58 protein-coding genes and 1 tRNA gene (1 of these 59 cut by a window edge) are annotated in these 54,280 nt (G+C 66.9%); 38 read left to right on the forward strand and 21 right to left on the reverse strand.

Annotated features, from left to right (window positions below; all coding sequences use genetic code 11):
- The first annotated feature begins 183 nt into the window (after window positions 1-183).
- Window positions 184-837, forward strand: a complete 654-nt coding sequence (locus AGI3411_RS23810) for a YbhB/YbcL family Raf kinase inhibitor-like protein (protein WP_129529800.1) — start codon at window positions 184-186, stop codon at window positions 835-837.
- Between the two features lie 61 nt (window positions 838-898).
- Here AGI3411_RS23810 and AGI3411_RS23815 read toward each other — a convergent pair whose 3' ends face one another.
- Window positions 899-1,537, reverse strand: coding sequence for a LysE family translocator (locus tag AGI3411_RS23815; RefSeq protein ID WP_129529801.1), 639 nt, complete (start codon window positions 1,535-1,537; stop codon window positions 899-901).
- A gap of 205 nt (window positions 1,538-1,742) precedes the next feature.
- Here AGI3411_RS23815 and glyA point away from each other — a divergent pair, with 205 nt between their 5' ends.
- Window positions 1,743-2,993, forward strand: a complete 1,251-nt coding sequence (gene glyA, locus AGI3411_RS23820; RefSeq protein WP_129529802.1) for a serine hydroxymethyltransferase — start codon at window positions 1,743-1,745, stop codon at window positions 2,991-2,993.
- Window positions 2,994-3,176: 183 nt separating this feature from the next.
- Window positions 3,177-3,656: a transcriptional regulator NrdR gene (nrdR, locus tag AGI3411_RS23825; RefSeq protein ID WP_129529803.1), complete on the forward strand. Its 480-nt coding sequence runs from the start codon at window positions 3,177-3,179 to the stop codon at window positions 3,654-3,656.
- Between the two features lie 15 nt (window positions 3,657-3,671).
- Here nrdR and AGI3411_RS23830 read toward each other — a convergent pair whose 3' ends face one another.
- Window positions 3,672-4,634, reverse strand: a complete 963-nt coding sequence (locus AGI3411_RS23830; protein WP_129529804.1) for a GlxA family transcriptional regulator — start codon at window positions 4,632-4,634, stop codon at window positions 3,672-3,674.
- A 17-nt stretch (window positions 4,635-4,651) separates the two neighbouring features.
- Window positions 4,652-5,215 (reverse strand): cysteine hydrolase family protein, encoded by a 564-nt coding sequence (locus tag AGI3411_RS23835; RefSeq protein WP_129529805.1) that lies wholly within the window; start codon window positions 5,213-5,215, stop codon window positions 4,652-4,654.
- A gap of 157 nt (window positions 5,216-5,372) precedes the next feature.
- Here AGI3411_RS23835 and ribD point away from each other — a divergent pair, with 157 nt between their 5' ends.
- From ribD to AGI3411_RS23860, 5 genes are all read left to right on the forward strand, one after another.
- Window positions 5,373-6,524 carry a bifunctional diaminohydroxyphosphoribosylaminopyrimidine deaminase/5-amino-6-(5-phosphoribosylamino)uracil reductase RibD gene (ribD, locus tag AGI3411_RS23840; protein ID WP_165359257.1) on the forward strand — a complete coding sequence of 384 codons (1,152 nt, stop codon included), beginning with the start codon at window positions 5,373-5,375 and terminating at the stop codon, window positions 6,522-6,524.
- Window positions 6,525-7,244: 720 nt separating this feature from the next.
- Window positions 7,245-9,161 carry a PrkA family serine protein kinase gene (locus tag AGI3411_RS23845; protein ID WP_425265373.1) on the forward strand — a complete coding sequence of 639 codons (1,917 nt, stop codon included), beginning with the start codon at window positions 7,245-7,247 and terminating at the stop codon, window positions 9,159-9,161.
- 12 nt (window positions 9,162-9,173) lie between these two features.
- Complete coding sequence (locus AGI3411_RS23850) at window positions 9,174-10,433, forward strand: YeaH/YhbH family protein (RefSeq protein WP_129529807.1); 1,260 nt, start codon at window positions 9,174-9,176, stop codon at window positions 10,431-10,433.
- A complete protein-coding gene (locus AGI3411_RS23855) occupies window positions 10,430-11,980 on the forward strand; it encodes a SpoVR family protein (protein WP_129529808.1) in 1,551 nt (516 codons plus the stop codon). The genes AGI3411_RS23850 and AGI3411_RS23855 overlap by 4 nt, the downstream gene beginning before the upstream one ends.
- Before the next feature lie 138 nt (window positions 11,981-12,118).
- Window positions 12,119-12,209 (forward strand) — tRNA-Ser (locus AGI3411_RS23860).
- Between the two features lie 251 nt (window positions 12,210-12,460).
- Here AGI3411_RS23860 and AGI3411_RS23865 read toward each other — a convergent pair.
- On the reverse strand, window positions 12,461-14,365 hold the full coding sequence (locus tag AGI3411_RS23865) for a PhoX family protein (protein WP_129529809.1): 1,905 nt from the start codon (window positions 14,363-14,365) through the stop codon (window positions 12,461-12,463).
- A 455-nt stretch (window positions 14,366-14,820) separates the two neighbouring features.
- Between AGI3411_RS23865 and AGI3411_RS23870 the strand changes: the two genes are divergently transcribed.
- Window positions 14,821-16,299: a glutamate-cysteine ligase family protein gene (locus AGI3411_RS23870; protein WP_129529810.1), complete on the forward strand. Its 1,479-nt coding sequence runs from the start codon at window positions 14,821-14,823 to the stop codon at window positions 16,297-16,299.
- A gap of 121 nt (window positions 16,300-16,420) precedes the next feature.
- Entirely contained in the window at window positions 16,421-16,861 is a 441-nt protein-coding gene (locus AGI3411_RS23875; RefSeq protein ID WP_244240440.1) for a type III secretion system chaperone, read from the forward strand.
- A gap of 29 nt (window positions 16,862-16,890) precedes the next feature.
- Here the strand turns inward: AGI3411_RS23875 and AGI3411_RS23880 are convergent, their stop codons facing one another.
- The 9 genes from AGI3411_RS23880 to sctW are packed head-to-tail and all read right to left on the reverse strand — an operon-like array spanning window position 16,891 to window position 23,196.
- Window positions 16,891-17,157 carry an EscF/YscF/HrpA family type III secretion system needle major subunit gene (locus tag AGI3411_RS23880; protein WP_043544842.1) on the reverse strand — a complete coding sequence of 89 codons (267 nt, stop codon included), beginning with the start codon at window positions 17,155-17,157 and terminating at the stop codon, window positions 16,891-16,893.
- A gap of 11 nt (window positions 17,158-17,168) precedes the next feature.
- Window positions 17,169-17,474, reverse strand: coding sequence for an EscE/YscE/SsaE family type III secretion system needle protein co-chaperone (locus AGI3411_RS23885; protein WP_244240441.1), 306 nt, complete (start codon window positions 17,472-17,474; stop codon window positions 17,169-17,171).
- A gap of 7 nt (window positions 17,475-17,481) precedes the next feature.
- Complete coding sequence (locus tag AGI3411_RS30455; RefSeq protein WP_244240442.1) at window positions 17,482-17,649, reverse strand: hypothetical protein; 168 nt, start codon at window positions 17,647-17,649, stop codon at window positions 17,482-17,484.
- The gene (gene sctD / locus AGI3411_RS23890; RefSeq protein ID WP_244240443.1) at window positions 17,625-18,800 is read right to left on the reverse strand and encodes a type III secretion system inner membrane ring subunit SctD; all 1,176 of its coding nucleotides are present in this window, start codon (window positions 18,798-18,800) and stop codon (window positions 17,625-17,627) included. Before sctD ends, AGI3411_RS30455 begins: the two co-directional genes overlap by 25 nt.
- Before the next feature lie 25 nt (window positions 18,801-18,825).
- Window positions 18,826-20,919 (reverse strand): type III secretion system export apparatus subunit SctV, encoded by a 2,094-nt coding sequence (gene sctV / locus AGI3411_RS23895; protein ID WP_129529811.1) that lies wholly within the window; start codon window positions 20,917-20,919, stop codon window positions 18,826-18,828.
- An 8-nt stretch (window positions 20,920-20,927) separates the two neighbouring features.
- Window positions 20,928-21,287 (reverse strand): type III secretion apparatus assembly chaperone SctY, encoded by a 360-nt coding sequence (gene sctY, locus AGI3411_RS23900; protein ID WP_129529812.1) that lies wholly within the window; start codon window positions 21,285-21,287, stop codon window positions 20,928-20,930.
- 7 nt (window positions 21,288-21,294) lie between these two features.
- The gene (gene sctX / locus AGI3411_RS23905; RefSeq protein ID WP_129529813.1) at window positions 21,295-21,696 is read right to left on the reverse strand and encodes a type III secretion apparatus assembly protein SctX; all 402 of its coding nucleotides are present in this window, start codon (window positions 21,694-21,696) and stop codon (window positions 21,295-21,297) included.
- Window positions 21,697-21,718: 22 nt separating this feature from the next.
- Complete coding sequence (locus tag AGI3411_RS23910; protein ID WP_129529814.1) at window positions 21,719-22,099, reverse strand: type III secretion system chaperone family protein; 381 nt, start codon at window positions 22,097-22,099, stop codon at window positions 21,719-21,721.
- Entirely contained in the window at window positions 22,096-23,196 is a 1,101-nt protein-coding gene (gene sctW, locus AGI3411_RS23915) for a type III secretion system gatekeeper subunit SctW (protein ID WP_129529815.1), read from the reverse strand. The genes AGI3411_RS23910 and sctW overlap by 4 nt, the downstream gene beginning before the upstream one ends.
- 226 nt (window positions 23,197-23,422) lie before the next feature.
- Between sctW and AGI3411_RS23920 the strand changes: the two genes are divergently transcribed.
- The 22 genes from AGI3411_RS23920 to sctC all read left to right on the forward strand — a co-directional run bounded on the left by AGI3411_RS23920 (window position 23,423) and on the right by sctC (window position 40,189).
- Window positions 23,423-24,148, forward strand: coding sequence for a hypothetical protein (locus tag AGI3411_RS23920; protein WP_129529816.1), 726 nt, complete (start codon window positions 23,423-23,425; stop codon window positions 24,146-24,148).
- Between the two features lie 162 nt (window positions 24,149-24,310).
- The gene (locus AGI3411_RS30460) at window positions 24,311-24,913 is read left to right on the forward strand and encodes a hypothetical protein (RefSeq protein ID WP_165359256.1); all 603 of its coding nucleotides are present in this window, start codon (window positions 24,311-24,313) and stop codon (window positions 24,911-24,913) included.
- Window positions 24,914-24,951: 38 nt separating this feature from the next.
- A complete protein-coding gene (gene btc22, locus AGI3411_RS23930) occupies window positions 24,952-25,248 on the forward strand; it encodes a Btc22 family type III secretion system chaperone (RefSeq protein WP_129529817.1) in 297 nt (98 codons plus the stop codon).
- 32 nt (window positions 25,249-25,280) lie between these two features.
- The gene (locus tag AGI3411_RS23935) at window positions 25,281-25,793 is read left to right on the forward strand and encodes a SycD/LcrH family type III secretion system chaperone (protein ID WP_129529818.1); all 513 of its coding nucleotides are present in this window, start codon (window positions 25,281-25,283) and stop codon (window positions 25,791-25,793) included.
- A 49-nt stretch (window positions 25,794-25,842) separates the two neighbouring features.
- Window positions 25,843-26,712, forward strand: coding sequence for a type III secretion system translocon subunit SctB (gene sctB / locus AGI3411_RS23940; protein ID WP_129529819.1), 870 nt, complete (start codon window positions 25,843-25,845; stop codon window positions 26,710-26,712).
- Window positions 26,713-26,738: 26 nt separating this feature from the next.
- On the forward strand, window positions 26,739-27,962 hold the full coding sequence (gene sctE, locus AGI3411_RS23945) for a type III secretion system translocon subunit SseC family protein (RefSeq protein ID WP_129529820.1): 1,224 nt from the start codon (window positions 26,739-26,741) through the stop codon (window positions 27,960-27,962).
- 34 nt (window positions 27,963-27,996) lie between these two features.
- Window positions 27,997-28,458: a tetratricopeptide repeat protein gene (locus tag AGI3411_RS23950; RefSeq protein WP_129529821.1), complete on the forward strand. Its 462-nt coding sequence runs from the start codon at window positions 27,997-27,999 to the stop codon at window positions 28,456-28,458.
- Between the two features lie 3 nt (window positions 28,459-28,461).
- Window positions 28,462-28,920 carry a tetratricopeptide repeat protein gene (locus AGI3411_RS23955; protein ID WP_129529822.1) on the forward strand — a complete coding sequence of 153 codons (459 nt, stop codon included), beginning with the start codon at window positions 28,462-28,464 and terminating at the stop codon, window positions 28,918-28,920.
- 46 nt (window positions 28,921-28,966) lie between these two features.
- Window positions 28,967-29,383, forward strand: coding sequence for a type III secretion system inner rod subunit SctI (gene sctI / locus AGI3411_RS23960; RefSeq protein ID WP_129529823.1), 417 nt, complete (start codon window positions 28,967-28,969; stop codon window positions 29,381-29,383).
- Window positions 29,383-30,216, forward strand: a complete 834-nt coding sequence (sctJ, locus tag AGI3411_RS23965; protein ID WP_129529824.1) for a type III secretion system inner membrane ring lipoprotein SctJ — start codon at window positions 29,383-29,385, stop codon at window positions 30,214-30,216. The genes sctI and sctJ overlap by 1 nt, the downstream gene beginning before the upstream one ends.
- Window positions 30,217-30,218: 2 nt before the next feature.
- Entirely contained in the window at window positions 30,219-30,875 is a 657-nt protein-coding gene (locus AGI3411_RS23970; RefSeq protein WP_129529825.1) for a SctK family type III secretion system sorting platform protein, read from the forward strand.
- The gene (locus AGI3411_RS23975; protein WP_129529826.1) at window positions 30,845-31,513 is read left to right on the forward strand and encodes an HrpE/YscL family type III secretion apparatus protein; all 669 of its coding nucleotides are present in this window, start codon (window positions 30,845-30,847) and stop codon (window positions 31,511-31,513) included. The genes AGI3411_RS23970 and AGI3411_RS23975 overlap by 31 nt, the downstream gene beginning before the upstream one ends.
- Window positions 31,514-31,531: 18 nt before the next feature.
- Entirely contained in the window at window positions 31,532-32,863 is a 1,332-nt protein-coding gene (sctN, locus tag AGI3411_RS23980; protein ID WP_129529827.1) for a type III secretion system ATPase SctN, read from the forward strand.
- Window positions 32,860-33,366: a type III secretion protein gene (locus AGI3411_RS23985; RefSeq protein ID WP_129529828.1), complete on the forward strand. Its 507-nt coding sequence runs from the start codon at window positions 32,860-32,862 to the stop codon at window positions 33,364-33,366. Before sctN ends, AGI3411_RS23985 begins: the two co-directional genes overlap by 4 nt.
- The gene (locus AGI3411_RS23990; protein WP_129529829.1) at window positions 33,363-33,920 is read left to right on the forward strand and encodes a hypothetical protein; all 558 of its coding nucleotides are present in this window, start codon (window positions 33,363-33,365) and stop codon (window positions 33,918-33,920) included. Before AGI3411_RS23985 ends, AGI3411_RS23990 begins: the two co-directional genes overlap by 4 nt.
- Window positions 33,921-33,935: 15 nt before the next feature.
- Complete coding sequence (gene sctQ / locus AGI3411_RS23995; protein ID WP_129529830.1) at window positions 33,936-35,015, forward strand: type III secretion system cytoplasmic ring protein SctQ; 1,080 nt, start codon at window positions 33,936-33,938, stop codon at window positions 35,013-35,015.
- Window positions 35,012-35,683, forward strand: a complete 672-nt coding sequence (gene sctR, locus AGI3411_RS24000) for a type III secretion system export apparatus subunit SctR (RefSeq protein WP_129529831.1) — start codon at window positions 35,012-35,014, stop codon at window positions 35,681-35,683. The genes sctQ and sctR overlap by 4 nt, the downstream gene beginning before the upstream one ends.
- A gap of 7 nt (window positions 35,684-35,690) precedes the next feature.
- Window positions 35,691-35,957 (forward strand): type III secretion system export apparatus subunit SctS, encoded by a 267-nt coding sequence (gene sctS, locus AGI3411_RS24005; protein WP_129529832.1) that lies wholly within the window; start codon window positions 35,691-35,693, stop codon window positions 35,955-35,957.
- A gap of 32 nt (window positions 35,958-35,989) precedes the next feature.
- Window positions 35,990-36,790: a type III secretion system export apparatus subunit SctT gene (gene sctT / locus AGI3411_RS24010; protein ID WP_129529833.1), complete on the forward strand. Its 801-nt coding sequence runs from the start codon at window positions 35,990-35,992 to the stop codon at window positions 36,788-36,790.
- Entirely contained in the window at window positions 36,787-37,845 is a 1,059-nt protein-coding gene (gene sctU, locus AGI3411_RS24015; RefSeq protein WP_165359258.1) for a type III secretion system export apparatus subunit SctU, read from the forward strand. The genes sctT and sctU overlap by 4 nt, the downstream gene beginning before the upstream one ends.
- Entirely contained in the window at window positions 37,842-38,240 is a 399-nt protein-coding gene (locus tag AGI3411_RS24020; RefSeq protein ID WP_129529835.1) for a CesT family type III secretion system chaperone, read from the forward strand. Before sctU ends, AGI3411_RS24020 begins: the two co-directional genes overlap by 4 nt.
- Before the next feature lie 47 nt (window positions 38,241-38,287).
- A complete protein-coding gene (gene sctC, locus AGI3411_RS24025) occupies window positions 38,288-40,189 on the forward strand; it encodes a type III secretion system outer membrane ring subunit SctC (RefSeq protein WP_129529898.1) in 1,902 nt (633 codons plus the stop codon).
- Between the two features lie 16 nt (window positions 40,190-40,205).
- Here the strand turns inward: sctC and AGI3411_RS24030 are convergent, their stop codons facing one another.
- The 4 genes from AGI3411_RS24030 to AGI3411_RS24045 all read right to left on the reverse strand — a co-directional run bounded on the left by AGI3411_RS24030 (window position 40,206) and on the right by AGI3411_RS24045 (window position 44,870).
- Window positions 40,206-40,817, reverse strand: coding sequence for an RNA polymerase sigma factor (locus tag AGI3411_RS24030; protein ID WP_244240444.1), 612 nt, complete (start codon window positions 40,815-40,817; stop codon window positions 40,206-40,208).
- 177 nt (window positions 40,818-40,994) lie between these two features.
- On the reverse strand, window positions 40,995-41,567 hold the full coding sequence (locus tag AGI3411_RS24035; RefSeq protein ID WP_129529836.1) for a BspR family type III secretion system anti-sigma factor: 573 nt from the start codon (window positions 41,565-41,567) through the stop codon (window positions 40,995-40,997).
- Between the two features lie 145 nt (window positions 41,568-41,712).
- Window positions 41,713-42,870 carry an ABC transporter substrate-binding protein gene (locus tag AGI3411_RS24040; protein WP_129529837.1) on the reverse strand — a complete coding sequence of 386 codons (1,158 nt, stop codon included), beginning with the start codon at window positions 42,868-42,870 and terminating at the stop codon, window positions 41,713-41,715.
- The gene (locus tag AGI3411_RS24045; RefSeq protein WP_129529838.1) at window positions 42,867-44,870 is read right to left on the reverse strand and encodes a SpoIIE family protein phosphatase; all 2,004 of its coding nucleotides are present in this window, start codon (window positions 44,868-44,870) and stop codon (window positions 42,867-42,869) included. The genes AGI3411_RS24040 and AGI3411_RS24045 overlap by 4 nt, the downstream gene beginning before the upstream one ends.
- Before the next feature lie 109 nt (window positions 44,871-44,979).
- Between AGI3411_RS24045 and AGI3411_RS24050 the strand changes: the two genes are divergently transcribed.
- On the forward strand, window positions 44,980-47,445 hold the full coding sequence (locus AGI3411_RS24050; RefSeq protein ID WP_129529839.1) for an MFS transporter: 2,466 nt from the start codon (window positions 44,980-44,982) through the stop codon (window positions 47,443-47,445).
- 56 nt (window positions 47,446-47,501) lie between these two features.
- Here AGI3411_RS24050 and alr read toward each other — a convergent pair whose 3' ends face one another.
- Complete coding sequence (gene alr / locus AGI3411_RS24055) at window positions 47,502-48,656, reverse strand: alanine racemase (protein ID WP_129529840.1); 1,155 nt, start codon at window positions 48,654-48,656, stop codon at window positions 47,502-47,504.
- Window positions 48,657-48,785: 129 nt separating this feature from the next.
- A complete protein-coding gene (locus tag AGI3411_RS24060; RefSeq protein ID WP_129529841.1) occupies window positions 48,786-49,217 on the reverse strand; it encodes an ATP-binding protein in 432 nt (143 codons plus the stop codon).
- Window positions 49,218-49,381: 164 nt separating this feature from the next.
- On the opposite strand from AGI3411_RS24060, the gene AGI3411_RS24065 reads away from it, so the two are divergent.
- Entirely contained in the window at window positions 49,382-49,717 is a 336-nt protein-coding gene (locus AGI3411_RS24065) for an STAS domain-containing protein (RefSeq protein WP_129529842.1), read from the forward strand.
- Window positions 49,718-49,726: 9 nt separating this feature from the next.
- Here the strand turns inward: AGI3411_RS24065 and AGI3411_RS24070 are convergent, their stop codons facing one another.
- Window positions 49,727-49,957, reverse strand: a complete 231-nt coding sequence (locus tag AGI3411_RS24070; protein ID WP_129529843.1) for a hypothetical protein — start codon at window positions 49,955-49,957, stop codon at window positions 49,727-49,729.
- Between the two features lie 163 nt (window positions 49,958-50,120).
- On the opposite strand from AGI3411_RS24070, the gene AGI3411_RS24075 reads away from it, so the two are divergent.
- The 3 genes from AGI3411_RS24075 (at window position 50,121) to AGI3411_RS24085 (ending at window position 53,067) form a co-directional block, all read left to right on the forward strand.
- Window positions 50,121-51,089 carry an NUDIX hydrolase gene (locus AGI3411_RS24075; protein WP_129529844.1) on the forward strand — a complete coding sequence of 323 codons (969 nt, stop codon included), beginning with the start codon at window positions 50,121-50,123 and terminating at the stop codon, window positions 51,087-51,089.
- Window positions 51,090-51,171: 82 nt separating this feature from the next.
- The gene (gene nadC / locus AGI3411_RS24080) at window positions 51,172-52,056 is read left to right on the forward strand and encodes a carboxylating nicotinate-nucleotide diphosphorylase (protein ID WP_129529845.1); all 885 of its coding nucleotides are present in this window, start codon (window positions 51,172-51,174) and stop codon (window positions 52,054-52,056) included.
- A gap of 24 nt (window positions 52,057-52,080) precedes the next feature.
- Entirely contained in the window at window positions 52,081-53,067 is a 987-nt protein-coding gene (locus tag AGI3411_RS24085) for a tripartite tricarboxylate transporter substrate binding protein (protein WP_129529846.1), read from the forward strand.
- On the opposite strand, the gene AGI3411_RS24090 is transcribed toward AGI3411_RS24085, so the two are convergent.
- On the reverse strand, window positions 53,064-53,744 hold the full coding sequence (locus tag AGI3411_RS24090; protein WP_129529847.1) for a tellurite resistance TerB family protein: 681 nt from the start codon (window positions 53,742-53,744) through the stop codon (window positions 53,064-53,066). The genes AGI3411_RS24085 and AGI3411_RS24090 overlap by 4 nt on opposite strands.
- 187 nt (window positions 53,745-53,931) lie before the next feature.
- Between AGI3411_RS24090 and AGI3411_RS24095 the strand changes: the two genes are divergently transcribed.
- Window positions 53,932-54,280 carry the 5' portion of an OsmC family protein gene (locus AGI3411_RS24095; RefSeq protein ID WP_129529848.1) on the forward strand. It continues 50 nt past the right edge of the window, so 349 of the gene's 399 nt are visible here — the first part of the coding sequence; the start codon lies at window positions 53,932-53,934; its stop codon lies beyond the right edge, outside the window.

The following is a 54,280-nucleotide window of genomic DNA, read 5'->3' on the forward strand; positions in this document are numbered from 1 at the left end:
CCTTGGGGGGCAGCAAGCCGAAGGCGCAGCGTGGGGGCATCTTTTGCCGCCGGGCCGCCCCAAGGCAAAAGCGGCCCCCTTGTCAGGCATCAAGCGCGTTGCGTGCTGCGTGGGGGCTTTTTTGATACGCTGAGGGTACGGACAGGGGCAGTGGGGCCTTTGCGGCATATCTAGGAGCACGACATGGAACTTTCGAGTTTGTCATTTTCCGATCACGAGTCGATTCCCGAGCGCTATGCGTTCGGCAAGATCGATGCGCAATCGCACGTCGCGCTGGCAGACAACTTCAACCCGCAATTTTCCTGGGACGACGTTCCGGCGGGCACGCAGTCGTTTGCCCTGATCTGCCACGATCCCGACGTGCCATCGAGTCCCGACGACGTCAACCAGGAAGGCCGCGAGGTGCCGGCCGATCTGCCGCGCGTGGACTTCTTCCATTGGGTGCTGGTGGACCTGGCCGCCGACTTGCGCGAGATCGAGGAAGGTTCCTTCTCCAACGGCATCACGCCGCGCGGCAAGGGCGGTCCCCTGGCGCCCATGGATTCCCGCCAGGGCATTAACTCCTATTCCTCGTGGTTCGCGAACGACCACGACATGAGCGGGGACTACTTCGGCTATGACGGTCCGTGCCCGCCCTGGAACGATGCGCTGGTGCACCGCTATGTGTTCACGCTGTACGCGCTGGATGTGCACAGCCTGAACCTGCAGGGTTCGTTCACCGGCGAAGACGCGCTGCGGGCGATGCAGGGCCACGTGCTGGGCAAGGCGTCCCTCACGGGCACCTATACGCTCAACCCGACGCTGGCTCCCAAGCAGATCGGCGCCACCTCGGCCTGATCCGCGCCGCCACAAAAAGGCCGCAAATCTTGCGGCCTTTTTTTGCGTCCGCGAAAGCGGCTCAGCCCATTGCGCGTTTCAGCCGCAGCAGCGCCAATCCAAAGGTGATGAATAGGGCGCCGACCAGGCGGTTGATCCAGACCACGATACGGGGCTGGCGCAGCAGCCGCCGGGCGCGGTGGGCCAGCGTGCCGTATGCCAGCAGCGACGCCAGCGACATGGCCGTGAAGATCCCGGTCAGGATGAAGAATTGCGGCGCCAGCGGCGCGGTGGCGTCCAGGAACTGGGGAAACAGCGCCGTGAAGAACAGGATGGGCTTGGGGTTCATCGTCGCCACGAGGGCGGCTTCCAGATAGAGCCGGCCGGCGCTGCGCGGCACCGGCGCGGCGGCCTCGGCAGAGGACGGCGCAAGGTTCGATCGGCCCAGGAGGTGGCGCAGGCCGATATAGAGCAGGTAGGCGGCGCCCGCCAGCTTGAGAAGCATGAACAGCATGGCGGACGATTGCAGCACCACGCCCAGCCCCAGCATGGCGGCGGCAGACAGCAGAAACAGGCCGGTGACGTTGCCCAGGGTGGATGGCAGCACGGCCCGGAACCCGCCCGCCGCGCCGTTGCGGATGGCAAGCAGGGTGGCGGGGCCGGGGCTGATGACGCTGATTGCAGCTACTAGCGAGTAGGTTATGAGCGTGGCGCTTTGCATGAAAGTTTCTCAAGTCGGGTTGAGACGGATTTTCGGTGCCGGCAGGATGGCGTGGTTTTCGCACCCATCCAAGGAATTTTGCCCGGGTTCCAGGCATTTTGGGGGCATTTGATTCTGTCCGACGCGGTAAACTATCCGTCATTCTCCGGGTTTACCCACCCGGGCGCAGTTTCCTCCTCTCTTACCGCCTCAGGAACCCCCCGTCATGTTTGACCGCAACCTCACCTTGTCCAAGGCTGACCCGGACGTTTGGGCCGCCATCCAGAAGGAAGACGTCCGTCAGGAACAGCACATCGAGCTGATCGCCTCGGAGAACTACGCCAGCCCGGCCGTCATGGAAGCCCAGGGCACGCAGCTCACCAACAAGTACGCCGAAGGCTATCCGGGCAAGCGCTACTACGGCGGTTGCGAGTACGTGGACGTGGTCGAGCAGCTGGCCATCGACCGCCTGAAGCAGATCTTCGGCGCCGAAGCCGCCAACGTGCAGCCCAACTCGGGTTCGCAGGCCAACCAGGGCGTGTACATGGCTGTCCTGAAGCCGGGCGATACCGTGCTGGGCATGAGCCTGGCCGAAGGCGGCCACCTGACGCACGGCGCATCGGTCAACGCCTCGGGCAAGCTGTACAACTTCATCTCGTACGGCCTGGACGAAAACGAGGTCCTGAACTACGCGCAAGTCGAGCAGCTGGCCAAGGAGCACAAGCCCAAGCTGATCGTGGCCGGCGCGTCCGCCTACGCCCTGCACATCGACTTCGAGCGCATGGCGCGCATCGCCCGCGAAAACGGCGCGCTGTTCATGGTCGACATCGCCCACTACGCGGGCCTGGTCGCCGGCGGCGCCTACCCCAACCCGGTGCCCCACGCCGACTTCGTCACCTCGACCACGCACAAGTCGCTGCGCGGCCCGCGCGGCGGCGTCATCATGATGAAGGCCGAACACGAAAAGATCGTCAACTCGGCCATCTTCCCCGGCATCCAGGGCGGTCCGTTGATGCACGTCATCGCCGGCAAGGCCGTGGCCTTCAAGGAAGCGCTGGAACCTGAATTCAAGGATTACGCGCAGCAAGTGGTCAAGAACGCCAAGGTGCTGGCCGACACGCTGGTCAAGCGTGGCCTGCGCATTGTCTCCGGCCGCACCGAAAGCCACGTCATGCTGGTGGACCTGCGTTCCAAGGGCATCACGGGCAAGGAAGCGGAAGCCGTGCTGGGCCAGGCCCACATTACGGTGAACAAGAACGCCATCCCGAACGACCCGGAAAAGCCCTTCGTGACCAGCGGCATCCGTCTGGGCACGCCGGCCATGACCACGCGCGGTTTCACCGAAGCGGAAGCCGAACTGACCGCCAACCTGATCGCCGACGTGCTGGACAATCCGCGTGACGAAGCCAACATCGCCGCCGTTCGCGCCAAGGTCAATGAACTGACCTCGCGCCTGCCGGTCTACGGCAAGAAGTAAGCCCGCTACCCGCCTGCGGGCCCCGTGCCCGCAAGCTGGCCCAGTCTAAGGGACGGCCCCGCAAGGCGCCGTCCCTTTGCTTTCCGGGCCGCAAGCCGCGGATTAGCCCGTATTGGCGCTGGCGGGCCGGCGCGTCGTTACAATATGCTTAACTATTGCCACTAGTGCCTTTAGGGATCACACATGCGGTGTCCATTTTGCGGCAATGCCGAAACACAGGTCGTCGACAGCCGGGTCTCGGAAGAGGGCGACGCCATCCGCCGTCGCCGCCGCTGCCTGTCCTGTGACAAGCGATTCACCACCTACGAGCGGGTGGAGCTCGCCATGCCTTCCGTCGTGAAGCGCAATGGCAGCCGCAGCGACTACGATCCCGGCAAGCTGCGTGCGAGCCTGAGTCTGGCGCTGCGCAAGCGGCCCGTCAGCACGGAAGACGTGGACGCGGCGGTCGCCCGCATCGAAGAGCAGCTGCTGGCCAGCGGGCTGCGGGAAGTGCCCACCGAGCACATCGGCGAACTGGTCATGAACGAGCTGCGCAAGCTCGACAAGGTGGCCTACGTGCGGTTCGCGTCGGTCTACAAGAGCTTCGAGGACATCGGCGAGTTCGTCGAGGCCATCCGCGAGATGCAAGGACCCCTGTTGCCCGGGAAGCTGCGCAAGGAATAGCCCGCGCGGACGCGGTTATTGCAAGGCGGCCGAGCGCGCCAGGCTGGGTGTCAGCGGCTGGAACTTGCGCCAGACGCGCCGCATGTGCTGCGCCGATCCGAAGCCGGATTTCTCCGCCACGCGCTCCAGGTCCAGCCGGGTATCGCGCAGCAGGTCGCGCGCGAGCGCGACGCGTATCTGATAGAGATAGTCCATCGGCGTGCATCCCGCGTGTTCGCGGAACAGCCGCGTTAGGTGGCGGGCGCTGGTATGGGCATGGTCCGCCAGCGATTGCGCCGACCAGGCGGCGGCCGGGTCGCGTATGACCGCATCCTGCACCCGGTGCACGCCCGGATGCAGGTGGCTGCGGTGTTCCAGCCAGGGCGACAGTGTCGAATCCGTGCCGGCGCGCCGCTGATAGACCACCATGTCGCGCGCCACCTCGCAGGCGACGCGAGGCCCGCAATGGCGTGACACCATATGCAGCGCCAGGTCGATTCCGGCCGTGATCCCCGCGCTGCTGACCAGTTTGCCGTCCTCGACGAAGATGCGGTTGTCGTGCAGCCGCGCGCTCGGGTCGATGTTGGCCAGCTGCTCCAGGCAGGTATGGTGCGTGGTGCATTCGCGCTGCCGGGTAAGGCCGGCGGCGGCGGCGAACAGCGCGCCCGCGCAGACGGTCATCAGCGTGAAGCCGTCCGCGGGGTGGCGGACGGCCAGCCAGTCGATGATGGCCCGGGCGTGCGGGTCTTCCAGGCGCGTGGGCTTGCCCACGATGCCCGAGATGATGACCAGCGCTTCCGGCGGCAAGGCCGCCGGAAGCGCCTTGATATGGGCTAGGTGCAGGCCGGGAATACCGCTTTCGACCTCCCGGGACGGGCCGCAGAAATGCTGTTCGAACGAGCCGGGGCACAGTTTGTTGGCGACCCGGAACGCCTCCGCCGGGCCGGCCACGTCCAGCAGGACGATGCCGTGCGACAGCACGAAATACACCGGAACCATGGGGCCCTCCGCGGACACTAGGCGGCCAGCGCGTCGGCGGCGCGCGCGATGCGGGCGAAGCGCCCTTGCAGGACCAGTTCGGTGCGGTCGCGGATTTCGGCCGGCGTGTAGTGCTTGCCGGACGGGCTTTGCATGGCAAAGGTCAGGGTGGCATCGGTGGGGAACACCACTTTGAAGCCGGCGTCGCTGGCATGGCGCGACGTGGTTTCGCAGCATTGTTCGGTACGGATGCCGCAGACAATAACCCCTTCGATGCCGTGGCCAAGCAGCCAGTCGTGCAAGCTCGCGCCGCTGGCATCCTTGGCGTAGAGCGACGAATGCACGGTCTTGTGGAATACGGCGCTGGGCGCGATGCGCAGTTCTTTCAGCGTCTGGACGTGGCCGGAGGCCAGCGAAAAGGGGTTGGCGGGGTCGCTGGAGGTGCTGGTGTGGAACACCTGGAGCACGGGAATGCTGCGGGCGGCGGCGTCGTCGATCAGCGATTGGATCTGCTCCACGAAGGCCGGGTACTCGGTTTCATCCCAAAACGGACGTTGCCGGAAGGATTCTTGTACGTCGATGACGATCAGCGCTTGTTTCATGGAACCACTCTCCAGGCAGGGAAATCAAAAGGGTGTAATGCCATTTTTACTGCAATTGGGAGTTTTGGGGAGTGCGGCGAAAGACGCCCATCGGCCTGAAACGGACATTCGGTGACGGCGCCGTGGCGGACGGCCGGGGAGGCATACAATCCTGAGCATGATGATCTCGAGCGACACCGACGACATTTTCTGGATGCGACGCGCCCTGGCGCTGGCGCAGACCGTCATGTACTCCACCGCGCCCAACCCCCGGGTCGGCTGCGTCATCGTGCGCGACGGCCGCGTGCTGGGCGAAGGGGCGACCCAGCCGCCAGGCGGCCCGCACGCCGAAATCTGCGCCCTGCGCGACGCTCAGGCCCGCGGCGAGTCGGTGGCGGGCGCCACGCTGTACGTGACCCTGGAGCCTTGCAGCCATTTCGGCCGCACGCCGCCGTGCGTGGACGCCGTGCTGGCGGCCCGTCCGGCGCGGGTGGTGGTGGCCTTGGGCGACCCGAATCCGCTGGTCAATGGGCAGGGCCTGGCGCGGCTGCGCGATGCCGGCATCGCGGTGGCCACCGGCGTTTGCCGGGAAGAGGCGCTGGCGGTCAACGCCGGCTTCATTTCCCGCATGAGCCGCGGCCTGCCGTGGGTGTGGATGAAAATGGCGGCGTCGCTGGATGGACGCAGCGCGCTGCATAACGGCGTATCGCAATGGATCACGGGCGCCGATGCCCGCGCCGACGGGCATCGCTGGCGGGCGCGCAGCTGCGTGGTCTTGACTGGCATGGGCACTGTCCTGAAAGACGATCCGCAGCTCAATGCGAGGGGCGTGGATACGCCCCGCCAGCCGCGCAAGGCGGTCGTGGACGGCCGCTTCGAGATTCCGGAGCACGCCAGGCTGTTCGATGGCGCGGAAGTCATACTTTTCACCGCCCGCGAAGATGCGGCCAAAGCCGAGCGCTTGAAGGCCAGGAATGCCCGCGTCGTGGTGCTGCCCGGCGAGGCGCCGGGCCGGGTGGATCTGCCCGCGATGATGCGTTGGCTGGCCCAGGAACAGGTCAACGAAGTCCATGTGGAGGCCGGCGCCGGCTTGAGCGGCGCGCTGGTTTCCGCCGGTTGCGTGGACGAATTGCTGCTGTATCTGGCGCCCGTGCTGCTGGGCGATGCGGCAGGCATGGTCCGGCTGCCGATGCTGGAACACCTGGATGCCGCGCAGCGCTACGAATTCGTCGATACCGAACGGATGGGCGCGGACCTGCGCGTGCGCGCCCGGGTTGCCGATACGTGGCGGCAATTGATGCAGCGGGTCGAGTTGCCTGCGCTGTCCTGATGCCGTAAACCGTGCCGGTGCAAGGGGTACTAGCACTCGATGTCCGTGGCTGCCAAACGCGCAAGACGCCGCGATGGCATCAAATTCGAGAGCGCTTTGCGCGTGCATGCCGGTGCGCGTGTCATGACTATTTTCAGCGATGCGCAAAATGAATTGCCACAAAACCGTCAATTGGCTATAGCATAGGCATATGACTTGGCGATACGCCCTGAAGGCTTAAACCATTCAGCGCCACGCGCCCTCGTCACCACGGATTCCCGTGCCGCGTTATCGGCGCTTTTTCACGACCGGACCGGCACGCTGCTGAACGAAGACGCAACGCGCCGTTCAGACCGTCCGCTGCCATCGCATAGCGGGCGCTTCGGGTTTACACCCGCATCATAAGAATCCCCGGGATATCGCTCTTCCCTTCAAAACATTGCTGAGCATTTCATGTGCAGCCGCATAAACCGTGCGTGCATACAGCGATATGCTGAAAGCGAATGAGCGAACTTCTTCACGTAAGTTGCAATCCCTGACGGAACTTGTGTCTGAAGGGTGCAGCCTAAACGGAAAGGACCCGATCGTGCTCATGGTTGATGTGTGGCGAAAGCAACATACCATCCGGCCGCCAATGCTTATCGCGAGATTGTCTAGTAATGCGTGGGCGCTGAGGCACAATGGGGACACGTAGGGACGTATTGGATTTTTCGCGTGTTGTAGGAGGTTTCCGTGCAAAACATCGTCGAAGGCTTCAAGTCGCAGTATGCAAGAGAGCAGGAATCAGAACTCTCCCTCGAGGAATATCTGAACCTCGCCAAAAGCGATCCCATGGCGTACGCCAGTCCCGCTGAGCGCATGCTGGCCGCGATAGGCGAACCTGAAATCGTGGATACGCGCAACGACCCACGTCTTTCCCGTTTGTTTTCCAACCGGACCATCCGGCGCTATCCCGCGTTCCAGGAGTTCTACGGCATGGAGGACGTGATCGGGCAGATCGTCGCGTTCTTCAAGCATGCCGCGCAGGGCCTGGAAGAGCGCAAGCAAATCCTTTATCTGCTGGGCCCCGTGGGCGGCGGCAAGTCGTCCATCGCGGAACGGCTCAAGGCCTTGATGGAGGCTTACCCCATCTATGCCTTGAAGGGGTCGCCGGTCAATGAATCGCCCCTGGGCCTGTTCCATCCGGAACGGTTCGGCGACACGCTCGAAAAGGAATATGGCATTCCTCGGCGCTACCTGACCGGCATCATGTCGCCGTGGGCAGTGAAGCGCCTGAAGGAATATGACGGCGACATCTCGCAGTTCAGAGTCGTGCGCCTGAATCCTTCCGTGCTGCGCCAGACCGCCATCGCCAAGACCGAGCCGGGCGACGAAAACAACCAGGACATTTCCTCGCTGGTCGGCAAGGTGGACATCCGCAAGCTCGACCGTCATTCGCAGGACGATCCGGACGCCTACAGCTATTCCGGCGGGCTGTGCCTGGCGAACCAGGGCCTGCTCGAGTTCGTGGAAATGTTCAAGGCCCCGATCAAGATGCTGCATCCCTTGCTGACGGCCACCCAGGAAGGCAACTTCAAGGGTACCGAGGGTTTTTCCGCGATCCCGTTCAACGGCATGATTCTCGCCCACTCGAACGAGTCGGAATGGCAGACCTTCCGCAACAACAAGCACAACGAGGCTTTCCTCGACCGTATCTACATCGTCAAGGTGCCTTACTGCCTGCAGGTGTCGGAAGAGGTCCGCATCTACGAGAAGCTGCTGCATCACAGTTCGCTGGCCGCGGCGCCCTGCGCGCCGGGAACGCTGGACATGATGGCGCAATTCTCGGTGCTGACGCGCCTGAAGGAACCCGAAAACTCCAGCATTTATTCGAAGCTGCGCGTCTACGACGGCGAAAGCCTGAAGGACGTGGACCCGAAGGCCAAGGCCCTGCAGGAGTACAAGGACTACGCCGGCACCGACGAGGGCATGACGGGCGTTTCCACGCGTTTCGCCTACAAGATCCTGTCCAGCGTCTTCAACTACGACCAGACGGAAGTGGCGGCGAACCCGGTGCACCTGATGTACGTGCTCGAACAGCGTATCGGCCGCGAGGACTACCCCGAGGAAATCCGCCGGCGGTACCTTGAATTCATCAAGGGCTACCTGGCGCCGCGATACGCGGAATTCATCGGCAAGGAGATCCAGACCGCTTATCTGGAGTCCTACTCCGAATACGGCCAGAACATTTTCGACCGCTACGTGACGTTCGCCGACTGCTGGATCCAGGACGAGGAATTCCGCGACCCGGAAACCGGCGAAAGCTTCGACCGCAGCGCGCTCAACGATGAACTGGAAAAGATCGAAAAGCCGGCGGGCATCGCGAACCCGAAGGACTTCCGCAACGAGATCGTGAACTTCGTGCTGCGGGCGCGCGCCAACAACAACGGGCGCAACCCCACCTGGACCAGCTATGAAAAGTTGCGCGAAGTGATCGAGAAGAAAATGTTCTCGAACACGGAAGACCTGCTCCCCGTGATTTCGTTCAATGCCAAGGCCTCGGCCGAGGACAAGTCGAAACACCAGAGTTTCGTGGATCGCATGGTCGAAAAGGGCTACACGGAAAAGCAGGTCAGGCTGCTGTGCGAGTGGTACCTCCGTGTGAGGAAGTCTTCCTGAGCGAGGTGAATCATGAATTCACTGATCGATCGCCGTCTGAACGGGCGCAATAAAAGTGCCGTCAACCGGGAGCGTTTTCTCCGGCGTTACAAGGACCAGATCCGCAAGGCGGTCCACGGGATGATCCGTGACCGCTCGATCCAGGACATGGACCAGGGGGGCGAGATCAACCTGCCCGCCCGTGATATTTCCGAGCCGACTTTCCGGCACGGCACGGGCGGCGACCGCGAGATGGTGCACCCCGGCAACCGCGAGTTTGCCAAGGGCGACACCTTCGACCGGCCGCAGGGCGGGCAGGGCGAAGGCGGATCCGAGCCGGGCGAAGGCGAATCGGTGGACCAGTTCACCTTCAGCCTGTCCCGCGCCGAATTCCTCAATCTGTTCTTCGAGGACCTGGAGCTGCCGCACATGGCGCGCACCCAGCTGGGCGAGGTCAGCCAGAAGAAGTGGCAACGCGCGGGCTACACGACTTCGGGCTCGCCCAGCATGCTGAGCATCAGCCGCACGCTCAAGTCGTCGCTGGCGCGCCGCGTCGCGCTCAGCGTGAAGGCGCGGGCAGACCTCGAAGATGCCGAGGAACGCCTGGCGAAGGCCCGTGAGGCGGGCGCGCCCGCCGACGAGATCCAGGTGCTGGAGCAAGAGGTCGAGGACTGCCGCGAGCGCCTGGCCCGCGTGCCGTTCCTGGACGACCTGGACTTGCGCTACCGCAACCGCGTGTCGGTTTCCATCCCCATGGCGCGCGCCGTCATGTTCTGCCTGATGGACGTGTCGGGTTCCATGGACGAGGGCAAGAAAGACCTGGCCAAGCGATTCTTCTCGCTGCTCTATCTGTTCCTGTCGCGCAAGTACGAGCACGTGGACCTGGTTTTCATCCGCCACACGGACAACGCCGAGGAAGTCGACGAGCAGACGTTCTTCTACGATCCCAAGAGCGGCGGCACCATCGTGCTGTCCGCGCTGGAGCTGATGCGCGAGATCCTCGAAAAACGCTACCCGCCCGGGTCCTGGAACGTCTACGCGGCGCAGGCCAGCGACGGCGACTCTTTCGGCGCCGACGCGGGCAAGAGCGCCCGCTTTCTGGCCGAGCACCTGCTGCCCGCCACCCGCTACTTCGCCTATATCGAGGTTCCGGACTCGCAGGAAGCGCGCAAGAGCAGCCTGTGGGCGGAATACGAACAGAAGCTGGAGCCGCATTTCGTGATGCGGCGCATCTGCGAACGCAGCGAAATCTTCCCTGTGTTCCATGATCTGTTCAAGAAGGAGACCGCATGAATACCATCGTCGGAGCTCTCGTGGAGCCGGAGGCCGCCGGCAGCGCCCGGCCGATCTCGCAAGGTTCCGAATGGACGTTCGAGCTGATCCAATCCTATGACGACGCGATCTCCAAGATCGCCGCGGAATACGGCCTGGACACGTATCCGAACCAGATCGAGGTGATCACCTCGGAGCAGATGCTGGACGCCTATGCCTCGGCGGGGCTGCCCATCGGGTATCCCCACTGGTCGTACGGCAAGGAGTTCATCCGCAACGAGCAGTTCTACCGTCGCGGCATGCAGGGGCTGGCGTACGAGATCGTGATCAATTCCAACCCTTGCATCTCGTATCTCATGGAAGAAAACTCCATGACGATGCAGGCGCTGGTGATCGCGCATGCCTGCTACGGCCACAACTCCTTCTTCAAGGGCAACTATCTGTTCCGCCAATGGACGGACGCGGATGGGGTGCTCGACTACCTGGTCTTCGCGCGCAAGTATGTCATGGCCTGCGAGGACCGCTACGGCATCGATACCGTCGAAGCGGTGCTCGACTCTTGCCATGCGCTGTCGCACCACGGGGTGGACCGCTACAAGCGCCCCGCGCCGATTTCCTACAAGGAAGAGGCCGCGCGCCAGGCCGAGCGCGAAGAGCATGCCCGGCTGCAGTACAACGACCTGTGGCGGACCCTGCCGCGGCTCGACGACGAGAAGGATGCGCGCGTCGAGGCCTCGGTGTTCCCGCCCGAACCCGAGGAGAACCTGCTGTACTTCATCGAGAAGTACTCGCCGAAGCTGGCGCCGTGGCAGAAGGAGCTGGTGCGCATCGTCCGCAAGATCGCGCAGTACTTCTATCCGCAGACGCAGACCAAGGTCATGAACGAGGGCTGGGCCACGTTCTGGCACTACACCATCCTCAACCGCCTGCATGAAAAGGGGCTGGTGAACGACGGTTTCATGATGGAGTTCCTGCAGAGCCACACCAATGTGGTCAGCCAGCGGGGCTTCGATGAACGCGGCTACGGCGGCATCAACCCGTACGCGCTGGGCTTCGCCATGATGTCGGACATCCGCCGCATCTGCGAGTCGCCCACGCCCGAGGACCGGAGCTGGTTCCCCGACATCGCGGGCGGCGACTGGTTGAAGACGCTGGACTTCGCCATGCGCAACTTCAAGGACGAGTCCTTCATCTCGCAATACCTGTCCCCGCGCCTGATCCGGGAGTTCCGTTTCTTCGCGATTTCCGATCACCAGGCCAATCCCAAGCTCGAGGTGGCCGCGATCCACGACGACGAAGGCTACCGCGACATCCGCCGCCTGCTCGCCGCGCAGCACAACCGCGACAACCAGGTGCCCGACATCCAGGTCGTCCGCTTCAACCGCGATTCCGACCGCTCGCTGGTGCTGCGCCACCTCAAGTCCCGCGGCCGTCCGCTGGCCGGCGAGGATGCGGAGCAGGTCATGAAGCACCTGGCGCGGCTCTGGGGGTTCCGGGTGCGCCTGGAAGAGACCGAGCCCGACGGTACGGTCAGTTCCTACCGCGAGCAGGACCCGCCCTCTGCTTAACGGCGGGGGATGAGCCAGTGGGGGGCGCTAAGGCGCCCCCCATTTTCTTGGGGTCTTGCCGCTGACGCTTGCAATCTGCTAGAATCGCGGATTCGCATTTTTCGCAGCAGGTGAAAACCGCCGCGGAAACCGCAGATAGGACAGGTGGCCGAGTGGTTGAAGGCGCACGCCTGGAAAGCGTGTATACGTCAAAAGCGTATCGGGGGTTCGAATCCCCCTCTGTCCGCCAAGAATGCATGAGCCCCTGATTTCGCGAGAAATCAGGGGCTTTTTCGTTGTGGCGCCGGTTTGATGGCGCGGGAGTCAGATGCCTGGCGAGTCTGCGCAAGACCGCCGCAGTGTCTGACACCTCTGCGAGCCAGCGCTACAGCTTGCGGACGACCTGCCCGGGTGTCTGACACCCGCAAGATGAACAGACCCCCGCCGATCGCAACACGCCGCCCGGCCGCAACTGCCGGGCGGCGCGCCTGCCGTGGGTGCTTACGCGCCTACCGGCTTGCCGTCAGTGCGGCGCACCACCACGGTGGCGGAGCGGGCATCGCCGCCGCCTGCGCGCAGCGTGTTCCAGGTCTGGTTCGGGTGCTGGATGTTGATGAAGAACGTCGTCAGATCGGGCGTGTAGGCGATGCCGGTGATTTCGCAGCCCAGCGGGCCCACCAGGAAACGCTTGGATTCGCCGGTCTTCTGATCGATGTAGTACATCGAGTTGTTGCCGAAGAAGTCCGTGGTGGACGTGCCGGTGCCGGCGTCGGTCTGCACCCAGAGGCGGCCTTGGGGATCGACGCGGATGCCGTCGGGGCTGGAGAAGGTGTCGCCGTTGACGTTGCCCGTCAGGTTGGGCGCCACGCCGTCGGCGGCGTCGCGGCCGGCCAGCAGCAGCAGGTCCCATTCGAAGGTCGTCGCGAGCGGCGAGTCGCCGCGCTCGTGCCAACGGATGATGTGGCCGTGCGAGTTGTTGGCGCGCGGGTTGGAGGCGCTGGTGCGCTTGCGGCTGCCGTTGTTGGTCAGTGTGCAGAATACGGTCTTGTCCACGCCGACCGTGATCCACTCGGGGCGATCCATCAGCGTGGCGCCCGCCACGCGCGCGGCAGCCTGGGTGTTTACCAGCACGTCGGCCTGCGAGTTGAAGTCCACGATCGTGCCGGTGATGACGGTGCCGGTGGCCACTTGCGTGAAGTTGCCCGGATCGGTGGCGCCGGTCGTGAGGTTGTTCTTGCCCACGGTCAGTTCGACCCAGTTGCCGCTGCCGTCGTCGTTGAAGCGCGCGGCGTACAGCGTGCCTTCGTCCAGTAGGCCCATGTTGTTGGCGCGGTTGGCCGGATCGTAGGGCTTGTTCGGCACGAACTTGTAGATGCAGCCGGGCGTGGTGTCGTCGCCCATGTAGAACGCGACGCGGTTGTTCTCGTCCAGCATGTAGGCCGTGTTTTCGTGGCTGAAACGGCCCATCGCGGTGCGCTTGACGGCGGTCGAGCCCGGGGTCTGGGGATCGATCTCCACCACCCAGCCGTAGCCTTCATCGGCCGGCTGGCCGGCATCGCCGGCCTGGTAGTGGTAGTTGTTCAGCGTCTCTTCGCAGGTGAGATACGTGCCCCAGGGCGTGTTGCCGCTGGAGCAGTTGTTCAGCGTGCCGACGACGGTTGCGCCGACCACCGCCTTCGCCGGGCCGCTGACGTTGTAGACGGTGTTGCCCGTGTAGCGCTTGTTGTAGCGCGAGTCGGCCTTGACCGCCCAGGCGCCGTTGCTGCCACGCGCAATCTCGACGACCGAGACGCCGACGTTCGACAGGCGGGTCTTCAGGCCTTCGACGCTTTGGTCCAGCGTGGCGTTGTCCAGGGCTTCGTGGTTCAGCACCAGCAGGCCGCCCTGGTTCGGGTCCACGCCTTCCAGAGGATAGAAGTGCATGCCGTCGTGCTGGCCGCCCGATTGGGTTTCGGTGGCGGGATAGGATTGCGGAATGCCCGCGTAGCCGGCCGAGCCGATTACGCACTTGTCGCCGGCCGAGTACAGGACTTCGGCCACATAGCCTTCGGGCACCGTGACGGTGTCGGCGACGATCTTGTCGTCCAGCGGCTTGAACGTGACGGAGTAGTCGGGGCCGGGGGGCGGCGTGGTGGTGCCGCCGTCGCCCGGTTGGCCGCCCGGCGTGCCCTCGCCGCCTTCGCCGCCGTTGGCGGGCGCATCGTCGTCATCGTCATCGCCGCCACAGGCCGTCAGCAGCGTAGAGGCGCCGAACACCGACAGCATCGACAGGCCGAAGCTGTTCTTCAGCAAGGTACGGCGTTCCGGATTCGCGGCGACGATGTCGTCCAGCATCTGGCCCGGAACCGTCACTTCTCCCTGGGCTTCACGGTAGGGGGCGCGCAATTTGTCGGTCAAGTAGGACATTCCAACCTCATAGTAGGGCGAACGAATCGCTAAGTTATTTGTCAGGAAAGCGGCAGCGAGGTTAGAAGCTGCGCATGACACAGGGGTGACGATCGTGTGAATTCCGCTGTCTTGACCGACATGGTAGCGGGCGACCGGGTCCTCGCGAAGGGACCGCCTGCCCGGATTTTTCCTGCGGATTCAGGGCGTTGCGTCTCGGTTCGCCCGCGATGGGCGTGACGTCGAGCACGTGCATCGGGCGTTTGCCTTCGCGCACGGAATCGATGCGCATCTGGGCGCCGTTGCGGCCCCGCCGGGGACGCAGGCCGCAACGGTTGCAGGCGCTGCGGGGGGAACGCGGACGCCGTTTGCGTTACTAAGCTCGCACGATCGTGTTTTCCGAAAGAGTCCGCCATGCCCGACGCCCGCGCCTGTTCCCGACGCCATTGCGCCCTCCGCCGCCGCGGAGCGGGCCGATGAGCGCGCCGGCCGGCCAGACGCTGGGGCTGGAGATGGAGATGGCCGTGGCGCGCCGCGACACCGGCGCCAGCCACCCTGTGGACGGCTATTTCGCGAGGCTGGCGGGGATCAAGGCGCAACGCGACGAAGCGCCGGACATCGCGCGCATCGATGGCCGCGACGTGGGCCTGTCCGTGGCCGCCGGCGAGAGCGGCCTGGACAACGGCTTCAATCTGCTGGAGACGGCCTTCGCGCCGGTTGCGGCCGCTGAAGGCGGCCTGGCCGAACTGGCGCGCCGCGCCAAACGGGAACTCGAGGACGTGCAACTGGCGCTGGAGGCCGAGGGCGCCACCGTGCTGAACGTCTCGGAGCATCCGGCGTGCACGCTGGACCCTGGCTGGTACGCCCAGGTGCAGGTGCCTCGCCCCATCTACCGCGAACTGATCGGGCATCGTGAATGGCTGCATCGGGTCGGCATCGACGCTAAGGCGCAGAACAGCCCGTGCACGTCGGTGGACGTGTGGCAGGCGGCGCGTGCGCTGAACGTGGTGCTGGGCCTGGCACCGGCCAGCGTGGCGGTGTTTGCGAACAGCCCGCTGGAGAGTGGCCGCGTCACCGACTTCAAAGAAAACCGCTTGACCGTCTGGGACCGGATGTTCCGCTATTCGCGCTTTGCGGGGGACCACCGCTTGCAGCGCTTGCCAGAGCGGCCGTTCGCGGACCTGGGGGATTACTTCCGCTGGATGTTCGGCCCGGGAACCGCCAGCCGCTGCCTGCCGCTGGCGGCGGAGGATGGCTACAAGTCGGCCGTGGGGGTGTATCTGCAAGGCGGGCCGTCGCTGTCTGCGTTCCTGGCGTCTGACGGCTGGCCCGGCTTGCGCACGGACACGGGCGGCCAGGTGACGATCAAGCCGCAGGGCGGGCATTTCGAATATTCGCAGTTCGCGCATTTCCTGGATGCGCGCTGGCGGTACCGGCTGGCCGAGCGCCCGGCGCTGGACGAGTTGCGCGTGGCCTGGAAGCGGCCGGGCGGCATCGAGGAACTGTACTCGCGCCTGGGCGCCGCCGGTTATATCGAAGGCCGCGCGCCCGGCGCGGGTTTTGCCGACGCGCAGCTCGTCGAAGAGGCCGGCAGCGCCGTGGCGGCCACCATCGTGATGGCGCCCTCGGCCCTGCAACTGGGATTGATGCGCAACCTGGACGAGGCCGAAGCGCTGCTGCGCGAATGGGGCTGGCTGCGCTTGCGCGACTTGCGGGCGGAGGCGATGCGCCATGCCCTGAGCCACGATGCGGTCTGGGCGCTGGCGTGCGATACGCTGGCGGTCGCCGAGGGCGGGCTGGTCGATGGCGAACGCCATTGGCTGGACTACGCCAGATATGCCGTGGACTCCCGCTGCACTGGCGCCGACAGGCTGCTGCGCCTGTGGCACGAGCACGAGGGAGACCCGCGCAGGCTGGGCGCGGTATGCCGGGCGCGGGCCGCGATCCCGTTGTGAGCCACCGGCGCGCGGGGGCTTGGGCGAGGCGGGGAACGAAGGTAAGATGAGCGGCTCGTCCATCTTATTGGCATCCAGGCCGCTGGCATCTCGCGGCGCTTGGCATGGCCCGCCGCCTACCGTGTCAGACCCCTTATTCGCCCGGATGCTTTCCGAACTCGGCCAGATGCTGGGCATTCCCGCGCTGGCGCCGTCCGAGGGCGGTCTGTGCCAGCTGGCGTTCGATGGCCGGCATCTCGTGCAGATCGTGGAACATGGCGCGCGCGGCCAGATCCTGCTGTCGTGCGCCGTGGGCGGCAAGATGGACGGCGCTCAGGCCCTGCTGGCGGCCCAGGCGAACTTCATGCAGGCGGGCGGCGGCGTCGTCGCCTGCGCGGCCCCGGACGGGCGCATGCACCTGCAACTGGGCGTCGCGCGCGCGGAATGCCGCGCGGACACCCTGATGGCCGCGATCGACGCCCTGCTGAGCCAGGTCGAATCCTGGGAGCAGCGCTGCGCGCGCGCCGAACCCGACGTCGATGCGCTGCGGCGCAATCCCGCCTTTATGATGCAGTCCGTATAGGCGGGCCCTGGGCCCGCCCCGCGAATCGCCTAGCTGGACTTCTGGATCACGCCCTTGAGCGAATCCGCGATCTGCTTGGTGATGGTGCTCTGGATGTCGATCATCATCGTCCACTGCTGGACCTGCTGCTGCATCTTCAGCAACTCGGCCTGCGAGACGCTGCCGTCCGCATTGGTGCGCATGCTGGACAGGGTGGCCTGCAGGTTCGTTTCCTGCGTGCGGATGCTGTCGTAGATCGTGCTATTGACGGAGTTGAAGTTCAGGCCGGACGAGCCGGTGAGGCCATTGAGTGCCATGGTGCGTCTCCTTAGCGGGACAGGGAATTGAAGGGAAGCGGCGCCGCGGGGGCGCCGGGGGCAGACTGGGTCGGAAAATGGCTGGCCGCAAGCACTTCCTGCGCGGCGCGGGCGGCGTCGGCCAGGGCCTGACCATTCTGGAATGCGGCCGGCGCCAGGCCGCGTTCCAGCTGCTCACGCGCAGCGGCCTCCAGCGCGGCCATGCGCTGCACAAGCGATGCGCGCAGTTCGGCGCCGCCGGGGGCGGCCAGGCGTTCTTCGAGTTCGGTCAGTGTGATCGGTGCGGTCATGGCGGCTCGGGTGTCGGATGCAAGCATGGCGCGCTCAGCGCGTCACGATGGCGTTGCGCGGTCCTTCGAAAATGATGCGGGTGTTTTCCACGGCGACGAGCCGGTACTTGCGGTACACCCCGCCCACCAGCAGCTTGCTGCCGTCTTCCAGCACGATGAACGGCTGCGCGCCGCCGACTACGCTGCGTATCGTGAAAGGCACGCTGTCGGCCGGTGCGGCCGCGCTGGCGGACGCCACGCGCGCCACGTCCAGGTGGTCTTTGTTGAAGTCCGCCACCAGCGCCTGCAGGCGCTGCATCTGGTCATCGTCCAGCGCCCCGGGGAAATGTCCAGGTAGTCCGCTTTCCAGGCCAGGGTGACGCCGGACAATCCTTCATCCACCAGTTGGCCCGAGAAGGTGTCGCTAACCTGCTGTGTCAGCTTGATGCTGTTGCCCAGTACGGTCATGCCGGGCAGCTGCGCGCGAAGCGCATCCAGGGCCGAGGCGCGTTCGCGGGCGCTGCTGGCGATGCCGGCGATGTCGAGCCGGCCGTCGCCCTGGTAACGCGGTTCGTACTTGACGCTGAACGCGCGCAGCGCGGCGCGCGCCGTGCGCACGGCTTCGTCCTCGTTGCTGACGCGTATGGCGGGCATGGGCCAGACCTGAGACAGGGCCGCCGCGATGGCATCCTGCTCGGCGGCGTTGCGCACCCAGCCGGACACCATGACCGTGCCGTCGCGCGACAGGGACACGTGCAGCCGCGAGGCCAGCCCCATGCGCTCGAAGATGGCGGATATCTGGCCCACCGATTTTTCGGCGGCGGCCAGGCGCGGGTCGGGCGTGGGCGCGCGCTTGGCCGTGGAGGGCGGAATCAGCGCCAGCGCGATGGCCACGATGATCGTCAGCGCTACCGCGCCGAGGCCCAGCGCCATGGGCCAGGAGTCGCGCTTGCGGCGCCGGCCGGCCACGGGCGGCAGCGGTTGCCGGCGTTCCAGCTGGGTATCTTCCTCGGCTGGGGGAACCGGCGCGGCGGTGACAGACGCCGCGGCCGACGCAGGCGCCTGCGCAGCCACGGCCGGTTCCTCGCCGCCGGACTCGGGCAACTGGGGCCACGGGTCGTCGCGGCGCGCCACGGTCACCCAGACCGGGCCCAGCGAGACCGGGTGGTTGAAAGGCGTGGCTGGCGCCGAGTCCGGCGCCAGGCCCCAGTTGCCGGCGCCGATGCGTACCTGCGCGGCGCGTGGCGGCATGCCGTCGTCGGCCAGCACGATGTCGCAAGACGGATCGGCGCCCAGCGCCGAACCGTCTTCCACCAGGCAGCGCGCATCGCGGTGCAGGCCGCTCAGGACGCGCAGTTCCAGCGCTTCGCTCATGACGGGACTCCGTTGTGCGGCATGTTCATAGATCCACCCGCGCCAGCGGCTGCACGTTGATTTCCTGCGTCAGTTCCTGGTAGGACAGCACGGGCAGCTCGTAGAGGTCCTGCTCGATCATCTTGCGCAGATAGCGGCGGATGTCCATCGAGGTCAGCAGCACCGGCTTCTGCGCTGTTGCGTTCAGGTCTCCGGTCGCGCGCTTGATGTTGTCGACCAGCTTCTTGGAGGCGTTCGGGTCCAGCGCCAGATAGCTGCCCGCCGAGGTCTGGCGGATGGCGCCGCGCACGGTCTCTTCCACGTTGGGCGCCAGCAGGTAGGCGGGCAGGATGTTCTGGCCGCTGGAATACTTGTAGCTGATGTGCCGTTTCAGCGAGACCCGCACGTACTCGGTCAGCAGCACCGAATCCTTTTCCTTCTGGCCCCATTCGATCAGCGCTTCCAGCACCGCGCGCAGATTGCGCACCGAAATGTCCTCGGACACCAGGCGCTGCATGATCTCGGCGATCTTCTGCACCGGCATCACGCGCAGCGCTTCTTTCACCAGGTCGGGGAAGCGGTCTTCCATGGCGGTCAGCAGGAAACGCGTTTCCTGGATGCCGATGAAGTCGGACGAGTATTTCTTCAGCACGAACGCCAGGTGCCACGTCAGGACCTGGTGGGGATCCAGATAGGGAATGCCGGCGGCCGACAGGGTGGGGGAAAGTTCGGCGCCGGCCCAGATGGTGGGAATGTTGGGCAGGAACCGCTTGTCCGTTTCATACGGAACCTGCAGCGCCTGCAGGTTCTGTTCGGTGTCGCGCACCAGCACCGCTCCGGGCCGCAGCTTGCCTTGCGATACCGGAACTTCGGACAGCAGGATGTTGTAGGTGTCTTGCGGCAGCGCGTCGTTGAAGCGCAGCTGGATGCCGGGGAACGGCACACCCAGGTCGAAGTACAGGGCGCGGCGGATCTTGAGCAGCTCGTCGTTCAACTCATCGGCGTCGAAGCTGCGCTGCAGGTGCGCGGCAACGTCGATCATCAGCGGCAGGGTGGGCGCGAACTCGGCGCTGCCGTCGGTGCGCGGCTTGGCCGCGGGCTTCTGGCCGTCGGCCGCCAGGGCGGGGATTTCGGTGATTTCGCCGGTCTTCTCGTCGACCACTTTGCGCGTGCCGCGCAGCAGCACGAAGCCGACGGTACCGACCACCGCGGCCAGCGCCAGAAAGGTCAGGGTAGGCATGCCCGGAATCAGGCCCATGCCCACGGCGATCGCGGCGGCGATCAGCAGCGCGCGCGGCTGGGCCAGCACTTGCGCGCCGATGTCCTTGCCCACGTTGGAGGGGCCGTCGCCGGTCTGCACCCGGGTCACGATGATGCCCGCGCAGATGGCGATGAACAGCGCGGGGATCTGCGCGATGAGGCCGTCGCCGATCGTCAGGATGGAATAGACCTGCACCGCTTCGCCGGCGCTGAGGTTGCGCTGCATGGTGCCGATGAGGATACCGCCAAGCAGGTTCACCGCCACGATGATCAGCCCGGCAATGGCATCGCCTTTGACGAACTTCATGGCGCCGTCCATGGCGCCGTACAACTGGCTTTCCTTTTCGACGACGGATCGGCGCTTACGGGCCTCGTCCATGTCGATGGTGCCGGCGCGCAGGTCGGCGTCGATCGACATCTGCTTGCCGGGCATGGCGTCGAGCGAAAAGCGCGCGGCCACTTCGGCCACCCGCTCGGCGCCCTTGGTGATCACGACGAACTGCACGATGGTCAGGATCAGGAAGACGACCAGGCCCACGATGAGGTTGCCGCCCACGACGAAATTACCGAAGGTTTCGATGATGTGCCCCGCGTCGCCCTGCAGCAGGATCAGGCGGGTGGTGGCGATGGAAATGCCCAGGCGGAACAGCGTGGTGACCAGCAGCACGGACGGGAACGACGAGAACGCCAGCGGCGACGGCAGGTACATGGCGACCATCAGCAGGATGGCTGACAGCGTCATATTGGTGCCGATCAGCACGTCCACGAGGGCCGTCGGCAGCGGAAGGATCATCATGAAGATGATCGAGACGATCAAGATCGCCAGGACGATATCGTTGCGGCTGGTGGCGGCGGCGACGACGCGGTTAAGGGCTTGCATGGCGCGGCTCAGATCGTTTCCGTTTCAGTGGGGGCGGCGCTTGCCGCGGGCCGTGAGGCGACGTAGGCGCGCATGGCGGCGGCGGCCTCTTCGCGGCGCTCCAGCGCCAGCAGGGTTTGCGAGCGGATCAGGTGAAACGGCGCGTCGACGCCGCCCTGCATGGCCAGCGCGTCCAGCGTCGACAGGGCCGCCTCGGATTTGCCGGCGCGCAGCTGGGCCAGCGCCAGCGTGGCGAGTTCGCGCGGGCCGGCCAGGCCCAGCGCGCGCAGGGCGTTGAGCAGCACGGCCGTCTTTTCGGGCCGGTTGTTTTCGAGGTAGACATACGCCAGCAGGCTGAGCAGCTCGCGGGCCTCGTGTTTCAGCGGCATCGGGCGTTCATCCTTGATACAGCGCGCTGCGGTACATGGCGACCAGTTCGCGCAGCCCGGCTTCGTCCTTGAGCAGGCGCAACGCGCGGTTGAGGGCGCGGGCATCGTCCTGGTTCGAGGATTGCTCGGCCGCTGCGCCCAGGCCGTCCAGCGCGGATTGCAGCGCCTGCTGGAATCGGGCGGGCATCAGCAGGTCGCGATTGGCCAGCGGCGGGCGCAGACTGTCGTCCAGGTAGCGGGCGGCCGTGGGCTTATCCAGCAGCTGGGCCAGCTGCGCGCGCACGCCGTCGGCGGGGGGGGCGAGCTCCTGACGCTCGGGCAGGTGCTGGCCGCCGGCGTCGCGGCTGGCATAGGAAATGCCGTCGATGCCCCGGTCGAAGGCCAGGCCGTTGATGCGCATATCGGACATGATGGTTCTCCGTGTCCAGGGGTCAGTCGTCACGCGCGGCGTCGAGCCAGCGCGACAGGTGGTCGACGGCCTGCTTGAGCTTGTGCGCGCTGGCGTCGGCGGCGGCCAGGCGGGTGGCGGCGAGCAGCCGCGGCAGGCCGTCCTGCTCGCGCAGCGCCGCCTGTACCGGCCAGCCGTCCAGCCGGGAATGATGGGCGCGGCGCCATGCCAGCAACAGGCGCTCGGGCGCGTCGTAGGGAACCGGGTCCGAGACATACACCAGCACCTCGTCTTCTGCGGGCTCGATCGCCACGCGGCGGCCGGATTCCAGCTGCAGCGCCACATTGCCGCGGGCGCTCAGCGCCAGTCCGGGCATGCCGATGTCTTCCCCGAAGGCGCTCAACGCCTGGTCCAGGCTGTTCATTCGTATTCCTCGTCGATGGCGGCGTCCAGCGCCAGTTGGGCGGCGTTCAGGACGGATTGCCGGGTGTCCGCGTCGGCGTAGACGGAAACGGGGAGGTCCTTGAGCACGGCGCGCACGCCGCCCAGGAACGCGATCCGGCCTTCCACGGCGGACACGCCATGCGTGCCGGCCAGGCTGGAAAAGCGCGATTCGGATACCCACTTTTCATTGCTGACGTTGACCAGATCCTGCATCAGGCGCTCCGGAGAGACCGCGGCGCCATGCTCGCGGCCCATCTTGTCCGCCAGTTCCGCGCAGCCTTCCAGCACCGTGATGGCGGTGCCCAGCTGGTACAGGTCCTGCATCAGGGCTTGCAGCCGGTCGGGGCTGGTGGAGGGGCGCGCGGCGGCCAGGTCCTGGCCAAGCGCCTGGATCAATTGCTCCAGGCCGCGCCCGACGTTCTTGCCGCCGAAGCGTTCCAGGGCCAGGGCGAGGGTCTTGGCCAGGCCGGATTCGCCCAGCACCACGTCGCGGTAAGTGCGCTGGAAGTCCGCCACGCCCCGGGCGTCTTCGGCGTAGGCCGAGGCGGCGCCGATGGTGTTCATGCCGGCGCGGATCTGCGGGCCGTTTTCCAGTTCCAGGTCGGCCAGCGCCTCGCGCAGCCCGTCCAGCACGTCGTCGGACGCGCCCTCGCGTTCGCCCTGGCGCAGCGCGTACTGCAGGGCCAGGTATTGCTGCGACACATCGCCGAAGGCCTGGCCCGCAGCCTGGCGCGGATCGGCCTTGCCGCTGAGCAGATGGCGCGCCAGCTCGATCAGCTTTTCCTGCGCGTCGGCGTCGTGGGCCTCCGCCAGGTAGGCGAGGATGGCCTCGGTGCTGATCGCCTGCATGGGCGCGTCGCCGCGCATCTTGCGCTCCGCGTGGTGCTTGTCTTCCGTTTTCTCGGCCATGTGCAGGCTGAGCTCCTCGGCCGAGTCGGCCAGGGAGAACTCGCCGTCGACCGCGACAGCGGCCTGGCCCAGCATCGTGCCGACCTGCGCCTGCCCGTGCTGGACGTCGGCCTGCGAGGTCATCGATGAGAAAGCGGAAGAGGAAAGGCCTGCTTCGATACGGTTCATAGGGCGTGTCAGGGCGGCCGGCATAGGCCGCGCGTCGTGAGTGGTAGTAACGGCGGGGCCGGGAAAGTTCCATGCGGGTTCGATGGAACCAAGGCGGGGCGGCGGTTACGAACACGGCATGGCGGCGGATCCGGGCCGAACAGTTCCGGATTCCGCGAATGTTTCAAGGGTTAACCCTTAATCAACGAGGCGTCCACCATCGGACGCGCGGCAAGAGGAGAAGAAGATGACCACAGTTTCCGGAGCGGGAGTCGGCGGCGTATCGGGCATGGACCTGGGGTCGATGGACCTGGAGACCGCGCTGATGGCGGTGCAGAGCGAGCGCACCAAGCTGCTGGACGACGCCCTGCGCCTGCAGCTCGATTCGGTCAGCGCCCGCAATGCGGAGATGGCCGGCCTGAACGACGCCATCGCGGCCAAGTCGTCCGAGAACAGCAAGCTGGAAGAGTCCAGCCTTTCCATGCAGAAGCAGATTGCGGAACTGCGCGACCTGCAATCGCGGCTGAAGGCCAGCGAGTGCCCGAATCCCGATGGTTGGTACGGCCTTTCCTGGGGGCAGGGCGACGACGCGGCGCTGTCCCATTCCACGCTGGAACAGATCAAGTCGTCCGGGCTGACCGTCCCCGCCGGCGCAGATGCGCCGCGCGACGTGGACGGCAATGGGACCATGGACGCCAAAGGGAAGGTGGTGGCCGGCTGGCAGAAGGAGATCGACGGCAAGGTGGCGGCGCTGGAAGAGAGCATCAAGAACAACGCCGCCACCGTCGAGGCCAACAAGACGGAAATGACGTCCATCAAGAACCAGGTCGACGCGCTGGGCAATACGCAGCAGACGGAAATGCTGCGGTTGCAAGGCATGACCGGCAAGCGCAACGAGGCCTTCGATGTGATGACGAACTTCATCAAGAAGATGCAGGACAGCCGTTCCAGCATCATCGGCAACATGCGTTGACACGGCGGCCCGCGCCGCCTTGCGGCGGCCCGCGCCGCCTTGCGGCGGCGTGGAACTTCCGGTCCGCAGCGGTTACTCATGCAGCATGCGGGGTCGGAACGGCCCGGACCCAGATGCGACGCCCCGGATGCGCGGCAGCGCACCATTCTTGGAGATAGAACAATGAGCAATCCAGTCGGCGGCGCCAGCGGCGCCGGTAGCGTCGGCCAGATCGACCTGTCCAGCATGGACATCGAGACGGCCCTCATGATGGTGCAGGGCGAGCGCGTCAAATTGCTGGACGCGCAGCTGCAGAACCAGATCAATGAGGTGCAGAAGCGCAATACCGAAATCGCCAAGCTGAACGAGGCCATGAACAGCCTGAACGCGCTGGCGGGCCTGTTCAAGTCCGGCAAGGACGGTGGCACCAAGATGAAGGACGGCGAGATCCCCGACTGGAACGACGCTGGCACGCCAAACGACAACCGCTACAACGAGATGCGCGACGCCATGTGGAGCGCGATGGGCGAAGCGGGCATGGACCTGAACACCGACAAGTACCAGTTGAAGGTGGACAATGGCATCAGCAATGTCACCAAGGGCAGCATCGAGACCGCCATCCAGGCCATCAAGAACAAGGTGGACGCGCTGTCGAACACCCAGCAGATGGACATGACGCGTCTGCAGTCCATGACCAACAAGCGCAACGAAGCCTTCGACGTGATGACGAACTTCGTCAAGAAGATGCAGGACAGCCGCTCGTCCATCATCGGCAACATGCGTTGATCGAATCCTTCAATCCTTCCTGAATCCGGAATACCGACATGAGCCAGAAAAAGACCCCCGAACAGATCCACGCCGATGCCGAGCGCGCGCTGGGCGACGCCCGCCGCGCCCTGGAACAGGCCGACGAGTTCTACCGGGACCAGGGCCTGGACCCGGAAAAGGTGCGCGCCGTGAGTGCGGAGCGCCTGGGGCCGAAAGAGCGCGCAGAAGCCGAGGCGCTGTTCCGCCAGGACCTGGAAGCGGTAGAGAGCGAGATGGCGCAGGAGTTGGCGCGCCAGAGTTTCGCGGCGCCGGCGCAGTCGGGCGGTATCAAGAAAATGCGTCCCATGGTGTAAGGCGGGCGCCGCCCTGGAAGAAGGAGAACGACATGAGTCTGACCCCGGAAGAGAATGCCGCCCTGGCGCGCAACCTCGAGTCCGCCATGGAGGAAGCCACGGGCGGTCTGGCCAGCTACATCCGCGCGGGCGGCAAGCTCGGCGACGTGCTTGGGCTGGCGCCGGCCGAGCTGGAGGCGATGTACTCGCTGGGCTACGCCCTGTACGAGCAGCAGCGCTACAGCGAGTCGTTCAAGGTGTTCTCCGCGCTGGTCACCTATGACCACACGCAGCCCCGCTACGGCGTGGCGTTGGCGGCCGCCAGCCGCATGCTGGGCCGGCACGAAGACGCCCTGCGCCAGTACCTGCCGGCCATTGCGGCCGACCCGCTGGATCCGGCGCCGCTGTACTACAGCGCGGAGTCGCTGGTCGAGATGGGGCGCCGCGACGAGGCGATCGAAGCATTGGACGCCGTCGCCGCGATGTGCGAGGGCGAGGAAAAGCACGCCACCGTGGCGGCGCGGGCGCGTGTCCTGCGCGACGCCCTGGCGGGGCCGCGGGCCTGAACCCGGCCGGGCGCCATTGGGCGCGCGGCCAAGATACTGGAGCCATTCCATGAGCATCAATTCCGTAGGCGCAGGCGGCGCGAACCCGTCGTTCAACATCGAAGACCTGATCAAGACCGCGTCTCCCGACGTAACCAAGGCCATCCAGGAGAGCGCCCAGAAGATCGTGTCCGAGGGCGAATCCCTCAAGCAGATGCTGGGCGCGCTCGGCGTGTCCGGGACTGCGGACGCCGCCGAATTGGCGCAGGCCTTGGCCGCCATGAGCCAGAAGCTGCTGGGAGGAGCCGGCGGCGCCAATCCGCTGCAGGCGCCGGAAGGAAACCTGGGCGCCGATGCCAGCGCCACGCTCAACGCGCTGTCGAACCTGAGCGAGCAGGACGTGCAGGCCGACATGTATTCCATGATGATGCTGTTCCAGCAGCTGGCGCAGACGATGCGCACGTCGGCGCGGGAAGTGCGCGCCAGCGAGCTGCAGGCCCAGGTCGACACCCTGAAGGGCGCCGCCGACGAGATGCGCAACGCCGCGGAGGAACGCATGATCGGCGCGATCACCCAGGGCGCGTTCCAGATCGCGGGGGGGCTGGTCCAGATGGGGGCCGGCTTCAAGCAGGGCAGCGTGCTGGCCGGCGGTGGGTCCGAGGCCTTGGCCAAGAGCTATTCGGACAAGGGGGCGGGCATCTCCGGCGTCGCCAGCGGCATCGGCAGCATCGTGAACGCCGCGCAAGAGCGCAAGGCCGCCGAGCATGACGCAAAACGTTCCGAGATGGAGGCCCAGGCCAAGGTGCACGAGTCCGGCATGCAGCAGGCCAGCGAAATGGCCCAGCAGATGATGGACGTGATCCGCGATATGCGAGACAAACTTTCGGCCATCGAACAGTCGCGGCTGGAAACGAACCGCGGCATCGCCCGCAACATCTGAGCCGGCGTACGCCAGGGGACCCCGACATGAATTCGATTTCTCCCAATATCGGCAGTTCCGCGCTGCCGCCGGGCGCCAGCCTGCCGGGCGACGCCGGCGCGTCGGCGGCTCAGGCCGCGCAGGCAACCGCCAAGGTCCGCGAACTGCTCGGCGCCTTCATGGATATGGCGGGCTCGCTGCCGGATGCCAAGGGCACGACGCCTGGCCGCTCCGACGGCATATTCAACGGCAACGGCGCGCCCACGCTGGAGCCGCCGGCGCAATCGTTCTCCGCCAACGACATGATCGATCTGTTGCGCAGCATCCGGTCCAAGTCGGATGCCGCGCAGATCGCCAGCGCCAAAGAGAACCTGGCCGCCGCGCGGACCAAGATGGAGAAGAACAACGAGGCGCAACTGCAGAAGATCCAGGACTACGTCAAGAAATGCGAGGAAGCCGCCAGCAAGGGGGTTCTGGGCAAGATCTTCGGCTGGATCGGCAAGATCGCCGCGGTGGTGTTTTCGGCCATTGCCGTGGCCGCGCTGTCGGTCGGGGCGGTGGCCACGGGCGGCGCGGCTGCGCCGCTGCTGGCTCTGGCCGTGATGGGCCTGATCGGCTCGACGATCGCGCTGGCGGACCAGATTTCCAAGGAATGCGGCGGGCCCGAGATCAGCCTCAGCAATCTCATGACCACCGTGGCCAGCAAATTCCTGCAGGCCTGCGGGGTCGACGAGGAAACCGCGCAGCGCATCGGCAAGGTGGTTGCCGGAGTGGTGGGGCTGGCGTCGCCGGCCTTGCTGATGATCGAGCCGGGCCTGCTGGGCGGCCTGGCCGGCGGGATCGCCGAGCTGGCCGGTGCTGACCAGAAAACGACCATGGCCCTGACCATGGCCTTCGCCATCGCGGCAGCCGTCACGGTGGGCGCTGTGACCATCGCCGCCTCCGGCGGGGCCAGCGCGGTGAGCACCACGTCGCGGGTGCTGGCCGCCGTCGGGCAGATCACGCAAGGCACGACGCAGATCGCGCAGGGCGCGGTCAAGATTTCGGTCGCCCAGACCAAGCGCGAGGCCGAGGACATCCAGGCGGACAAGAAGGAAATGGATGCCATCACGCGCAAGCTCCAGGCCAAGATGGAAGAGGCCCAGGAAGAGATCACCAAGGTGATCAAGCAGATGGAAGAAGGCCTGCGCATGGTGTCGCAGATGATCAACGGCGCCGCCGACAGCATGTCGCAGATCACTGCGAACATCGGCAAGCGGATGGCGGTCTGACGCCCCGTGTATGGCAACGCAACAAGGAAAGCAAATGGCCGATAGCGCAATTGAACGGGATGAGTTTGGCGAAGCCCTTCGCAACGGGTTGGAAGGCCTGCCTTCCAGTGGGCGCCTGACCCCCGAGCAGCTCGAGGTGGTGTACGCGCTGGCGTATGCGCATGCCGCGCAGGAACAGTACGCGCAGGCGCTCCCGGTATTCGCCTTCCTGGCGCAATACGGCCCGACCCGCAAGCACTACCTGGTGGGCCTGGGCGTGTGCCTGCAGATGCTGGGCCGGTCCGACGAGGCCATCACGATTTATTCGCTGGTGCTGACGCTGTATCCGGATTCGTGGCATACCGCGCTGCGCGTGGCGGAATGCCAGCTTGCCGGCCAGCAGCTGGACCAGGCGCGCCGCACGCTGGAACTGCTATGCACGCCAGGTACGCCGGACGAAGTGCGCGTGCGCGCCGAGGCGCTGTTGCAACTCACGTCGCGGGAGGCCGCGTCTTGAAGCATGGACGATAGCGCGCAGTCCCCTCCCAAGCCCGCCGCGGCCCACGCCGCGCTGGCCCAGGCCGTCTCCCAGGAGACGGCTGTTGTGCTTCTGGCGGACGACGCCCGGCTGCTGTCGGAAGTCGGCTTCCTGGCGGCTGGCGCGGGCGACGCCGCCCGCGCCGAAACCATCTTCTCCGCGCTGCGGCGCCTGCGGCCCGGCCAGGCCTATCCCGTGATCGGGCTCTCCGTCGCCTGGCTGAACGCCGGACGGGCGCCGGATGCCGTGCGCTTGCTGGAAAGCGCGGTGCCTGCCGATCCCGCCGAGCGGCCGCTGCTGGATGCGTGGCGCGGCTTCGCGTTGCAACTGGCCGGACGCAACAGGGAAAGCGCGCGCCTGCTGGAGGCAGTCGCCAGCGGCGACGGAGAGGGCGCGCGCCTGGCGCGCGCGTTGCTGGGCTTGCCGCAGGAGGGCGCATGATGTGTGCCGCGCCTGCTTGTGTTCATCGAATCTGGAGCTAGCGTAAATGGAAATCGCCGCGCTTTCGGCAGCCTTGCCGCCCATCTTGTCCACGCCGCCAACGCCGCCCGCGCAACTGGCCACGGAACGTTTCAATGCGGTCATGAACGCGCCCGAGGCCGCGCCGCCTTCGCTGACCGGGTTGCAGTCGGCGTTGCAATCGGCCTTCGCGCCGCCGGTGGACGCCGTGCCGCAGACCCTGGGCAACCAGATCCTGGCCAGCCTGCGCACCACCACCACCGAATACTCGGAAAAGTGGCAAGGCATATCGAGCCGGATGGACGCCATTTCCGCGCAGCCCTCGGTGGCCGAAATGGTGCGCCTGCAGGCGGATCTGCTGCAGGTGTCGGTGCAATACGAAATGGTGGGCAAGGCGGTGTCGCGCACCACGCAGAACATTGATTCGCTGGTCAGGATGTCGTGATGCGGGAAGTTTTCAGCTCTTCTTTTTTTGCCACGACCCGGAAGCGGAGCGTGGCCGCCCTGCGGCTGCTGGCCATTGGCCTGACGCTGGCGCTGGCCGCTTGCGGCGCACGGGTGGAGTTGTTCTCGGCCGCCAACGAAAGCGAGGCCAACGAGGTGCTGTCGGTGCTGCTCGACGCCGGTATCTCCGCGCAGAAGGCCGTTACCAAGACCGGCGTGGCCGTGTCGGTGGACGGCCAGCAGGTGGCGCGCGCGCTGGACATCCTGCGCGCGCGGGGGTTGCCCCGGGAACGCTTCGACGGCATGGGGCAGATCTTCCGCAAGGAAGGCCTGGTGTCGTCGCCGCTGGAAGAGCGGGCCCGCTATATCTACGCGCTGTCGCAGGAATTGACCAATACGCTGTCGCAGATGGATGGCGTGCTGGCCGCGCGCGTGCACGTGGTGCTGCCCGAGCGCGGCGGCGTGGGCGAGAACACCACGCCGTCGACGGCTGCGGTGTTCATCAAGCACCAGGCGGGCTACAACCTGGACGCCTTGCAGCCGCAGATCCGCAAGCTCGTCACCCACGCGATTCCCGGCCTGACCGAGGACCGCGTATCGATCGCGCTGGTGTCGGCGCAGCCGGCTGCTTCGGTTCCCGCCGGCGGCGCCATGCGCCAGGTGCTGGGCATCGAAGTGGCCGATGGCTCGTCGGGCGTGCTGATCGCCTGGCTGGTGGCGCTGGTTTTGATGGTGCTGGCGCTGGCCGGCGCGGCGGGCTGGCTGCTCTGGCGCTACGGCGTGCCGGCGCGCGCCAAGGCCGAGCGCCGCGAGCCCGTGGGCGAGGCGCGTTGATCATGCAACCGGCGGCAAGCGCGCTGGACCGGCGGCTGGTTGAGTTCAACCAGCTGCCGAGCCGCACCCTGCATCCCAGCCGCCACGCGGCGTTCGCGCCGGCCGCCGCGCTGCAGGCGATGGGCAGCGCGCCTGCCCTGGCCGCGGCCTGGCACCGCCACTGGTCGCGCGACATCCTGCGCGGGCTGAGCCTGCTCGACCGCCCGGTGACGGACGCCGGCCGGCCCGAACTGGCCCTGGCGCTCCTGGCGCCGGACGCGCTGGCGCAATGCGCGCGCCGCCTGGGCGCCGTGCTTTGCGGTCCGCGCCTGCGCCGCGCGATCGCGGGCGACGAGGTGCGGCTGCTGATCGCCAGCCTGGGCGCCGACCTGATGGACTTCGCGCGCCGCAGCGCGGCCGGCCTGCATGCCGGCATCGCCGAGAGCGCGGCCTGGCCGGCCGCGCAGGCCGCCGCCGCGGTCGATGCGCTAGGCCATGGCGCCTTGCGGGCCGCGCTGAGCGGCGCGGGCCCCGAACTGCTGCTGCGCGCCGAACTGAAACTGCCTGAACTGCCGGCCCAGGACTCCCCCCTGGCGGCCGCCGATGCCTTGTCGCTCGGCTTGTCGATACTGAAGAACACGGATCCCACATGGCATTCCTCATTCCCCGCGATCCGCTGACGCCTCGCGCTCTGGCCGGCCGCGCCTTAGCCGGCCGCGCCTTAGCCGGCCGCGTCGATCCCGCCGTGCGGGTGCTGCGCGCCGCCGATCAGGCGGCCTGGGCCAGCGCCGAAGCGCTGCTGGCCCAGGCACGCGCGCAGGCCGACAGCATCGTCGGCGGCGCCCAGGCGGCATTCGAACAGGAGAGCAAGCGCGGCTACGAGGAGGGGCGCGAGGCGGCGCTGCTGGACCAGGCCGAGAAAATGATCGAAACCGTCGGGCGCACGGTGGAGTATTTCGCCGGCGTCGAGAACGAGATGGTGGAACTGGTGATGGCGGCCGTGCGCAAGGTCGTCGATGGCTTCGATGACCGCGAGAAGGTGATGGTGGTGGTGCGCAACGCCCTCGCCGTCGTGCGCAACCAGAAGCAGATGACCCTGCGGCTGAACCCGGCGGAAGTGGAGACGGTGCGCGAGCAGATCAACGATCTGCTGGCGGCCTATCCCGGCGTTGGCTACCTGGATATCCTGGCCGACGGCAGGCTGGCGCGCGGCGCCTGCATCCTGGAAAGCGAGATCGGCATGGTCGAGGCCAGCCTCGAGGGCCAGATCCAGGCGCTGCGCCAGGCTTTCCAGCGCACGCTGGGCAGCCGAGTCTAACGTGGACAGGCCCTAGCCATGCGCCAGTTTGATTACATCGCCGAGATGATGGAGCTTGCGCTCCAGGATACGCCGACCCTGCGCATCAAGGGGCGGGTCACGCAGGTGATCGGCACCATCATCAAGGCCGTGGTGCCGACAGTGAAAGTGGGCGAGGTCTGCATCCTGCGCAATCCCGGCGAGGATTTCGAAATGAAGGGCGAGGTGGTGGGCTTCGCGCGCGACGCGGCGCTGCTCACGCCGATCGGCGACATGTACGGCATCTCGACCGCCACCGAGGTCATTCCGACCGGCCGCGCGCACATGGTGCCGGTGGGCCCCGGGCTGCTGGGCCGGGTGCTGGACGGCCTGGGCCGCCCGCTGGACGAGGCGGAGCTCGGCCCGCTGGAGGCCAGCAAGTTCTATCCCGTGTTCGCGGAAGCGCCGGACCCCCTGAAACGCCGCATCATTGCCGAGCCGCTGGAGCTGGGCGTGCGGGCGCTGGACGGCGTGCTGACTTGCGGCGAAGGCCAGCGCATGGGCATCTTCGCGGCGGCGGGCGGGGGCAAGTCCACGCTGATGGGCATGCTGGTCAAGGGCGCCGACGTGGATGTCACCGTGGTGGCCCTGATCGGCGAGCGCGGCCGGGAGGTGCGCGAGTTCCTGGAGCACGAACTGGGCCGGGAAGGCCGGCGCAAGAGCGTCATCGTCTGCGCCACCAGCGACAAATCCTCGATGGAGCGCGCCAAGGCGGCGTACGTGGCCACGGCCATCGCGGAATACTTTCGCGACCAGGGCAAGCGCGTGCTGTTCCTGATGGATTCCGTGACCCGTTTCGCGCGGGCTCAGCGCGAAATCGGCCTGGCTGCCGGCGAGCCGCCCACCCGCCGCGGCTATCCGCCGTCGGTGTTCGCGACCCTGCCCAAGCTGATGGAGCGTGCAGGCATGAACGAGCACGGCTCGATCACCGCGCTCTACACCGTGCTGGTGGAGGGCGACGACATGACCGAACCCATTGCCGACGAGACCCGTTCGATCCTGGACGGCCACATTGTGCTGTCGCGCAAGCTGGGCGCAGCCAACCACTATCCCGCCATCGACGTGCTGGCCTCGGCCAGCCGGGTAATGAACGCCGTGATCACGCCCGAGCACAAGCGGGCCGCAGGCCGCCTGCGCGAACTGATGGCCAAGTACCAGGAGGTAGAGCTGCTGGTGAAGATCGGCGAATACAAGCGGGGCGGCGACGCCATTACCGACGAGGCCATCGACAAGATCGGCGCGATCAATACCTTCCTGCGCCAGCGCACCGATGAACGCGCAACCCTGTCCGAGGCCCTGGCGCGCATGACCGAGATCGTGGGGGCGCAATGAGCGTGTTCGACGAGCTGTTGGCGATCAAGCGCTTCCGCGAAGGCCAGGCCGAGATCGCGGTGTCGCGGCAGCGCCTGCGACAGGCCGAGGCGGACGCCGCCCGGCGCGATTCCGAAGCGGCGCTGGCGTCCTACCGGGACGAGGCGGTCCGGCGCGAGCAGGCCCTGTATAGCGATCTGTGCAGCAGGGTGGTTCGCGTGCGTGACATCGAAACGGTGCTGCAGGACGTGGCCGGGCTGCGCGAAGGTGAGCGCCTGCACGAGCAGGCGGTAGAGACCGCGGAGCACCGGCTGGAGGCGGAAAACCAGGCGCTGGCGGCCAGCCGTCAACAGCATCAGCAGGCCGTGCGGCTGACGGGCAAGTTCGTGGAGCTGGCGCGCATCCACCTGGATGAGCACATGAAGGCGCTGGAGCAGAAGGAAGATCTGGAAATGGAAGAGGCCGCCTCGGTGTCGCGCGACCGCGAAGACTGGGAGCAGCACGAGGAGTTCGAACCGGCATGAGCGTGGATCGACGCATCGGGCTGGAAACGGCCATTCCGCAGGGCTCGGGCACGCTGTCGAATTCCGACGGCCACGCCGCCGGGCGCCAGGCCAGCGACGCCGATCGCCAGGCCTTCGACAGGGCCATGTCGCAAGGCGAGCCGGAAGCGGCCCCCGCGCCGGCATCCGCGCCTTCCCCGTTCTCGCTGTTCGGCGCGGCGGCTGCGGCGGCGCCGGCCGATGGCCACGCGCACGCCCTGGGCGAAGCCTTGCGCGACAGCGCCGAACAGCTGCTGGTGGCCGATGGCAGCCACGGGCGGCGGCAGGTCCGCGTGGAATTGAAGGACGACGTGCTGCCTGGCGTCAGCGTGTCGGTCTATGAAGACGAAGGCCGCTGCGTGGCCGATTTCGTGTGCGCCAACGAGCGCTCGCGCGAACGCCTCTGCGCCATGGCGCCTGAGCTTGCGGCCCAGCTGGCCGAAAGCCTGGGCCGGCCGGCGCGGGTGCGGGTGAGCGCGGATGACCCGGAAGATCCCTGCCTGGCGGAGACCGACGCCGCGGCACCGGTCCGCTGACAACCCCAGAACCCCATGACAGTCCGTACGCAACATTCCTCTTCTTCCTATCCGTTGCCGCGCTTGAGCGGCAACGAAGCGCGCGCGCGTTCGCTGATCGCGCATCATGGCGCCGACCTGCGGGTCACGCTCGCGCCGCAGGCCGGCGCGCAAGCGGAACCCGCCACCTGGCGCCTGGGCTTCACTCTCGGCGTGCCGGATGCGGTGCGCCAGTCGGCAAGCCTATCGGCCGATCTGGAATGGGCTGGCGCCCGCTTGCGGCTGGGTCTACCGCCCTCGGCGCTCGATGCCTGGCTCGCCGCCCGCCTGCCCGGTATCGAGCCCGGCGCCGTGCCGGCGCCGCTCGCGGCCACCGCCATCGAAACGCTGCTGGCCGAGGCGATGGCCGCCTTGAACGAGGCGTCGCCGGGCGGTCCGGCGCGGATCGTGGGCATGGGCGGCGCCTCCGAGGGGCTGCCGCAGTCCTGGACGATCGCCGCCCGCAATCCGGCCAATGGCGACACCGTCTACGCCAGCCTGGACACGGACGGCCTGGGGCTGATGCTGCTGGCGAGCCTGATCGGCCGGGCCGAACCGTCCGGCAACGGCATCGCCCCGGACGCGGTGCCCGTGCGCGTAGGCGCGCGCCTGGGCTGGACGGACCTGCCCGCCGCCGAACTGCGCAGCCTGCAGGCGCGCGACACCATTTTCCTGGATCACTATCTGGTTTCGCCGGAAGGCGAACTATGGCTGGCGGCGGGCGGGCAGGGCCTGCGCGTGCGCCAGGAACAATCCTCATACCTCGTTACCCAAGGCTGGACTTCCCTTATGACCGAGACGCCTCAACTGCCGGCCGATGCCGAGCCTGGCGCCAGCGCCCCATTTGACCTGGACGCGATACCCGTGCGGCTGACGTTCGAGCTGGGCGAGCGCCAACTGACCCTGGGCGAACTGCGCCACCTGCAACCCGGCGAAACCTTCGACCTGGAGCGCCCGCTGGCGGACGGCCCCGTCATCGTGCGCGCCAACGGCGCGCTGGTGGGCACGGGCGAACTGGTGGACATCGACGGCAGGATCGGCGTGACCCTGCGCAGTCTGGGCAAGGCCGGCGCATGAGCGGGTCATCGGATCCGATCAGCCTGGCCGTCGTCCTGGCGCTGCTGGCGCTGGTGCCGCTGGCCGCCGTCATGACCACGTCTTTCCTGAAGATCGCGGTGGTGCTGACGCTGGTGCGCAACGCCCTGGGCGTGCAGCAGGTGCCGCCCAACATGGCGCTTTACGGTCTGGCGCTGATCCTGTCGGCCTATGTAATGGGGCCGGTGGTCATTCAGATCGGCGAGGAACTGCGGGCGCCGCCGGCCGCCGTGGCGCAGGGGGCGCCGGCGCCGGACCGGCTGGAGGGCATCATGGATGCCGTGGCGCGCGGCGCGGAACCCATGCGCGGCTTCATGCTGAGAAACAGCAGGCCCGAGCAGCGGGATTTCTTCGTGCGCACGGCGCGCGGGCTGTGGGGCGAGCAGGCCGCCCGCAACCTGAAGGAAGACGACCTGCTGGTGCTGATTCCGTCGTTTCTCGTGTCCGAGCTGACGGCCGCCTTCCAGATCGGGTTCCTGCTGTATCTGCCCTTCGTCATCATCGACCTGATTGTGTCCAACATCCTTCTGGCGATGGGCATGATGATGGTGTCGCCGGTGACCATCTCCATGCCGCTGAAGCTGTTCCTGTTCGTCATGGTCGACGGCTGGACGCGGCTGATCCAGGGCCTGGTCCTGTCCTACGGCTGAGCGCGCCATGGCAACCGTCGATCTCGTTTCGTACATGACCCAGGCGCTGTACCTGGTGCTGTGGCTGTCGCTGCCGCCGATCGCGGTGGCGGCCATCGTGGGCACCCTGTTCTCGCTCTTCCAGGCGCTGACCCAGATCCAGGAGCAGACGCTGTCGTTCGCGGTGAAGCTGATCGCCGTGTTCGCCACCATCCTGCTGACGGCGCGCTGGCTCAGCGCCGAGCTCTACAACTTCACGATCTCCGTGTTCGATCTTTTCTACAAGATCCACTAGGGCCGGATGATGCCAAAAGGAGCCGTGCACTGATGATCTCGGGCATCACCTACGCCGAAGCGAAAGTCTTCCTGGGCACGCTGGCATTGACGCAGCCCCGGATACTGGCGCTGTGCGCGATGCTGCCACTGTTCAACCGGCAGCTGCTGCCCGGCATGCTGCGTTACGCCCTGTGCGCGGCCATCGGCGTGGTGCTGGTGCCCGCGCTGGCGCCGCGCTATGCGGTGATGGAACTGGGCACGCTGGAGATCGCGCTGCTGGTGGTCAAAGAGGTGTTCATCGGCCTGGTCATGGGCTTCCTGGTGGCCATCCCATTCTGGATCTTCGAGGCGGTGGGCTTCGTGGTCGACAACCAGCGCGGCGCCAGCCTGGGCGCGACGATCAATCCGGCCACGGGCAATGATTCGTCGCCCATGGGGATCCTGTTCAACCAGGCCTTCATGGTGTTCTTCCTGGTGGGCGGCGGCTTCACATTGATGCTGACCATGCTGTACGACAGTTTCCGGCTGTGGGACCTGTGGGACTGGGCGCCCACGCTGCGCAAGGAAAGCGTCCCCCTGATGCTGGACCAGCTGGGCCGATTCCTGCGCCTGACGCTGCTGTTCGCCGCGCCGGCGATAGTGGCCATGTTCCTGGCCGAAGTGGGCCTGGCCCTGGTCAGCCGCTTCGCGCCGCAGTTGCAGGTGTTTTTCCTGGCGATGCCGATCAAGAGCGCACTGGCGCTGCTGGTGCTGGTGCTCTACATGAGCACGCTATTCGAGTACGCCGCGGAGGCCACCGGGCAGATCGGCTCGACGCTGCCGTTCCTCGACAATCAATGGCGGGCGCCATGAGCGGCGAAAAGACAGAACAACCAACCGGCAAGAAGCTGCGCGAAGCCCGGGAGAAGGGCGACGTCGCGCACAGCAAGGACTTCACGCAGACGCTGCTGGTGCTGGCGATGTTCGGCTACATGCTGGGCAACGCGCACGGCATCGTCGAGTCGCTGGGCCGGCTGATTCTGCTGCCGTCCACGCTGGTCGGCATGCCGTTCGAGCGGGCGCTGCCCGTCGCGCTGGATGCGGCGCTGCGCGAGGCGGTCGCCCTGGTGCTGCCGTTCGTGTTGATCGTGCTGATCGTGGGCATGTTTTCGGAATTCCTGCAGGTAGGCGTGCTGCTGGCCTTCGAGAAGCTCAAGCCTTCGGCCAAGAAGCTCAACGTGATGGCCAACCTGAAGAACATGTTTTCGAAGAAGAGCCTGGTCGAACTGTTGAAATCCCTCATCAAGATCGCGTTTCTTTCCGTATTGGTGACCCTGGTTGTGCGCGATGCTCTGCCCGAGCTGATGGCGGTGCCGCACAGCGGCTTGGCCGGACTGGAAGCAGGCGTGGGCGGCATGATGCGCACGCTGGTGGTGAACATCGCGTTCGCCTACGTGGTGATCTCGCTGGCCGATTTCGTCTGGCAGCGCATGCAGTACCGCAAGGGGCTGATGATGAGCAAGGAAGAGATCAAGCAGGAATTCAAGGAGATGGAGGGCGATCCCCACATCAAGCACAAGCGCAAGCACCTGCACCAGGAAATGGTGATGCACGGGGCGGTGGCAAACACGCGCAAGGCATCGGTGCTGGTGACCAACCCCACCCACTTGGCGATCGCCATCTATTACGAACCCGGCGAAACGCCGCTGCCCGTGGTGTTGGCCAAGGGCGAGGGCGCGCTGGCCGAGCAAATGATGAAGGCCGCGCGCGAGGCCGGCGTCCCCGTGATGCAGAATATTCCGCTGGCGCGCGCGTTGATGGCCGATGCGCAAGCCGACCAATACATCCCCAGCGAGCTCATCGAACCCGTCGCCGAAGTGTTGCGGCTGGTGCGCAAGATGGCCGCCGATCCGGAACAGCAACCATGACTTCCGTCCCGCATCCCCTGATTTCCGCCTATGCGCGCCGCCACGGCCTGCCGGCGCCTGTCCGCGCCGATGGCCGGCTGACCGTCGTGATCGACGACGCATACCGTGTCCACCTGCAGACGGCGCCCGACGGTTGGCTGGCGCTCACGTCGCGGCTCTGCGCGCTGCCCGAAGAAGGCCCGGCGCGCGACGCGCTGGCGCGCGAAGCCGGCAAGCTGGCCGCCGGCATGCTCAGCCGCCACGCGGCCGGCTGCGTCGTCGACCCGCAGGGCAGGGCATTGTGGCTGCAACAGACATTGAGGCCCGACAGCAGCGACCTGGCGCTGGATGAGGCTTTCGGCGCCTTCGCCAACGCCCTGTCGTTCTGGACGGGGACGCTGCGGCGGCTGGCATGAACAAGATATCCGGGACCACTACCCGAGGAGATAGAGTGTTGAAGCGGATGATTCTGGCGACCGCGCTGTCGCTGGGCCTGGCGGGGGGCGCGCAGGCGGCGCCGAACTGGCCCAATGTGCCTTACAGTTATTACGCGCGCGAAGAAAACCTGCAGACCCTGCTGCGCGAATTCGCGGGTGGTTTCAGCCTTTCGCTGCAGATGGGGCCCAACGTCGCGGGCACGGTCAACGGCAAGTTCAACGCCAACACGCCGACGGAATTCCTGGACCGGCTGGGCGGGGTATATGGCTTCAACTGGTTCGTCTACGCCGGCACGCTCTTCGTCAGCCGCACGAACGATATGAAGACGCGCTCGGTCAGCGCGATGGGCAGTTCCATCAGCGCCTTGCGCCAGGCATTGCAGCAACTGGGCATCCTCGATCCCCGCTTCGGCTGGGGCGAGCTGCCAGACCAGGGCATCGCGCTCGTGTCTGGTCCGCCCGGCTACGTGGATCTGGTCGAACGCACCGTCGCCGCGCTGCCGATGGGCGCCGGCGGCCAGCAGGTGGCGGTGTTCCGCCTGAAGCACGCCTCGGTCAATGACCGCACCATCAGTTACCGCGACCAGAAGGTCGTGACGCCCGGCCTGTCCACCGTGCTGCGCAACCTGATTACGGGTGGCGGAGGCGGGAACAACAATGAAACCCTGGCCGCCATCGCTGCGCCGCTGCGCGAGAATCCGCCCGCCTTCCCGCAGGTCAACGGCGGGCCCGCGGCCGACAGCGCGCCGACCCTCGCCGCGGCAGGCATGCAGGCGCCGGCCCCGGTGGGCAAGCCGGGCTTGCGGTTGCGCGAGCCGACCGTGCAGGCCGATGCGCGCCTGAACGCGATCATCGTGCAAGACATCCCGGACCGCATTCCCATCTACCGCAGCCTGATCGAACAGCTGGACCTGCCCAGCACGCTGGTCGAGATCGAGGCGATGATCGTGGATGTGAACTCCGACCTGGTGAACGAGCTGGGCGTCACCTGGGGCGCCCGCGCCGGCTCCACCAGCTTCGGCTACGGCAACCTGGCGCTGTCACCCAGCGGCGGCTTGCCGCTAGATGGCGCAGCGGGCTTGTCGCCCGGCACCATCGGCGTCAGCGTGGGCAGCAATCTGGTGGCCCGGCTGCGCGCGCTGCAGACCAAGGGGCAGGCCAACATTCTGTCGCAGCCGTCGATCCTGACGGCGGATAACCTGGGCGCCATGATCGACCTGTCGGATACGTTCTACATCCAGACGCGCGGCGAGCGCGTGGCCACCGTGACGCCAGTTACCGTGGGCACGTCGCTGCGCGTGACGCCCCGCCACATCGAATCGCGGGATGGCGCGCGGGTCGAGCTGACCGTGGACATCGAAGACGGGCGAATCCAGGAAGAACGCCAGATCGACAATCTGCCCACCGTGCGCAAGAGCAACATCAGCACGCTGGCCGTCGTGGGCAACGACCAGACGCTGCTGATCGGTGGCTACAACAGCAGCCAGAACACCGAACAGGTCGACAAGGTGCCGTTCCTGGGGGACATCCCGGGCCTGGGCATCTTTTTCTCCAACAAGTCCAAGACGGTGCAGCGCCGAGAGCGCTTGTTCCTCATCCGCCCCAGGGTGGTCGCGGTCAATGGCGAAGTGGTGGGCACGCCCGGCGGCGCGTCGAACACGGCGCCCATGCTGAACGCGACCTGGAACGGCGGCGACAAGCCGATGACGGCGGGCCAGTACCTGGACCTGGCGCAGAGCCAGCGTACCCGCGTGCTGTTCGGACCGAACGTGGATGTGCGCGACAGCGGCGGGCCGGTGCGCGCGTCGGAGTGGCTGCAGATGTCGCCCGCGGCGGAACCCTTGCTGGAGGGAAAGTCGAACGCCACGCAAGGGCCGGTCATCCAGGTGCAGCCGGTGGCCGCGCCGGGCACCGGACGGGCGCCCTGACAGGGCGGCGGGCGGCTCAGCCGTCCAGCCGCAAGCCCTTCTGGGCCAGTTTGTCGCGCAGCGCCGAGCGGGCGCGCGACAGGCGGCTGCGCACGGTGCCGATGGGTACCGTCAGCAGCGCGGCGGCTTCTTCGTAGGAGATATCGTCCAGCCCGACCATGAGCAGGATGTCGCGCATGTTCTCGGGCAGTTCGTCCAGGGATTCCTGCAGCAGCGCCATGGTCTGGTTCTGCTCGAGGACGCGGTCGGGAGAGGGTTCGGCGGAAGCCTGCTCTTCCAGCACGCTGTCGCTGACGAAGGTGTGGCGGCGTTCAGGCGCGCGTGAAAGGTGGTTGCGGACCAGGTTCAGCGCGATGCCGTAGAGCCACGAAGACAGCTGCGATTCGCCGCGGAAGTTGCGGTACGAACGCGCGGCTTCGACGAAGGCCTGCTGGGCCAGGTCTTCGGCTTCGCTGGTGTTGCCGATGTGCTTGATGATGAAACGCTGCAGCCGGCTGGAATGGTCGCGAACCAGGTCGCGCAGCAGGTATTCGTCGCCCGGGCCCCAGCCCGGCCCCGCTTCGTCGGAGCGAATGGGCGGCATGTCCACTTCGGAAGAAGCGGGTGTGCTGTCGCTGGGGTAGGTCATGGGGTGGCGAAAAGAAACGTTTCTTAAGCTACAAGTTACTACCGTGATAACGAATTATCGCAGCTTAACTCCGTCACAATATTTCGAAAATCGAAATATTGGGCCAAAAGTCGGCTTTATATAGCTAGATATGTAAAAACAAGTAAATGGTTTTCGTCTAGTTCCGCCAGGCGGAAGCTAGAGGGTCTTGAGCAGGTCCCGCAGCCAGCCGGCGGCGGTCGCCAGCGGCACCGGGCTTTGCCCTGACCGCGCCGCCTGGTCGAAGCGCGCCTCCATGGCCTGGTCGAGCGCGGCCCGGCGTTCGGCGTCCAGGGCCGATGGCGCCACGCCGGCATCCTTGCATGCCTGCTGGAACGTGGGGGTATTGCCAGCGGCGGAAGCCGCCAGGCGAGTCATGAAGTCCACGCCCGACAGGGCATGGCCGGAGGTCTCGGCCATGTCGATGGCGGCGGCGATGGTGCGGGCCGACAAGGGCTTGCCGGGGCTGGGCTCCAGGCCCAGCTCGCGCGAGACGGCGCTGGCGATGCCCTGGCCGTAGCTTTGCGCCAGTGTCTGCGCAAACATCGCGGTCGTGTCGACATCAGGAGCAACCCAGGCCACGCTGCGGCCGCCGGGCGTGGTGCCCATGCCCAGGACCTGCAGTTTGCCGCCGGCGATATCGACGTACACGTCCTGGCCGCCTTCCGCCGCTTTGGCGAAGGCGTCCAGGGAAATGAATGGCGACGAAGGGGTAACCGATGAAATTGTCATGCAGCCAAGAAATCCGGCGTGTCCGATACGTGGCCGTGGTGGTCCTACGACCCTGTGCGTGAGTAACCCGAGGTCTACTTTAGTTCCACGGCCGGGCAATGCGCTTTATTTTATGTCATCGGGCATGCGGGTTCGAAACACGGGGTTACTGCGCTTCGTAGACCTCGTCGGCCGCCAGCAGGATGTCCACGGGGGGGTCGAAGCCGATCACGCGCGCCGTTTCCAGGTTCAGCGCGATCTTGGCCGGGTCGATCCACACCTGGGAGAGGCCGCGCGGCTTGGCGCCATTGAAGATGCGGGCCATCGTCTCCGCGTAGAACAGGCCCACGTACGAGTAGTCCGCCTGCGCCAGGCTCAGCAGCAGGCCGTGCTTGACCTCCTCGGAGCCCAGCATCGAAAAGCTGGGCACGCGCGCCTGGCGGAGAATCTCGGCCACGGTGTCGATGGACGCAGGCGTGACGCCGCGGTGCACGGTCACGTAGGCGGCATCCACTTGCGGCGCAAGCTTGGCATAGCATTCCATCGCGTTGCGCGTGGCGACCTCGGGCGGGATGCCGTTGGACGGCGCGTTGCAGGACAGCACCTCGAAATGCTGTTCGCGCGCCACCTGTTCAACGGCCTCGACGGCGCTGTAGGTCCGGCCTTCCGGGCTGTCTTCATAGACCAGGCCCAGCCGCTTGAAGGGCACGATCTCGTGGAACAGGCGCACCTGCCGCTGATAACGTTCGGGCTGGACGCGGGCATGCAGATTGTCTTGCCCGCTGTCCTGGGCCGAGCGCGTGATGCGGGCCCCGATGGCGTCGCTGGTGGAGGCAACGATGGTCGGCACGGGCGTGCCCATGGCGGCCATGTCCTGGCCTGCCCAGGTGCCCATGGCGATGATGAGGTCGATGTCGCGTTTGGCCGTGAGGCGCTGCTTGATCGCGTCGCGCACCGCGGGGCGCTGCGCCGCGTCGAAGTTGCCGGGCTGCCACCAGGCGTCGCGCACGAATTCCAGCGTGTCGCTGCGGGCATTGTCGGCCAGGAATTCCCACATCTGCCGGCCGTTCAGCCCGTCGGGCATGGCGGGCAAGGTCAGCCAGCCGAGCTTCTGCAAGCCTTCGACCGTGACGCGCAGGGTGCGGGGGTACTCGCTGTAGTCGCCGCTTTCGAAATAGCCGATCCGCCATTTTCCGCCGTCCGGTTTGGCGGCGGGCTTGGTCGGGAACACTTGGGCGGCGGGCGCCGCGGCCGTCTGCGCCATGCTTGCCGCGGGCGCCAGCAAGGCCAGGCAGAGCATCAGGGTGGGCAGCGATTTCTTCATGGGCGGCGGATCACGATCAAGGTGATGTCATCGGATTGTTCCGCGCCGTCGGCGAAAGCCTGCACGTCTTCGAGCAGGCGCTTGGACAGATTGGCCGAAGGCACGGGGGGATTGGACAGGACGGCCAGCAGGCGCGGGTCGCCGTACTGGGCGTTGTTCGGGTCGACGGCCTCGGTGATGCCGTCGGTGTAGCCCACCAGCACTTCGCCGGGCGCGAGCACGGCGGACAGGCCGCGGTATTCAAGGTCTTCCTGCACGCCGCAGGCGGGGCCGCTGCGGCCTTCCAGCAGGCGCACCGCGCCGTCCGCGCCGATCACCGCGGGCGGCAGGTGCCCCGCGTTGGCCCACTGCAATTCACCGGTGGTCAGGTCCAGCACGCCCAGCAGCAGCGTGACGAACATCATGTTGGGATTGTTCTCGGACAGGCGGTTGTTGATCTTCTGCATCATCAGCGCCGGGTCCGTTTCATCTTCGGCCGTGGCGCGGATGAGCGTGCGGGTCACTGCCATGAAGAGCGCGGCGGGCACGCCCTTGTCGGATACGTCTCCGATTGCCAGGCACAGGCGCCCATCGGGCAGCGTGAAATAGTCGTAGAGATCGCCGCCGACTTCCTTGGCCGGCAGCATCACGGCATTCAGGTCGATCTGGTCGCGCGTCGTGTTGGACAGGGGCACGGGCAGCAGGCCCAGCTGGATCGCGCGGGCGATGTTGAGCTCGCTTTCGAAGCGCTCGCGCGCGGTGGTCTCGCGCATCAGGCGGGCGACGTTCTCGCGCAGCTTGTCGTTCATGAACAGGAAAGAGGCGGCCAGCCGGCCGACCTCGTCTTTGTGCTTGTCCGGCAGCGCGGCGATGTTCGCCGGCACGCTGGCTGCGGCCGTCAGGTCCTGTTCGGGCAATTGGCGCGCATAGCGCGTCAGCGTTTCCAGCGGCCGCACGATGCGCGCTGCCACCAGCCAGGCGCACACCAGGGCCACCAGCATCATGCCTGCGAAGATCAGGGCCTGGCGGTTCAGCAGTGTGCGCGCCGGCGCGGTCAGGTCGCTTTCCGGCACCGCCGTCACCAGCGTCCAGCCCAGCGGCGAGAAGCGCGCGCTGTCGATCTGCCAGGGGCCGCCGCCGCCGTCGAACCGCAGGCTTTGCTGCTGGCCGTCCACGCCCTGGCGGGCCAGCAGGCTGCGCAGCGTGGCGCCCTTGCTGTCGCGGGCGTCCAGCAGGCCGGCCTGCTGTTCGGGCAGGGGCACCACCATCCGGCCGTCGTCGGCGGTGATGAAGATGAAGCCGGACTGCGCGAGCGTCAGCTTGGACAGCATGCCGCGCACTGAGTTTTCCATTTGTTCGCGGCGCGTCTGGATCTGATCGATGACGTCCTGCGCGCTGTCGGTGATGACGAAGACCCAGTTCCATGGCCGGAAGTAGCCGAAATAGGCATAGCGCGTTTCGCTGTCGCCGCGCTGCGCGGAAGGCGGCCAGCGGTAGATGGCGAAGCCATAGCCGGACGTGCGGCTTTCGTCGTACAGCGCCTGGGCGAGCGGACGGTTCTTGAAGTCCGACAGCTGCGACAGGTCGCGGTCGATCATGTCGGGATTGCCGCTGGCCACCACCTGGAAATCGGCGTCGTAGGCGAAGGCGTAGCGCCGGTCGTCCAGCTTCAGGCGGTTGATCCAGGCGCGCGCCATGCCGCGCGCGGCGCCCGGCGTCATGAGGCCGCGCTCGGCCATGTCGGCGTAGGAATTCAGCGCGGCGGCGACCACCGTGCCGGTCTGCATCAGCTGCCGGCGGCCGCTGCGCACCGTCGTGATCTTGTCGGTCAGCAGCGCGCCCCAGCGGGCCTCGGCATCGCGCAGCACCAGCTCCATCACGTTGCTGACGGCGTGGCGTTCGCTGTTCATCACCGTGCGCGTGACGTTGCGCTGCGTCGTCAGCATCACGAATGCAGCCACCGCGAGGAGAAGCGCTACGACCAGAAGAAAAATCTTGCTACGTAGCGACCTGGCGGGCATGGACGTGACGACGGTGGAAGAACGTGAGGGTGTAAAAAAAGATGCAATTTGCATTAATTGTAAATACCATTGTCGCCCGTGTGTAAATACTTTGCGGTGCTTCAGCCTCATGCGTAGCGAGCCTATTCAAATCGTGCTGGAAGGACTGAGACGCCGCCCGGTACTCGAAGTCACGCTGGCCTGTCTGGCCGTCCTGTTGCTTGCGCAAACGCTGATTGGCGCGCTGAGCCTGTCCGCGCTGAACCGGCTGGTGGTGGACACCACCGCCGACCGAGTGGAAGTCATTGCCCGCCGCGCGGCGGGCAATATCGAAAACGGATTGCGGCTGGGCAAGCCGCTGGAGCAATACTTCGGCCTGCGCGACGGACTCCAGGACAGCGTGTCCGGATCGCGCGGCCTGCTCGGCGCCGCCGTATTGCGCGCCGATGGCCAGACGCTGGCCGTGCAGGGCGAGCTGCCCGATGGCGCCGTTGCGATTGCGCAGGCGCTGGACGGCGCAAGCCGCGACAGCCGCGCGACGCGCCGCGCGTCCGGCGCGCTCATGTCGGTGTCCGACGGCACGGTGACCCTGGCCGTGCCCCTGGCGGGCGCGGGCGGCAACGTCGTCGGCGCCGTGGTGCTTTCGGCGTCCAAGGACGGTGAAGCCAGCCGCCGCCTGATCGTGGATAACCTGCAGGTGCTGCTGGCCGTCACCGCGCTGGTCGGCCTGGGCCTCGCGGCCGTTTTCAAATACCTGGTGCCGCTGACTTCCCTGGCCGCCGGCGGCCGGGCGCGCTTCGTCGTGCCCTTGCTGGCGCTGATGCTGGCCCAGGGCGTCTATGCCGCCTACACGATCTCCACATTCCGCACGGGCTGGCTGGAGGTGACGCGCAACAACGTCGGCCTGCTGGCCGAAGGCTTGCAGCGCGATCTGAACCGCGTGCTGGGCTACGGCCTGACGCTGAATCGCCTGCGTGGCGTTGAAGCGCCGTTCTCGCGCCTGGCCGCGACGTTTCCCGCCGTGGCGCAGATCGATCTGGTGGATGGCGATGGCCGCGTGCTGAGCCGCGCCGATGCGAACGGCGCGCTCGATGTGGCAGGGCTGCCGGTGGCGCGTCCGCAATCCGGCGATCTTGCGCTGGTGCTGCCGCTGGGCGCGTCGAATTCCAATCCGCGCGCGCGCGGCGATCTGGTGCTGCGCTTGTCCGATGACGTGATCGCGGCCGGTGTGCGCAGCCGCGCGCTGGATGCGGTAACCGTGGTGGCCGTGGCGCTGGTCGCCGCCATCGAGATGCTGCTGTTGCTGTCGCTGCTGATGAACCGCGCCTTCGCTTCGCGGGCCACCTTGCCCGACGGCAGCCGCGTCGGTCCCGATGACGAATCCGAGATCGGCCGCATCGCCCGGCCCGTGATGTTCGGCTTCCTGTTCGCCTGGGCCTTGCCGCTGGGCTTTCTGCCGCTGTATGCGCGCAGCCTGCCGGCGGGCGGGCTGGACCTGCCTGCGAATCTCTTGTTGGCGCTGCCGATCTCCGTCGAGATGGGCTGCGGCCTGTTGACCTCGCTGCTCGCCGGCAGCCTGACCGACCGCAAGGGTTGGCAGGTGCCCGTGCTGGCCGGGCTGGCGGTGTCGTGCGCGGGCATGCTGGCCTGCGCGGCGGCAGGCAACCTGTTGATGTTCAGCGCGGCGCGCGGCCTCGTGGGCCTGGGCTATGGCCTGACCTGGATGGGGCTGCAGGGCTTCATCGTCACGCGCAGCCCGGCACAGTATCGCGGGCGCAACATGACGGGCGTGATCGCCGGCCTGTTCGCGGGCCATCTTTCCGGCGCGGCCGTCGGCGCGATGCTGATGGAACAGACGGGCTTTCGCGCCGTATTCGGCGTGGGAGCGGCGATGCTGGTGCTGCCCCTGGCCGGTGTGCTGGTGCTGATGCGTCCATACATGGACCGCGGCCGCAAGCAGGCGGGGCAGGTGGCCGCGCGCACGCGTGCGCGGCTGTCCGACACCTTGCGGTTGCTGTGCACGCGCGACTTCGGCTTGCTGCTGCTGGGCAGCGTCATCCCTTTTTCGATCGCGCAGGTAGGCCTGCTGTCGTTCGCGCTTCCGCTGTATCTCGAAGCCGAGGGCGTGGCCGCGTCCAGCATCGGGCGCGTATTGATGATCTATGGTCTTTGCGTGATCTACGTGGGGCCGCTGATGGGCCGCGTGGTGGACCGCAGCCGCATCAAGAAAAGCTGGATCGTGCTGGGCGGCCTGGTCGGCAGCGTGGGCATGCTGGGCCTGTACTTCAACAGTGGGCTGCTGGCCGCGGCCGCGGCCGTGTTGCTGCTGGCGCTGGCCAGCTGCTTTGCCGGCGCCTCGCAAGCGCCCTACATGCTGGCGCTGCCGGACGTGCAGCGCTATGGCGCCGCCGGGGCCACCAGCGTCATGCGCGCGGCCGACAAGCTGGGCCAGATGGCGGGGCCGCTGGTGGTGGGCGCCATGTTCGGCGCCGCGGGCATGGGCGCGGGCCTGGCGGCCACCGGCATCATCTATCTGTGCGCGACGCTGCTGTTCCTGATGCTGGCGCCGGCCCGTCCCCGGGACGGCGCGGCCTGAACACGCGCTGTCCGGCGGACGGGCGGGCGCGTTTGCGCCAAGCCGGGCGCGGCCGGTCAAGGCCCGGCGTCCCGGCCGGCCAATTGCACCGGCACGCGCGCGCTCAGGCCCGTGAGCAGTTCGGCTGCGATGGTGCCCGCCGAGGCCGCCACGTCTTCCACCGCCAGTCCCGATGCGCCCCATAGCGTGACCGGGGCGCCGATGCAGGCGTGCGGAACCGGCCCGAGGTCCACGGCCATCATGTCCATCGACACGCGTCCCAGCAACCGCGTGCGCACGCCGTCGACGATGACCGGCGTGCCGGTGGGGGCATGGCGCGGATAGCCGTCCGCGTAGCCGCAGGTGACGATGCCTACCGTGGTGGCGGCGGGCGCCATGAATGCGCCGCTGTAGCCGACGCCCGCGCCGGCCTGCACACGCTGTATGCCCACGATCTGCGAGTGCAACGACATCGCGGGGCGCAGGTCCAGCTGGGCCGCGCTTAGGTCGGCGAACGGACTGGCACCGTACAGCGCCAGTCCGGGACGCACCCATTGCGTGCCGGCGGCGCGCGCGCCGTGCCGCAGCAGGGCGGCCGAATTGCTGGTGGAAACCGGGCCCGGCAGGCCGGCGATTACGGCGCGGAAGGCGGCATCGGCGGCATCCACGCCATCGGATTCGTCGGCGCGCGCGTAATGGTTCAGATGCCCGATTTCGCCGGCGAGGCCGCGCCGGGCAAGGGCACAGGCCGCCTCGAACGCGGGGCGGTAGTCATCGGCCGAGAAGCCCGTGTGATGGATGTCGCCGGCATAACGCAGCCAGAGGGCGGGGCGCTCAGCCAGCGGCGCATGCGCCAGCCATTCGAGCTGGGCGGCATGCGTGATCACGAGGTGCAGGTCCAGCGAGTCGAGCAGCAGCGCATCCGCCGGCGAATAGAGGCCGCCGTAGACCAGGATGGGGCCGTTCCAGCCGATACGGCGGCAAGCGCGCGCCTCGTTCAAGTGCAACACCGCCAATCCATCCGCGCCGCGCAGGGCGGGCAGGATGCGCGCCACGCCATGCCCGTAGGCGTCTGCCTTCACCGTGGCCCAGAGCCGGGGCGCGCCGGGGCCGGCCGGCAGCGTGGCGCGCAGGCGCGCCAGGTTGTGGCTCACGGCGCCCGCGTCGATGCGGGCATGCAGGGGGCGGGCGATCAGTCCTTCCGGGCGATAGGGGGCATTCACGGGCGGCATCAGTGCTGGGGCGTCGCGCAACCGGCGCGCAGTCCATGCATGAGTGACAGTTGGGCCCGTTTCGTTCGGTACTTTCTATCTATGAGGAAGAAAAACCGATAGCGTGGTTCGATCGATCGCGCGCCGCGCCTAGCCGGCGCGCGCGACGAGCGTCAGGCGATTCCGGCCGCCGCTGCGCGCATAGCGCAGCTCATCCAGGTAATGGCGCATGAGCCGCAAGCCATGGCCGCCGATCTCCGCTTCGTCCAGAGAGGCCGCCAAGACTGGCGGAGGCGTTTTCGTGGGATCGTGCGGCCGGCCGTTGTCCACGATCTCCAGCGCGATCCCGGTCCCGTCCTGCCGGCAATGCAGCGTTACCGCGGGAGGCGTGCCTGCGGTTGCGGGGTCGTCGAAAGCGTAGTCCACGATGTTGGTCAACGCTTCGTCCAGGCTCAGCGACAGCCCGAAGCCCAGCTTGGGCGGCCATGCGTCGCGTTCGGCAATTCCTTCGAGCCATTGCAGCGCGGCGGCAACGGCGTTCTGGTCAGGAACGAGGTCCAACGTATCGGGCTGAGGGGGCATGAGTCGCCTTGCGTTCAGTGGAGCACGTGCAGGCGCAAGTATGCACGATAGCCATGCATGGCGAACAGAGCGTGAGAGAGTGCGCCGGCTCGCGTATCATCTCGCCATCGCGCCGCCGTCCTGCTGCGCAGGTGCCGGGCGCCGGCCACTTTTCGGGAACCGCTATGAATCTCGCAATAGAAAAAATCGGAGAAGTCCTGGTTGTCTCGCCCGAAGGCCAGATCAACAGCGCCAACGCGGGGAGCGTCGAGTCCGACCTGCTGGCCCACGTGGAAAAGGGCGAAAGCCGTTTCGTGCTGGACCTGTCCAACCTGAACTACATCTCGAGCGCGGGCCTGCGCGTCGTGCTGGTGCTGGCCAAGCGGCTGAAGCAGGGCGCCGGCGCGCTGGTGCTGTGCGCCCTGCAGCCGCATGTGCGTGAAGTGTTCGACATCAGCGGTTTTCTCTCCATCCTGACGGTCGTCGATTCGCGCGATGACGCGGTGGCGAAGGTGGCCTGACGCGCAGGCTCAGCCCTTGCGGTGTTCGTAGGAGGTATCCAGCACGTCATCTTCAGGGGTGATGATGCCGGGTTCGCCGGGTTCCGCGATGGCGCGTCCGCGTCGCGGCATGCCTGCGACGAGCTTGCTGCTCTCATCGGGCATCGGCATGACTTCCGTGCCTTTGCGCGGATCGACGGGGGCGGGTTTTTCGGTTTCGGCTGCCTTCGCGGCATTGGGATCTGGGGCAGTTTTCAACATGATGTTTGCTCCGCTTGCGGGCGTCCCCGGATGGCGACGCGCCTGATTCCAGTTTCATCTTAGGACGGCGCGGCGCCGAGGTGGCGCACTGGCTTGTCACGATTGCAAGGGGCTGTTGCAGGGCCCGAACCTTATAATTTCCGGCGCCTCGCGGCTTTGCGGCATGGCGCCAGGTTTTCACATTTTCCATACGCCTACCTTGACTGAATCCGTCGAACGCTCCGTCCATGCAGAACTCGTCGCCGTGCTTGTCGCCGTCACCAACGGCGAGCCCCGCGTGCTGACGACGGAAGACGCGCGCGCCTTGCCGGCAGGCCCTTTCGAGCTTTCGCACCGTTCGCTGCAGGCGGGCCTGCGCGCCTGGGTCGAAGCGCAGACGCACCATCCGCTGGGCTACGTCGAACAGCTCTACACCTTCGCCGACGGAGACCGCTCCGACGAATCGGGCGCGCGCGTCATGTCGGTGAGCTACCTGGGGCTGACGCGCGAGGCCGGCGAAACGGGCGTGGCGCAGGTCGGCTGGCAGGACTGGTACCGCTACTTCCCTTGGGAAGACCGCCGGACCGGCACGCCCGCGCTGGTCGAGGAACTGATCGTGCCGCGGCTGGCCGCCTGGTGCGAAGACAGCGCCGACGCGGCCGTGCGCACGCGCCGCCGCCAGCGCGCCGCCATCACGTTCGGGCTGGACGGGGCGTCGTGGAACGAAGACATGGTGCTGCAGCGCTACGAATTGCTGTTCGAGGCGGGGCTGGTGCCCGAAGCGGCGCGGCGTGGCCGCGGCAGCGGCGCCGCAGTGCCGGGCGAGCCCATGCGGCATGACCACCGGCGTATCCTGGCCACCGGTATCGCGCGCCTGCGGGCCAAGATCAAGTACCGGCCCGTGGTGTTCGAACTGATGCCCACGCAGTTCACCTTGCTGCAATTGCAGTTGGCGGTCGAGGCATTGGCCGGGCGCGGGCTGCACAAGCAGAATTTCCGCCGCCTCATCGAACAGCAGGCGCTGGTGGAAGAAACCGGCGAGATGGCGACCGGCACGGCCGGCCGGCCCGCCAAACTGTTCCGCTTCCGCCGCGACGTCTTGCTCGAGCGCGCGATCGCCGGCAGCAAATTGCCCCTGTCGCGCGCGCTTTGACGCTTGACAAGGCTTATGCTCGCTCTTAGCATAAATGGTGCGCAATTCCCGCGCGCCTTTTTTTACTCTTTAAATACTCAAAATGAGCATTAAAGCCGCAGCGCCTTCGACCGCCTCCCGACTGGCCGTCCCCTCTTTGCCGGAAGTCATGCTGGAGCCGCTGGTGCGCGCGGCCCTGCTTGAAGACCTGGGCCGCGCAGGCGACCTGACCACCGATGCCATCGTGCCGGCCGATGCCGTGGCGGAAACCCGCCTTGTGGCCCGCCAGGACGGCGTGCTGGCCGGGCTGGACCTGGCGCGCCTGGCGTTTCGCGCGATGGATCCGGACATCGAATTTTCGGTAACGCAACGCGACGGCGCGGACCTGCGGCCCGGCACGGAAATCGCCCGCATACGCGGTAATGCCCGCGCCATGCTGACCGCCGAGCGCGTGGCCCTGAATTTTCTGTGCCACCTGAGCGGTGTGGCCAGCGCCACTGCCTCCATCGCGCGCGCCATCGCGGGCTATGGCGCCCGGGTCACCTGCACGCGCAAGACCATGCCGGGCCTGCGCGCCGTGCAGAAGTACGCGGTGCGCGTGGGCGGCGGCAGTAATCACCGCCACGGGCTGGACGACGCGGTGCTGATCAAGGACAACCATATCGCGCTGGCGGGCGGAGTCGCCACGGCGGTCGAGCGCGCCCGGGCCGGCATTGGCCACATGGTGAAGATCGAATTGGAAGTGGACACGCTGGAGCAGCTGGAAGTGGCGCTGTCCCTGGGCGTGGACGTGGTGCTGCTCGACAACATGAGCCTCGAAGACCTGCGCCGCGCCGTCGCCATGGCGCGCGGCCGCGCCATTACCGAGGCATCGGGCCGCATCACGCCCGAAACCGCCGAGGCGGTGGCGGCCACCGGCGTGGACCAGATCGCCGTCGGCTGGATCACCCATAGCGCCAAGGTGCTCGATATCGGTCTGGATGCCTGAATCTTCACGTCACAAGTCCGCAACATGAAACGCCTGTTTCAATCCGCCTTTCCGATAGCCGCCCTGTCGCTGGCCGCCTGCGGCAATCCGCCGTCGGGCGAAGCGCCCAAGGACGCGGTCTATCCGTCCCACCCGATTACCATCGTCGTGACGTTCCCGCCCGGAGGCGGTACCGATCTGCTGGCGCGCCGCATCGGCGCCAGCCTGCAGGAGCAGTTGGGCCAGCCTGTGGTGGTGGAAAACCGTCCGGGCGCCAGCGGCAATATCGGCGCGCGCGCCGTGGCCGAGTCGCCGCCCGACGGCTACACGCTGTTGATGGTGAACAGCTCGTTCGCCATCAATCCCGGGGTGTACAGCAATCTGGGTTTCTCGCCTGGCAAGGATTTCACGGCGGTTATCAACGTGGCCTTCGTGCCCTCGGTTTTCGTGGTGCCGGCCGCCTCGGACCTGCATGGCCTGGGCGATGCATTGGCGGCGGCCAGGGCAGGCAAGCCCTTGCCGTTCGCATCTTGCGGCAATGGCACGCCGCAGCACCTGGCGGGCGAGATGCTGGCGCGCGCGGCCGGCGCGCCCTTGCAGCACGTGCCCTACAAGGGGTGCGGACCGGCGCTGACCGACGTTGCGGCGGGGCAGGTGGGCATGGGCGTGGTCACCGCGTCCAGCGCCGCGCCGCTGATCGCGGCCGGCAAGCTGCGTGCCCTGGCCGTCACGTCGCCGGCGCGCTCGCCGCTGATGCCGGCCGTGCCGACGGTTGCCGAGCAGGGCGTGCCCGGATATGCCCTGGACCAGTGGCATGGACTGCTGGCGCCCGCGGCCACGCCGCCAGCGGTGGTGGCCAAGCTGAACGCGGAGGTGGCGAAGATCGTCCGTCGCCCCGATGTGCAGGCGTCATTGCGCGAGCAGGGTTTTACGCCGGCAAGCAGCACACCGGGCGGGTTCCAGGACATGATCGCCGCGGACATGGGCCGCTATGGGGCGCTGACCGCGTCGATCGGCTTGCGCGCGGACTAGGCGGAGGCGGCCCGGGCGTGCTGCTCCAGCTGTTCTTTCAGGCCGGGTTGTAGCTTGAGCTGGCGCGCCAGTTCGTCCAGGTAGGCGCGCTCCATATAGCTTTCCTCGTCCACGACCAGCAGGCTGGCCAGGTACATCTCGGCGGCCATTTCGGGCGTGCGGGCGGACTGCGCCACGGCGGCCGGATCCAGCGGACGGGACAGCTCGGTCTCGAGCCAGCTGCGGTCCTGGGCATCCGAGGACAGCTTGGCGAGTTCGGTTTCGAGCAGGGCGCGTTCTTCGGGGCCGATATGGCCATCGGCCTTGGCCGCGCCGATCATGGCGGTCAGCACGGCGGTGCTGTGCTGTTCGGCTTCCGGCGCGGGCAGGCGGTCCAGCGTCTGGGGCGGCGCGGCGGGGGCGCCGGCCTGGTTGCGCTGCCAGTCGCCGTAGGCACGGTAGGCCAGGGCGCCCAGCGCCGCCATGCCGCCGTACATGGCGACCTTGCCGCCGATCTTGCGGGCCTTCTTGCTGCCCAGCAGCAGCCCGAGGGCGCCCGCGCCGAGCGCGCCGCCGCCCAGGCCGGTCAGGAAGGACGAGTTTTTGCCGCCTGTGGCGCTCTGCACGCGGTTGGTGGTGTCGGACAGCAGGCTCTGCCCGGATTGCAGCAATTGATCGAGGAGTTGTCTGGCGCTCATGCGGCCCCCTTTAGGTGTTTCGGGTATGGCGGATAGGAATATCCGACCGCCTGCGGGCCAGGAAGTTCAGCTTCCGGTCAGCCGCTGCCGAACGGGCATTGGGGACGGACATCGGGCAAGTGCTACAACGTGGGCTGGGGCCGCCGTTGCGGCCCGCGTCAGAGCCCAATCCAAGGAGATCCGTTCCATGAGCATCCGTGTGCGCCAGAATGCGCCTAACTCCCTGCTGTTCACCGCCACGGCCGAAGGCCATGAGCTGCCGCTGGCGATGCCGCAGCCGCAGGGTGAAGGCCCCGATCCGCATGATTACTTCGATACCGCGCTGGGCGGCTGCAAGGCGATGACGCTGATGGTCTATTCGCAGCGCAAGGGCCTGCCGTTGGAGTCGGTGGGGGTGGAGGTGGTGCGCGATGCCAGCGAAGAACGCAAGGGCGTCTACCGGCTGACGGCAAAGCTGACTCTGAATGGCGAACTGTCGGATGCGCAGATCGACGAGCTGCTGGCGGTGGCCGAGAAATGCCCGGTCCACAAACTGA

Origin of the sequence: Achromobacter agilis (genome assembly GCF_900496965.1) — a bacterium.
Lineage (GTDB): Bacteria > Pseudomonadota > Gammaproteobacteria > Burkholderiales > Burkholderiaceae_B > Achromobacter > Achromobacter agilis.

Bases quoted from the DNA above. Each gene is read 5' to 3' on its own strand.
- AGI3411_RS23810 (WP_129529800.1), top strand. From the start codon at position 184: ATGGAACTTTCGAGTTTGTCATTTTCCGATCACGAGTCGATTCCCGAG.
- AGI3411_RS23815 (WP_129529801.1), bottom strand. From the start codon at position 1,537: ATGCAAAGCGCCACGCTCATAACCTACTCGCTAGTAGCTGCAATCAGC.
- glyA (WP_129529802.1), top strand. From the start codon at position 1,743: ATGTTTGACCGCAACCTCACCTTGTCCAAGGCTGACCCGGACGTTTGG.
- nrdR (WP_129529803.1), top strand. From the start codon at position 3,177: ATGCGGTGTCCATTTTGCGGCAATGCCGAAACACAGGTCGTCGACAGC.
- AGI3411_RS23830 (WP_129529804.1), bottom strand. From the start codon at position 4,634: ATGGTTCCGGTGTATTTCGTGCTGTCGCACGGCATCGTCCTGCTGGAC.
- AGI3411_RS23835 (WP_129529805.1), bottom strand. From the start codon at position 5,215: ATGAAACAAGCGCTGATCGTCATCGACGTACAAGAATCCTTCCGGCAA.
- ribD (WP_165359257.1), top strand. From the start codon at position 5,373: ATGATGATCTCGAGCGACACCGACGACATTTTCTGGATGCGACGCGCC.
- AGI3411_RS23850 (WP_129529807.1), top strand. From the start codon at position 9,174: ATGAATTCACTGATCGATCGCCGTCTGAACGGGCGCAATAAAAGTGCC.
- AGI3411_RS23855 (WP_129529808.1), top strand. From the start codon at position 10,430: ATGAATACCATCGTCGGAGCTCTCGTGGAGCCGGAGGCCGCCGGCAGC.
- AGI3411_RS23865 (WP_129529809.1), bottom strand. From the start codon at position 14,365: ATGTCCTACTTGACCGACAAATTGCGCGCCCCCTACCGTGAAGCCCAG.
- AGI3411_RS23870 (WP_129529810.1), top strand. From the start codon at position 14,821: ATGAGCGCGCCGGCCGGCCAGACGCTGGGGCTGGAGATGGAGATGGCC.
- AGI3411_RS23880 (WP_043544842.1), bottom strand. From the start codon at position 17,157: ATGGCACTCAATGGCCTCACCGGCTCGTCCGGCCTGAACTTCAACTCC.
- AGI3411_RS23885 (WP_244240441.1), bottom strand. From the start codon at position 17,474: ATGCTTGCATCCGACACCCGAGCCGCCATGACCGCACCGATCACACTG.
- sctD (WP_244240443.1), bottom strand. From the start codon at position 18,800: ATGAGCGAAGCGCTGGAACTGCGCGTCCTGAGCGGCCTGCACCGCGAT.
- sctV (WP_129529811.1), bottom strand. From the start codon at position 20,919: ATGCAAGCCCTTAACCGCGTCGTCGCCGCCGCCACCAGCCGCAACGAT.
- sctY (WP_129529812.1), bottom strand. From the start codon at position 21,287: ATGCCGCTGAAACACGAGGCCCGCGAGCTGCTCAGCCTGCTGGCGTAT.
- sctX (WP_129529813.1), bottom strand. From the start codon at position 21,696: ATGTCCGATATGCGCATCAACGGCCTGGCCTTCGACCGGGGCATCGAC.
- AGI3411_RS23910 (WP_129529814.1), bottom strand. From the start codon at position 22,099: ATGAACAGCCTGGACCAGGCGTTGAGCGCCTTCGGGGAAGACATCGGC.
- sctW (WP_129529815.1), bottom strand. From the start codon at position 23,196: ATGAACCGTATCGAAGCAGGCCTTTCCTCTTCCGCTTTCTCATCGATG.
- AGI3411_RS23920 (WP_129529816.1), top strand. From the start codon at position 23,423: ATGACCACAGTTTCCGGAGCGGGAGTCGGCGGCGTATCGGGCATGGAC.
- AGI3411_RS30460 (WP_165359256.1), top strand. From the start codon at position 24,311: ATGAGCAATCCAGTCGGCGGCGCCAGCGGCGCCGGTAGCGTCGGCCAG.
- btc22 (WP_129529817.1), top strand. From the start codon at position 24,952: ATGAGCCAGAAAAAGACCCCCGAACAGATCCACGCCGATGCCGAGCGC.
- AGI3411_RS23935 (WP_129529818.1), top strand. From the start codon at position 25,281: ATGAGTCTGACCCCGGAAGAGAATGCCGCCCTGGCGCGCAACCTCGAG.
- sctB (WP_129529819.1), top strand. From the start codon at position 25,843: ATGAGCATCAATTCCGTAGGCGCAGGCGGCGCGAACCCGTCGTTCAAC.
- sctE (WP_129529820.1), top strand. From the start codon at position 26,739: ATGAATTCGATTTCTCCCAATATCGGCAGTTCCGCGCTGCCGCCGGGC.
- AGI3411_RS23950 (WP_129529821.1), top strand. From the start codon at position 27,997: ATGGCCGATAGCGCAATTGAACGGGATGAGTTTGGCGAAGCCCTTCGC.
- AGI3411_RS23955 (WP_129529822.1), top strand. From the start codon at position 28,462: ATGGACGATAGCGCGCAGTCCCCTCCCAAGCCCGCCGCGGCCCACGCC.
- sctI (WP_129529823.1), top strand. From the start codon at position 28,967: ATGGAAATCGCCGCGCTTTCGGCAGCCTTGCCGCCCATCTTGTCCACG.
- sctJ (WP_129529824.1), top strand. From the start codon at position 29,383: ATGCGGGAAGTTTTCAGCTCTTCTTTTTTTGCCACGACCCGGAAGCGG.
- AGI3411_RS23970 (WP_129529825.1), top strand. From the start codon at position 30,219: ATGCAACCGGCGGCAAGCGCGCTGGACCGGCGGCTGGTTGAGTTCAAC.
- AGI3411_RS23975 (WP_129529826.1), top strand. From the start codon at position 30,845: ATGGCATTCCTCATTCCCCGCGATCCGCTGACGCCTCGCGCTCTGGCC.
- sctN (WP_129529827.1), top strand. From the start codon at position 31,532: ATGCGCCAGTTTGATTACATCGCCGAGATGATGGAGCTTGCGCTCCAG.
- AGI3411_RS23985 (WP_129529828.1), top strand. From the start codon at position 32,860: ATGAGCGTGTTCGACGAGCTGTTGGCGATCAAGCGCTTCCGCGAAGGC.
- AGI3411_RS23990 (WP_129529829.1), top strand. From the start codon at position 33,363: ATGAGCGTGGATCGACGCATCGGGCTGGAAACGGCCATTCCGCAGGGC.
- sctQ (WP_129529830.1), top strand. From the start codon at position 33,936: ATGACAGTCCGTACGCAACATTCCTCTTCTTCCTATCCGTTGCCGCGC.
- sctR (WP_129529831.1), top strand. From the start codon at position 35,012: ATGAGCGGGTCATCGGATCCGATCAGCCTGGCCGTCGTCCTGGCGCTG.
- sctS (WP_129529832.1), top strand. From the start codon at position 35,691: ATGGCAACCGTCGATCTCGTTTCGTACATGACCCAGGCGCTGTACCTG.
- sctT (WP_129529833.1), top strand. From the start codon at position 35,990: ATGATCTCGGGCATCACCTACGCCGAAGCGAAAGTCTTCCTGGGCACG.
- sctU (WP_165359258.1), top strand. From the start codon at position 36,787: ATGAGCGGCGAAAAGACAGAACAACCAACCGGCAAGAAGCTGCGCGAA.
- AGI3411_RS24020 (WP_129529835.1), top strand. From the start codon at position 37,842: ATGACTTCCGTCCCGCATCCCCTGATTTCCGCCTATGCGCGCCGCCAC.
- sctC (WP_129529898.1), top strand. From the start codon at position 38,288: ATGATTCTGGCGACCGCGCTGTCGCTGGGCCTGGCGGGGGGCGCGCAG.
- AGI3411_RS24030 (WP_244240444.1), bottom strand. From the start codon at position 40,817: ATGACCTACCCCAGCGACAGCACACCCGCTTCTTCCGAAGTGGACATG.
- AGI3411_RS24035 (WP_129529836.1), bottom strand. From the start codon at position 41,567: ATGACAATTTCATCGGTTACCCCTTCGTCGCCATTCATTTCCCTGGAC.
- AGI3411_RS24040 (WP_129529837.1), bottom strand. From the start codon at position 42,870: ATGAAGAAATCGCTGCCCACCCTGATGCTCTGCCTGGCCTTGCTGGCG.
- AGI3411_RS24045 (WP_129529838.1), bottom strand. From the start codon at position 44,870: ATGCCCGCCAGGTCGCTACGTAGCAAGATTTTTCTTCTGGTCGTAGCG.
- AGI3411_RS24050 (WP_129529839.1), top strand. From the start codon at position 44,980: ATGCGTAGCGAGCCTATTCAAATCGTGCTGGAAGGACTGAGACGCCGC.
- alr (WP_129529840.1), bottom strand. From the start codon at position 48,656: ATGCCGCCCGTGAATGCCCCCTATCGCCCGGAAGGACTGATCGCCCGC.
- AGI3411_RS24060 (WP_129529841.1), bottom strand. From the start codon at position 49,217: ATGCCCCCTCAGCCCGATACGTTGGACCTCGTTCCTGACCAGAACGCC.
- AGI3411_RS24065 (WP_129529842.1), top strand. From the start codon at position 49,382: ATGAATCTCGCAATAGAAAAAATCGGAGAAGTCCTGGTTGTCTCGCCC.
- AGI3411_RS24070 (WP_129529843.1), bottom strand. From the start codon at position 49,957: ATGTTGAAAACTGCCCCAGATCCCAATGCCGCGAAGGCAGCCGAAACC.
- AGI3411_RS24075 (WP_129529844.1), top strand. From the start codon at position 50,121: ATGGCGCCAGGTTTTCACATTTTCCATACGCCTACCTTGACTGAATCC.
- nadC (WP_129529845.1), top strand. From the start codon at position 51,172: ATGAGCATTAAAGCCGCAGCGCCTTCGACCGCCTCCCGACTGGCCGTC.
- AGI3411_RS24085 (WP_129529846.1), top strand. From the start codon at position 52,081: ATGAAACGCCTGTTTCAATCCGCCTTTCCGATAGCCGCCCTGTCGCTG.
- AGI3411_RS24090 (WP_129529847.1), bottom strand. From the start codon at position 53,744: ATGAGCGCCAGACAACTCCTCGATCAATTGCTGCAATCCGGGCAGAGC.